The organism is Pseudoduganella ginsengisoli (assembly GCF_009720865.1).
In the GTDB taxonomy this organism is placed as follows: Bacteria; Pseudomonadota; Gammaproteobacteria; order Burkholderiales; family Burkholderiaceae_D; genus Rugamonas; species Rugamonas ginsengisoli.
Genome location: NZ_WNLA01000003.1, coordinates 115,343 through 173,013 on the forward strand (window position 1 = coordinate 115,343; position 57,671 = coordinate 173,013).

Below are 57,671 nucleotides of genomic sequence, written 5' to 3' on the forward strand. Positions count from 1 at the left end.
CCTTGAAGATGACTTCGCCCGAACCTGGCGCCGACGGGATGTACATCAAGTCGTTGCCGGAAACGCCGTCGCCGTTCAAGTCATTGTTGTAAGTCCAGCTGTATGGCTTGCCGGCACGGCCTTCATAGAACAGGCCGAAGCGGGTGTTGTACGTGCCGAAGAACTTCTTCTGGAAGTTGATGACGGCATTGATACGGTCTTTGACCAGGTAGCCGGAGTTGGCCGACACTTCTTCGTTCGGGTTGAACGCGGAACGGGCGATCCAGTTCGAGTTCGACGTCGACGACGTCAGTGGCGACACTTCCTTCGCGTCCATGTAGGTGTACGCAACGGACCAGCCGAAGCCTGCCGTCATTGGGCGGGTCAGCGACAGCGTCAGCAGGTTGGAGCCACCCTGGCTGGTTTTCTGTGCCAGGATCACGTTGCCGAACGACGAGTTGGCGCCGGATTTCGAACGGAAGCCCGTGCAAGCCGCACCCGTGGTGATCGAGCCGCCGGTGGCGTTCCAGCACGCGGTGTTGTAAGCCTGGTCCGTGTAGAACAGGCTACGGCCATCGGTACCGGTGCGGGTTGGCGCGCCCAGGTTCAAGTTCTGATAGAAGATACCGTCCTTGACGTCGACTTTCAGGTATTCCGCTGCGAACACCACGCCGTACCATGGCAATTCATGGTCAAACGCGATGTTGCCTTTCCATACCGATGGCTGGCGCAGGCCAGGGGCCAGGATATCGACGTTGGCTGCCGGCGGGTTGCCGCTGTAGACAGGCTGGTTGTTGATGTCGGAACTGAAGATGCCGCCGCCGGTGGTGCAAGCCGAGTAGCCGGCGATGCCGCAACCGACAGTCTTGGTCACCACGCCAGGGTTCGAGAACGCATTCGACACCCACACGGTGGCTGCCGCGCCCTGGAACAAGCCTACGCCGCCGCGCAACTGGGTCGGACGCGATGCGTCGAACTGGTAGTTGAAGCCCACGCGTGGCTGCCACAGTTTCTGGCCGTCGAACGTGTTGGTGTTATCCAGGCCGAAACCGCCGGTCTGGCGGCCGGTCGGCGTGGTGCGCGCCACGGTAGGCGCCAGCACGGCCGCGTTGGCCAGAGGACGGTCACCCATGGTGGTCATGTCGACACGCAGGCCGCCATTCACGGTCAGGCGCGGGTTGACGGTCCACGTATCCTGCAGGAACAGGCCGGTGTCCTTCATGCTGAACTGGGCCACGGCGTCATCCATGGTCAGGCCGGCATTGGCGATCTGCGTCTGGTACGACGATGGGCGGCCGCGGCTGAAGTTTTCCAGCACGGCTTGTTCATGCTGGGCAGCGGTCAGCTTCGAGCAGTCGGCAATATTGGCGCCCGGCGTGACACCGGTAACGGTGTTGTAGCCGATGTTCGGCGTGCACGAGAACGTGTAGTTGCCCCACACGTTTTGCAGGAACGCGTTGTAGATCTTGTTGTTCTGGTAGTCGCCACCGAACTTGATTTCGTGGTCGCCACGGCTCCAGTTCGCGCCCAGGTAGATATCGTCGGTCTTGGTGCCGAGGATATTGCGCTGGCGGCTGTTGTCGGTACCGAACGTGATGTTGCGGCCGGCGGTCGACAGCGACGATGGCGCACCGGCAGGCAAGGCGCCCGAGAACAGCAGGTTGACGAACGGCGTCTTCGCATTCAGCGATGGCACGGAATCATAATCGCGCTGCGAGAATTTCAATTCGGTCGAGAAGGTCGGGGTCCAGTCGCCGGTCCATTGCGCAACTTTGGTTTCGATGACTTTCTTCTGGCTGTACCAGGTCGAGTTCAGCGAAATGTGGGTCGAATCCAGCTGCGAGAAGATTGGTTCCGCCTGCTCGGTTTTCGCCCAACGCACCATCACGCGGTGGTCGTCGTTGACGTTCCAGTCCAGCTTGACCAGCTTGTCGGTCACGTCCAGCTTGGTGCCGGTCGGTACGTCGAACGCGCCGATGTCCATGCCATAACGGTCTTTGGCGATTTGCTGGGCAGCGGCAATCGCGCCGGTGGTCACGCCAACGTTGGTTTTTTCGCTGCCGACCGGGCCGAACGAAGGAGCGGTACGGGTCGAGTTCAGCTTTTCATAGTTGGTGAAGATGAACAGCTTGTCCTTGATCAGCGGCGCGCCCAGGGTGAAGCCCTTGGTGGTTTCCTTGAACGGAGCTGGATCGAAGTAGGCGCCAGTGGAAGCGTTGAAGCGCTCGCCGGCCAGCTTGTCGTTACGGAAGACGTAGTAGACGCTGCCCTTGACTTTGTTGGTGCCGGACTTGGTCACGGCGTTGATGTTGCCGCCCGTGTAGCCCTTTTGCGTCACGTCGTAGTTGGCGACGTTCACCTGCACCGACTGGATCGCTTCGATCGAGATCGGCTGCTTGGCCGTTGGCGAACCATTCGATTCCAGGCCGAAGGTATCGTTGACGGACACGCCGTCAATGGTCAGCGAGTTGTAGCGGCTGTTCTGGCCGGCCACGGACATTTCGCCGCGCTCTTTGTCGGTCTGCGAAACGCGTGGGTCGGAACGCGCATAGTCTTGCAGGTTACGGTTGATGGAACCCTGGATCGCCAGTTCCGACGCGGTCAGGCTGGTGCCTGCGCCCATCGTGGTTTTCGAGAACTTTTCCGAACGGCCGCCGGCCACGCCTGCGATCGTCACGGTCTGCACGGCTGGTGCGCCCAGCGTGGCATCGACGCTCGACGTTTCCGCCAGGTTCGTATAGACCTCGTCACGCTTTTCCGTCACGCCGTTTTTCGTGATGGTGATCGTGTATGGACCGCCGACGCGCAAGCCGCGGGCCACATAGCGGCCGTCCGCGTCGGTCGTCACCGTGCTGACCGAGCCGGATTCATTGTGGCGGATCGTCACGGTTGCGCCTGCTGCTGGCTTGCCATCCGCGCCGGAAATGCGGCCGCCGATAGCCGACGTGGTGTTCTGTGCGAACGACGGTGCCGCCGCCAGCGCAATGGACAAGCTCAACGCAATCTGCGTCAGCCGGAGCCGTGGATGATTCATCATTGTATAACCCCAAAAAAGACAAATATTCATGAAAGCACTAGCAGCCGTCCAAGTGGCCGGCCGTCCGTACTTCCTCTTTTACTTTTGCTGCAAACTTGTTATGCGGCGTTAAAACGCCGTACATTATTCTGCTGAGCTACGAATGAGTCTAACTTTGCAATGTTTCAGGACCGTGACACACAAGAAACTTCAGATTACCCACGCAAAGCCTGCACTTTTGCGCGTGCTATAAATCACTATGCACGAAGCAAAAATGCATGACAAATTCGAATTTCTTCTCGAATTGAGACGCCAAATATATAAATCCACTGCTTTTAGTCGTCCGGCAGTGGCCGGAGTGAGGGATTAAGGCGGGATTATAAGATTACTTGAATAGGATTCATGTGGAAAATTCATACTAATCAAACAAATGTTTGTGCTTGTAGTATGTCTGCCACACAATTGCACGAACAACATCACGCCGGAAGCCATGCTCCCGGCGCATAGATGAGCTGTTATTTTTTGCCTGGATGCGGCATGGCCGCAACAATGTCCGCTTCAAATTTCGCGAAGCGGGCATCCAGCGCTTTCAGCAAGCGCTGCTTGTCCTGCTCAGCCAGGAAACTGTAACGGATGCTGTCATAAGATAGTTTTTTCACTTCCGCGTAATCCGTCTTGTAACGGCTGACATACAGCACATATTCATTCGACAAGTTATTACGCGACACGCCCGCGTCATCCGTCGCCAATATAAATGGCACGCCATACTTGCGGTACAAGGTCACCGGATGCTGGTCGCCCTTGATGCCGAGGATGAATTCGTTGCTGGTGAGGTTGACTTCGACGGGGATGGCCTTGTCGCGCATGGTTTTCATCAGCGCCAGTGCATTGCGCTCGTGGGCGATGTCCATGCCGTGGCCGATACGGGCCGCGCCTGCCGTATTGATGGCTTCCGCAATGTGCGACTGCAAACCTTCCGGCGGCACCATGCCCAGCGACAGCTCGCCTGCGTGCAGCGACAGTTTCACGTCCGGGAATTTCTTTTTCAGGAACGCGAACATTTGCATGTGCAGCGTGTAGTCGCGCATGGACACATACGTGCTTTCCTGGCCCACGATATTGACGCCCACGACTTTAGGATTCTGGCGCGCCAGCTTGAAGCCGGACACCATGCCGGAAAACACTTGCGATGGAGACAGGAAGCGCAGCACGAACGGCTGGTAGCGCATCGTGAATTGCGCGTCATCGATACCGGCGCTGGACGTGTTGACGTTGGCGTCGTACGCGGCGATCCAGCCATTCCACGCGGCGTCCTTGTCCAGCGCAGCCATCAGCGATTCGAATTGCGCATTCAAGTCCGCGCGCTGGGACAGTACGGCCTGGTCGAAGTCCGCATACTGCGCCAGCGGCGCAATTTCAAACACGGTTTCGATATAGCTGACGTTTTCATTTATGGCGCGCTGCTTCAGCGTGCGCAAGCCATCGGCTGTATTGGTGGACGAGACGGGACCAAAGTAAGGGAACGTATCGAAGAACGTGCGGTCCGGCGGCGTTTGCTGGCCGCTGTGGTTATAGAAATCCTTGGTGGCCCAGCGCTGCAGGACTTCGGCCAGCACCGTGTTATCCAGCAAGACGTCAGCGCCCGTCAGGCACGAGCGGTCTTTGGCAGGCAGCGCGCGCTGTGCATCGTTGACGGCTTTATCCGTTTCAATGCGGTACGTGGCTTTGTTGACGCAATACGCCTGGCGGTCGACCCAGTCCAGGAATTGTTCGGCATAAATGGCGCCCGAATAGTGGTGGTGCAAATCGCCGCCCTTCGGCATCATCGTGAAGAACAGCGTCAGTTCCGCCAGTTTTGGCTGGCCGCCGGCCACCAGCGACGCGAAGTGGCGTTTGACGATGTCTTCGTTGGAAGCGGCATGCGCCGGGACCGCCAGGGTGGAAGCAATGGCGGCGGCGATCAGTAATTTCTTGTGCATGGAGTGCCCTTATATAGCTAGCTATAGCGCTTAATGGTGGGCAGCCTCCGTCACGCGTTCATGCACCAAACGTCCCTGCGCATACGTGGCGGCCACGACGCGGTCGTCGCCCAGCAGCGCCAGCGCAAACAGCAATTCTTCCAGGCTGCTGCAATGGCTGGTGCGGCGCGCCAGCAGCGGCGTCGCCTTGGGGTCGAGCACGATGAAGTCCGCTTCCACGCCCGTGGCGAAATTGCCGATCGTGCCTTCCAGGTGCAGGCTGCGGGCGGCGCCCAGCGTGGCGAGATAAAACATGCGCAGGGCCGGCAGGTAGCTGCCCTGTAAGCGCGCTACTTTATAGGCTTCATTCATCGTTTGCAACATCGAGAACGACGTACCTGCCCCCACGTCGGTTGCCAGCGACAGCAGCATGCCGGCACGGTCAGCCTTGGCAAAATCAAACAAGCCGCTGCCCAGGAACAGGTTCGACGTCGGGCACACGGCGGCCGCCGTGCCGGTAGCAGCCATGCGCGCGCGGTCTGCGTCATCGAGCCAGATGCAGTGGCCATACACGGCGCGGGGGCGCAGCAAGCCATAGCGGTCGTACACGTCGAGGTAGCTGCGCACACCGGGGAACAGCTCCATCGCCCAGCGGCATTCATCCTGGTTTTCCGACACGTGGCTTTGCACATAGACGTCGGGATAGGCGCGCGCCAGTTCACCCGTGACGCCCAGTTGCGCATCCGTCGACGTCGGTGCAAAGCGCGGCGTCAACGCGTACATATTGCGGCCCTGGCCATGCCAGCGGCGGATCAAGTCTTCGCTGTCACGCCCGCCCGTCTCCGCGCAATCCTGTAAAAAGTCCGGGCAGTGGCGGTCCATCAGCACCTTGCCGGCCGCCATGCGCAGGTTGCGTTTGCTGGCTGCTTCAAAGAATGCGTCCACCGATTGCGGGTGCACGGTGCAATACACCAGTGCTGTCGTGGTGCCGTTGCGCAGCAATTCATCGAGAAAAAAGGCCGCCGTATTCTTCGCGTGGACCGGCTCGTCGAAACTGCGCTCCGTGGGAAACGTAAAGTTATTCAGCCATGGCAGCAAGCCCGGTGCGGGCGATGCAATCATGTCGGTTTGCGGGTAGTGGATGTGGGTGTCGATGAAGCCGGGGGCGATCAGCTTGCCCCGGTAATCCGTGACCGGTGTGCCGGGCGGCAGCAGCGGGAACAAGTCGAAATAATCGCCCGCTGCCTTGACCTTGCCATCTTCCAGCACCAGCAGGCCATCTTCGTGCCAGTGGTGCGCATGGTCCGCCAATGCCGGATCGGCGCTGAAGTGCAGCAGGCTGCTGCGGAAGGCTTGCATTGTGACGGCTGACATAGGGCGGCTCTCCTTGCTAATGCTGCGGTAACGCACGCATTGGCGGATTACGCGCTGCGCGCTAATCCGCCCTACAGCCTGATGTAGGCTGGATTAGCGCGCAGCGCGTAATCCGGCATCTCCTGCCGCACGCAACATCGTCATGGTCTGCGACAGTTTGCGCGGCATGCGCTCCATTTCCTGCTGCTCCCACACGCCCAGCAATTGCGCCACGACAGAGGCGGCAATCACGGCCGGCGCTTTATTGGTAATGCCGGCAATGCCGATCGGGCACACCATGGCGTCGATCTTGCCCTGGTCAAAGCCTTTCGCCTGCAAGCGGTGTTCAAACTGCATGCGCTTGGTTTTTGAACCGATCAGGCCAAACCAGTACACGTCATCGCGGCGCATGATGGTTTCCGTCAGGCGCTGGTCCAGCGCGTGGTTGTGCGTCATCACCAGGTAGCTGGAATTGGCGGGCGCCTCGCCTACGCACATTTCCGGCACTTCCGATGCTTCGACGACGACGTTGGCCGGGATATCGTCCGGGAACATGTCTTCACGTTCATCGACCCACGTAACGGTGCAAGGCAAGTCCGCCAGCGCCCGCACGATGGCGGCGCCCACGTGGCCCGCGCCAAACAAGGTCAAGTGCGCGCGCGGCGCCAGCACGGGATCGACCAGCCAGCGGCGGCCCGCTTCGTCCGTCATCAAATGGGCAGGCTGCCTGCTGTCGAATTTCGGCGCGCCGAATTCCGATACGGTCAGCGGCTGGCCGTGCGCATCGAACAGGCTTGATGCGGCCGGGCCATCGAGCGCCGTCAAGCGCCAGCTGTCTTCGCGCAGCCGCTTGCGCAACTGGTCCATGACGGGCGCCAGCCGTGCATCGACTTTTTCAAACAGCAGGTACACGACGCCGCCGCAGCATTGCCCCAGGCTGGGGCCCAGCGCGAAGCGTTCATAGCGCACGGCCGGGCCGCTGTGCTGTTTCACCATGTCGCGCGCAATATCGATGGCGCGCATTTCCAGGTGGCCGCCGCCAATGGTGTCGAATTCACGATCGGCAGTGATCAGCATTTTCGCGCCCGTTTCGCGCGGGCCGGAGCCCTCCACTTTCGCAACGGTGATCAACACGGCAGGCGCCGCAGGGTCAGTGAGCCAGTCAGTCATGTTATTTCATTGCGCCGGTAACAGCGGCAATGGCCTTCAAAATGGATTCGGAAGTCGCCGGTGCATTCAGCGGCGGGTTGATTCGATGGTTGGCCACCGCGGAGACCGCGTCGCGGATGGCAAAGAACACGGAAAACGGCAGCAGCAGCGGCGGTTCTCCCACGGCTTTCGAGCGATGGATGCTGTCAGCTACGTTGCGGTTGTCAAACAAGTTGCAGCGCAAGTCTTGCGGGCAGTCCGACACGCCCGGGATCTTGTACGTCGATGGCGCGTGCGTCATCAATTTGCCGCCCGCGTTCCACCACAATTCTTCCGTCGTCAGCCAGCCCATGCCCTGGATAAACGCGCCTTCCACCTGGCCGATATCGATGGCGGGGTTCAGTGAATTGCCGGCGTCATACAGCATGTCGGCGCGCAGCAGCTTCCACTCGCCCGTCAGCGTATCGACCACCACTTCGGCCACGGCGGCGCCATAGGCGTAATAAAAGAACGGGTGGCCCGTCATGGTTTTCGGATCCCACGACAAGCCGGGCGTCGAATAAAAACCGTCCGACCACAATTGCACCCGCGCCAGGTAAGCCGCCTGCACCAGTTCCGTGAATGGAATCGCGTGGCCGTTGACGTGCACCTTGTCGTCGTAAAACTGGACCTGGCCGGCCGAGCCGCCATGCAGGCTGGCGGCAAATTGCGCCAGGCGCGCGCGGATCTGTCCTGCCGCATCCTGCGCCGCCTTGCCATTCAAGTCCGCGCCCGTCGAGGCGGCCGTGGCGGACGTGTTCGACACCTTGCTGGTATCGGTGGCCGTCACGCGCACATGCGACAAATCGCGGCCCAGTTCATGCGCCACCACTTGCGCCACTTTGGTGTTGATGCCCTGCCCCATTTCCGTGCCGCCATGATTGACGAGGATGGAGCCATCGACGTACACGTGCACCAGTGCGCCCGCCTGGTTCAAGTGCGTGACATTGAACGCGATGCCGAATTTCACGGGCGTGAACGCCAAGCCTTTTTTCAATACTTCGCTCGATGCGTTGTACGCGTTGACAGCGGCGCGGCGCGCGCGGTAATCGCTGGACGCTTCCAGCTGCGCCGCCAGTTCGTGGATGACATTGTCTTCCACCACCTGGCCATATGGCGTCACGTTGCGGTCATGCTTGCCATAGAAATTCAGCTTGCGCACGTCGAGTGCATCCTTGCCGACGTCGCGTGCGATTTCATCGATGATATTTTCAATGGCAATCGCCCCTTGTGGCCCGCCAAAGCCGCGGAACGCGGTATTCGATTGCGTGTTGGTCTTGCCGCAGCAGGCGCGGATATCGGCAGCGGACAGGTAATACGCATTATCGAAGTGGCACACGGCGCGCGTGGCGACGGGACCGGACAAGTCGGCGGAAAAGCCCGCGCGCGACACCATGTCGACTTTCGCGCCAAGGATGCGGCCTTCATCGTCGTAGCCCACTTCATATTCATAGTAGAAGCAGTGGCGCTTGCCCGTGACCAGCATGTCGTCATCGCGGTCGGCCCGCAATTTCACTGGGCGGTTGAGTTTTTTTGCCGCGATGGCCGCGCACGCCGCCCACAGCGCCGATTGCGATTCCTTGCCGCCGAAACCGCCCCCCATGCGGCGGCATTCGACCAGCACGTGGTGCGAATGCAAGTGCAGCGCATGGGCAATCACGTGCTGCATTTCACTCGGGTGCTGCGTCGAGCAATACACGTGCATGCCGTTGGCTTCCTTGGGAATGGCGTAGGCAATCTGGCCTTCCAGGTAAAACTGTTCCTGGCCGCCCACGTACAACGTGCTTTTCAGCTTGCGCGGCGCCGCATCATACGCAGACTGGAAATCGCCCCGCTTCAAATGCATGGGCGGCAGCACATAGGATGCGGCGGCTTTCGCTGCCTGCGGCGTCAGGATGGCCGGCAATTCGTCATAGGTGATGGCGGCGCGCTTCGCTGCGCGGCGCGCATTGTCGTGCGTATCGGCCACCACGATAAAAATCGGCTGGCCCACGTATTCGACTTTGCCATCGGCGAGGATCGGATCATCGTGGATGATGGGGCCGCAATCGTTGACGCCCGGTATATCCTTTGCCAGGTACGCAGCCACGACGCCCTGCGACGCCAGCACGGGCGCCAGATCGATGGCGGCCAGCTTTGCGTGCGGCTTGCTGGACAAACCCAGCGCCGCGTGCAGCGTGCCCTGCATTTCCGGGATGTCGTCCGTGTACGTGGCCTGGCCCAGCACGTGCAATTGCGCCGATTCGTGCGGCGCAGCCTTGCCGACGCCGGCCCATGCCATGGCCTGGATTTCTGATGCAGCAGGATGGTTCATACGGCCTCCCACACATTCACGTCACTGGACGCCAGCGGCGCAGCGGCCCGCGTTTCCAGCCAAAAGCGGCGCAACAGGTTTTGCGCCGCCATCATGCGGTAATCGCTGGATGCGCGCATGTCGGACAGCGGCGTGTAATCGCGCGCCAGCGCCGCCATGGCGTCCAGCACGTGCGCTTCATCCCACGGCTGGCCATTTAATATTGCTTCCGCTTGCGGCGCACGCTTTGCCGTCGCGGCCATGCCGCCAAATGCAATGCGCGCCTGCCTGACCATGCCGCCATCGAGTTCCAATGCAAACGCGGCGCACACGGCGGAAATATCCTGGTCGAAGCGCTTGGCCAGCTTATAGGTACGGAATTGCACGTTCGCCTGCGGCAGCGGCAGGGGGAGAGGAATGCGCACGGCTTCCACGAATTCGCCCGGCTGCAAATCCTTTTTCATGTAATCCAGGTAAAACGCTTCGAGCGGCAGCACGCGTTGGCCCGCCTGCGAACGCAGCACCACTTCGCTGCCCAGTGCAATCAGCCATGGCATGGAATCGCCGATTGGCGAGCCATTGGCGACATTGCCACCCAGGGTGCCCGCGTTGCGGATCGGCAGCGACGCAAAGCGCTGCCACATTTCACGCAGTTGCGGGTAGTGGGCGCAAACCGCACCATACGCATCGTTCAGCGACACGCCGGCGCCTACTACCAGCATAGGATGATGGGTGGCATCGGTGGCAATGGCTTTCAGTTCCGCCACATTGCCCAGATAAATAATGTCGTTCAGCTCGCGCATGTGCTTGGTGACCCACAAGCCCACGTCCGTGGAGCCGGCCAGCATCAACGCTTGCGGGCGGCTGGCGCGCAGCTCAATCAGCTCGGCCAGGGTGCGCGGCGCGTGGAAATGGCGGCCTTCGAAGCTATACGTGGCGCCCTGGCTGCGCTGCAAGCCTTGCAGCGCGGTGGCCAGTGCGGCGCGGTCAAACGGTACTTTGGGCAATTCCGTCATGCGCTGCGCCGCATCGATGATGGGCCGGTAGCCGGTGCAGCGGCACAGGTTGCCGGACAGCGCGTCATCAATCTGCTTGCGCGAGCACGGCTGCGCATCATGGTTCAAATACAAGCCCCACAGCGACATGACAAAGCCCGGCGTACAAAAGCCGCACTGCGAGCCATGGCATTCGACCAGCGCTTGCTGCACGGGGTGCAATGCGCCATCGGCCTGCTGCACGTCTTCCACCGTGAACAGGGCTTTGCCATCCAGCGTCGGAGTGAATTGAATACAGGAATTAACGGTTTTTAATTCCAGCTGGCCATCAACCAGCGAACCCAGCACGACCGTGCAGGCGCCGCAGTCGCCTTCCGCACAGCCTTCCTTGGTGCCGGTGCAATGGAGATCTTCACGCAAATGCTGCAACACGGTTTGCGTCGGGGATACGTCGTCCACGGTATGCACTGCGCCGCGGTAGTAAAAACGAATCGGTTCTGACATTGTCGCCTCGCCCCCTTGAGTACGTACAAGACTATCAGTTCCCGATCGCGGCCCATATATGAAATGGCTGATGTCGCACATCAGCCATTTTCAATAGGAACGGACGGGTCGTTCGCTGCTTTACATCATTTTACGAAAGGATGCACTTTGTGCCAGTGTTCTGCGATGTCGATACGGCGCGTGATCCACACTTTATCGTGGCTCTGCACGTAATCGAGGAAACGCGCCAGCGCGGCGGCCCGGGCCGGACGGCCGACCAGACGGCAGTGCAGGCCGATCGACAGCATCTTCGGCGCATTCAAGCCTTCCGGATCACCTTCCGCGTACAGCGTGTCGAAGGCATCTTTCAGGTAATCAAAGAATTGCGTGCCTGAATTGAAACCTTGCATGGCAGCAAAGCGCATGTCATTGGTATCCAGCGTGTATGGCACGATCAACTGGGGCTTCACTACCGTCAGGCCGCTTTCCGGATCCTTGTGCTCGATTTCCATCCAGAATGGCAAGTCGTCGCCATAGTGGTCGGCGTCATAGCGGAAACCGCCGTGTTCCATGACGAGCCGGTGCGTGTTGGGGGAATCGCGGCCCGTGTACCATCCTTGTGGCGCGGAGCCCGTCAATTCCTTGATGATTTCCACGGCTTCCTTCATGTGGGCGCGTTCCGTGGCTTCATCGGCATTTTGGTACGAAATCCAGCGCAAGCCGTGGCACGCGATTTCGTGGCCCAGTTCCATGAAGGCCGCCACGGCTTCCGGGTTGCGCTTCAGCGCCATCGATACGCCAAAGATGGTCAGCGGCAGCTTGCGGTCTTCAAACATGCGGAGCAAACGCCACAGGCCGGCGCGGGAACCATATTCGTAAATGGTTTCCATCGACAGGTGGCGGTTCGGGAAAGCCTGGGCGCCGATAATTTCGGACAGGAAGGTTTCCGACGCCGGATCGCCGTGCAACACATTGTTTTCAGCGCCCTCTTCATAATTAAGCACGAATTGCAACGCCACGCGGGCGCCGTTCGGCCATTGCGCGTGAGGAGGGGTGCGGCCGTAGCCGATCATGTCGCGTGGGTAGTTATCGTAGGTGCTCATAGGTCTCTGGTTAACAACAGTGGCGATGATGATGCATTTCACCAATAATATATGTCGATAACGACATCAGTATAAGATTTGCACGATATCGTCTCTTTCCTAACCTATATAGGAGTAATCCAATGGGCAAACTCAGTACCCACGTATTGGATACCACCGCCGGCAAACCTGGCGCCGGTGTCAAGGTGGCCTTATATGAAGTCTTGCCGACAGGCCGCATGCTGGTGAAAACCGATGTCACCAATGCGGATGGCCGCTGCAATACTCCCCTGCTCGAAGGCGCATCCATGAAGACCGGCAAATTCGAACTGGTGTTTGATGCCGGCGATTACTTTGCCGCCCAAGGCGCCAGCGTGCCGGAGCCCCGCTTTATCGACCAGGTCACGATTGCATTCGGCATTGCCGACGCGGCGCAAAACTACCACGTGCCGCTGGTGGTGTCGCCGTGGGCGTATTCGACCTACCGCGGCAGTTGAGTTGGGCAGTTGATCTGGACAGTTGAGCTGGACAGTTGACCTGTCAACCGGCAACAACAGGCAAACGTTTCAGGCGTGACACAGATCAAACTTGTCGTATAGTAATTCGGATTGCACCTCTTACTGAACAGGATTGTTTCCTATGAAAAAACTGCTTGCTGTTTCCGTGATTGCCGCTCTCGCTGCGGTTGCTTCCCTGTGTTCGTCGTCTGTCTTTGCCGCGCCTGCCGCGTCGGCCTCTGCTTCGGCAGCGGCTTCCGCACCAAAAACTGCCCAGCAAAACAAGATGGTCACTTGCAATAAGGACGCCGAAGGCAAGAAAGGCGATGAGCGCAAAGCCTTCATGAAAGAATGCCTGAGCAATAAGCCTGCAGCGGCCTCTGCCCCCGTGACGCAGCAAGACAAGATGAAGTCCTGCAACAAGGATGCGGAAGGCATGAAAGGCGATGACCGCAAAGCCTTCATGAAAACTTGTCTGAGCGCGAAAAAGTAAGCGTCAGAATTTCCTCTAAGAAAAAAGGTGGCAGGGACTTCCGCTCAGAAAAAAGTCCCTGGCACTTCGATTGGGCAACTTTAAGGCTTTCTGCTGCCGGCCGGCAGCAATGTCACGGTCGTGCTACCCGACTGATATGCGCCGATATCGAGCTTGACGGCCACCGGCCTCGGACTGCTGCTGGCCGTGTGCTTGTATTCCATGACAGGCCGCAACGCCACGCCCGTGGGCGGCACGATCGGTTCCGAACCGGCGCCCGTGATTTGCGGGTTCGTCAGCGGGTGCAAGTCGTATTCCGCCCGGTTCACGAATGCCACCTGGTCCGCCTTGTAATTGGTTTGCAACGTGGCAGATGCCTGGTTGGTCAGCACGCCCCGCCCCGCAAACAGATTATTCTGGATGTGCGCCGGCTTCGTGATGCGGCTGTTTACGTTGATAAAGACTGCATTGGCGCCGTCATTTATGAACGTATTGTTGACGACATACAACGCATCGGCCGCCCCCGCACTGGCTTCCGCCCCATACGACAGCAAGGTCGAGTTTTCATAGGCGGCCGGCTGCTGGATCACGTTGCCGATCACATACGCGGTGCCGCCATTGGGCAAATCCATTTCATAGCTGGGCCGTCCTGCCGCCGTTGTGCCCTGCTCCGTGGGTCCCAAGGTGGAGAAACGGTTATATACCACCGTGTTGACCAGGGCCCGTGATTTCAAGTTGTGCCCCACCACGGCATCGTGCGAATAGTTATAGCGGAACACAAGGCTGGCAATGGCGCCGATGTACACGTTGTGAGTCTGCCCGCTGCCATCGCCGTTGTGGCCGAAGTCATTGTTTTCCAGCACGATATTGGAATTCGCATTGGCGCCGCACAAGATGCCGTTCTCGTTGTCATGAATAAAGCTGTTGCGCAGCGTAAAGTTCGTCCCTTCAATACGGAACGCGGCGCCGTTGTGGTCGGGCACCTTGGCGCCATAAATTTCCACGTTATCCACGATGACATTGCTGCCGCCAATGACCCAGACCGCCTTGCCCTGTGCATTTTGTCCGGCTGCATCGATTTTCGGACGCCCCCGTACGCCCCGTATCGTCAAATTGCTGGCGGCGATATAGCAGACGTTGCCGCTATACGTGTTCGCGCCTTCGATTTCCACCGTATCTCCCGCACGCGCCGCTGCAAACGCAGCACACGGCGTCGCATAAGTCTTGCCAGGACCAGCTGCCAGCACGGCAGCCTGGGTCTCGGTCATGGGCGCCAGGCAGCACAGCAGCGGCAATAACCGGACGATGACCGGTGCGGCAGCCGCACCGTAGATTGTTTCGTGCAAGACACTCATGTCCACCTCCATCAAAGAGGAAATTCAATCTACGCCGAATTTTTCCATTGCCGCGCACGTCTGGATGAGTTGCTGTGCCTGCTTCTATAAACAGCGCATCAAGCAGCCCATCAGCTTGCCCGGCATCAGCAGTTGCCTTAAAATCCACGAAACCGCGCCTTGCGGCGACCGCTACGGGCCGGTTCCCGCCCCTGCTGAATTGAACTCCCATGCATGCTTTTACACGGTGACCCATTGGATACCGTACCCATATGGGCGCAACTGACTGCGCTTGCTTTCCTGATTTTGTGTTCCGCGTTTTTCGCCATGGCGGAAACCGCTTTAATGGCCGCCAACCGGCACCGCTTGCGCCACAAAGCCAAACGCGGCAGCCGGCGCGCTGTCGCAACGCTGTGGCTGCTGGAACGCACGAATAAACTGTTATCGCTGGTATTGATTGCCAACACGCTCATCAATGCCACCGCCATTGCACTGGTGACCGCCATCGTCATCCACACGTTTGGCTATGACGAATGGCTGGTCGTCGGGTCCACGGCGGCCATGACGTTCTTGCTGGTGGTCTTTGCGGAAATTTCGCCGAAAATGATCGGCGCCACATATGCGGAGCAAATTGCGCTGCCGACTGCCATGCTGCTGCGCCCGCTGCTGTCGGCCGCGCGCCCACTGTTGTGGTTTATCAACCTGTTCACCAGCACCGTGTTGCGCATCTTTGGCATCCGCATGGGCACGCCGTTGCACGATGCGCGGCTGTCGCCCGATGAATTGCGCACGTTGCTGTTGGATGGCGGCAACGCCATGCCGCAAAAACACCGCAGCATTTTGCTCAACCTGTTCGACCTGGAAGCGATTTCCGTCGAAGACATCATGACGCCCCGCGTGCACATTGAAGCGCTGAATTTGGCCGCGCCCGTGGAAGAAATCAAGCGCCAGCTGACCACGTGCTACCACAACAAACTGCCCGTGTACGAAGGCGAAATCAACCAGATTGCCGGCATTTTGCACGTGCGCAAGGCCATGGCGCTGTTGACGCAAGACGACGAATTAACGGCCGATCACTTCCGCGCCCTGTTGACGGAACCGTATTTCATTCCCCAGGACACGGGCGTACTGACGCAGCTCCAATACTTCCAGGAAAATAAAGAACGCCTGGGCATCATTGTCGATGAATATGGCGAAGTGCAGGGTCTGGTCACGCTGGATGACATCATTGAAGAAATGATTGGTGAATTCACCACGTCGACGCCGGGGGCCGCCCGGGCGGAATCGTTTGCGTGGGATGCCGACGGGGAATGCCTGCTGGAAGGTTCCGTTGCGCTGCGTGACATTAACAAGCGTCTGGGATTAAACTTTTCCCTGGATGGGCCGAAAACCCTGAACGGGATGTTGTTGGAATACTTGCAAGATATCCCGGAAGCGCCCATCAGTGTGAAAACCGGCGGGTGTGTGGTCGAGGTGGTGCAAGTACAGAACCAGTCGATCAAAGTCGTGAAATTGATACGTCCGCGCAGCTAATTGCTTTCCGGTAACGCGCACGCTTGGACCGCAGCTTTACAAAAATGATGCTCACAGGCATCATCGGCGGATGCCTTCGGGCCTGACTATCAATCTTGCAGTTTTCCTAACGGCGCTATGGCTGCAGTCCAACCCAATCCAGCCTCCAGCCCGCCCTTGCCAGGGCTGGCGCGAGCATTGATGCAGGCAGGCCGCCTGACACCAGTGCAGGCGGATGCGCTGCAAAAAAAATCCCAGAGTGACAAGCAGCCGTTTATTGATACGCTGCTGGCCAGCGGTTCGATTTCGCCCCGCGACCTGGCCGGCTTTTGCTCGGAAACGTTTGCCTACCCCATGATGGACCTGGCGGCGTTTTCCATCGAATTATTGCCGCAGAAAATCATCGATCCCAAGCTGATGATGACGCAGCGTGTCGTCGCGCTGTCGAAACGGGGCAACAAGATGGCGGTGGCGATTTCCGACCCCACCAATACGCAGGCGCTGGACCAGATCAAGTTCCAGACGGAATCGTCCGTCGAACCCGTTATTGTCCCGCACGACAGCTTGCTGCATTTACTTGCAGCGCTGGGCCGCAGCGCCGAACAAAGCCTCAATGAAATATCAGGCGAACAGGAAGATATCCAGTTCGCCGAAGAACAGGAAGCGCCTGCTGAAACCGCAGCCGATCCAGGCGCCTCCGACGTGGAAGACGCGCCCATCGTGCGTTTCCTGAACAAGATGCTGATGGATGCCGTGAATTTGGGCGCATCGGACTTGCATTTCGAACCTTTTGAAAAGTTTTACCGCATCCGCTTCCGCGTCGATGGCGTGCTGACTGAGCATGCGCAACCGCCCGTGTCCATCAAGGACAAGCTGGTGTCGCGCATCAAAGTGCTGGCCAAGCTGGATATTTCAGAAAAGCGCGTGCCGCAGGATGGCCGCATGCGGCTGATCGTGTCGCCAACGAAAACCATCGACTTGCGCGTATCGACGCTGCCCACGCTGTTTGGCGAAAAAACCGTCATGCGTATCCTCGATGCTACGCAGGCGCAGATGGGCATTGATTCGCTGGGCTACGACCCGGACCAGAAGCAGTTGCTGATGGACGCCATCCACCGCCCTTACGGCATGGTGCTGGTGACGGGCCCGACGGGCTCCGGCAAGACCGTGTCGCTGTACACGTGCTTGAATATCCTGAACAAGCCGGGAATCAATATCTCGACGGCGGAAGATCCGGCCGAGATCAACTTGCCGGGCGTAAACCAGGTCAACGTCAACGACAAAGCCGGCCTGACCTTCCCGATTGCATTGAAAGCCTTCTTGCGGCAAGACCCGGATATCATCATGGTGGGTGAAATCCGCGACCTGGAAACCGGCGACATCGCCATCAAGGCAGCGCAAACGGGCCACATGGTGTTTTCCACCTTGCACACCAATGACGCGCCATCGACATTGACGCGTTTGATGAACATGGGCGTGGCGCCATTTAATATCGCGTCGTCCGTGATTTTAATTACCGCGCAGCGCCTGGCGCGGCGCTTATGCACGTGCAAGCAGCCAGTCGATATTTCCCGCGAATTGCTGCTGAAAGCCGGCTTCAAGGACGAAGAACTGGACGGCAGCTGGAAGCCCTATGGCCCTGTCGGCTGTGAACGCTGCAACGGCGGCGGCTACAAGGGACGGGTCGGCATTTACCAGATCATGCCCATTACGCCGGCCATTGAAGCGATTATCCTGGCCCATGGCAATTCCATGCAAATTGCCGAACAGTCGGAAAAAGAAGGCATTAAATCGCTGCGCCAGTCGGGCCTCGTCAAAGTCAAAAACGGCTTGACCAGCCTGGAAGAAGTGCTCGGCTGCACCAACGAGTAAGGATCATTGAATATGGCCACATCAAGCAACGCAGGCGGCGCGATCAAGGAATCCGTGTACGCATGGGAAGGCAAGGACAAGAGCGGCAAGACCGTGCGGGGCGAATTGCGCGCCGGCGGCGAAGCCGTGGTCAACGTGACGCTGCGGCGCCAGGGCATCATGGTCACCAAGGTCAAGAAAAAAACCTACCGTGCCGGCCAAAAGATCACGGACAAGGACATCACGTTATTTACACGCCAGCTGGCCACGATGATGAAGGCCGGCGTGCCGCTGCTGCAATCGTTCGACATTGTCGGCAAGGGCCATGCCAATCCGTCCGTGGCGAAAATGATCATGGATTTGCGGGCCGATATTGAAACCGGTACCAGCCTGAACCAGGCATTCCGCAAATTCCCGCTGTATTTCGACCCGCTGTTCTGCAACCTGGTGGGCGCGGGCGAACAGGCCGGTATCCTGGAAGACTTGCTGACCCGCCTGGCGATCTACAAGGAAAAAACCCTGGCCATGAAGGCCAAGATCAAGTCGGCCCTGACCTATCCGGTGTCGATTCTCGGCGTGGCATTCGTCGTCACGGCCGTCATCATGATCTGGGTGGTACCCGCCTTCAAGGAAGTGTTTAAAAGCTTTGGCGCGGACTTGCCGGCCCCAACCTTGTTCGTCATGGCCGTGTCGGAATACTTCGTTAAATACTGGTGGCTGATTTTCGGCAGCCTCTTTGGCGCGATTTACTTCTTCTTCCAGGCGTGGAGGCGGTCGCCCAAAGTCCAGCGTGCGATGGACGTCATCATGCTGAAGCTGCCGATATTCGGCGACGTGATCCGCAAAGCCACAGTGGCGCGCTGGACCCGGACGTTATCGACGATGTTTGCCGCCGGTGTGCCGCTGGTGGAATCGCTGGACTCGGTCGGCGGCGCGTCTGGCAACATCATTTATCTGGAGGCCACCAAGCGCATCCAGAATGAAGTGTCCACCGGCACCAGCCTGACCGTGGCCATGCAAAATGCCGACGTGTTCCCTACGATGGTCACGCAAATGGTGGCCATTGGCGAGGAATCCGGCGCGCTCGACTCTATGCTGGGCAAGGTGGCGGACTTTTACGAAGAAGAAGTCGATGAAGCGGTGGCTTCGCTGTCGAGCCTGATGGAACCCATCATCATGGTGATTCTCGGTACCATCATTGGCGGCCTGGTCGTTGCCATGTATCTGCCGATCTTCAAGCTGGGTTCGGTGGTGTAAGCCCTGCGCCACGTACTTTCCTTGCCAGCGGCAGCCGATGACTGCCGCCGGGCACCGGCATTTCACTTAATATACGAAAACACAACTTACGGAACCTATCAATGCAGGAACTCTTGCTGTTTGCCCCGCCCGCCACGCTGATTGCAGCCATTGCCGCGGGTATTTTTGGATTATTGATCGGCAGCTTCCTGAATGTGGTAATCCACCGCCTGCCCATCATGGAACAGCGGGAAACCGACAATGCCATTGCGGAAATCCGCGAAGAACCACTGCCCCATACGGACCGCTATGACCTCGTGATGCCGCGTTCGGCATGTCCACACTGCGGGCACCAGATCACGGCGCTGGAAAATATCCCCGTTATCAGCTATGCGGTCCTGCGCGGCAAGTGCAGCCAGTGCAAAGCCGGCATTTCCATCCGCTACCCGCTGGTGGAAGCGTTCACCGGCCTGTTGTCTGCCGGGCTGGTATGGCAATTCGGCAGCGGCTGGATGGGCATGGCGGTGCTGCTGTTTGCTTACCTGCTGATTGCCATGACATTCATCGACCTCGACACGATGATGCTGCCCGATGCGCTGACGTATCCGCTGCTGTGGGCGGGCTTGCTGGTCAACGTGCAGGGCATGTTTGTGCCGCTGGACCAGGCCGTCATTGGCGCCGCGGCCGGCTATATGGCGCTGTGGAGCGTGTATTGGCTGTTTAAGCTCGTGACGGGCAAGGAAGGCATGGGCTATGGCGACTTCAAGCTGCTGGCCGCGCTGGGTGCGTGGATGGGCTGGATGATGCTGCCGATTATTATCATCCTGTCGGCCGTGTCGGGCGCCGTATTCGGCGTGATCCAGATGGTGATGGCGCGCGCCGGCTTTGGCTATAAATTCCCGTTCGGCCCGTATCTGGCGGCAGCCGGCCTGATTTCCCTCGTCTACAGGACGCCGCTGCAAGCCTTCCTTGCTGCGGTGCTGGGCCAGTGAGCGCCTTCACTGTCGGCTTGACGGGAGGCATCGGCAGCGGCAAAAGCGTCGTCGCCAAGCTGTTTGCAGCCCGCGGCGCCACCATCGTCGATACGGACCAGATCGCGCACAGCATGACGGGGCCCAATGGTCCCGCCATGCCAGCCATCGTCACGGAATTCGGCGCCCAGTATGCCGACGCACACGGCGCGCTGGACCGCGCTAAAATGCGCGCGCTGGTATTTTCCGATCCGACTGCCAAGGCACGGCTGGAAGCCATCCTGCATCCCCGCATCCGCGACGCGGCATTGGCCGCCGCGGCAGCCGCAACTGGCGCTTACGTGATGTATGACGTACCGCTGCTGGTGGAATCTGGGACGTGGAAGGAACGGGTGTCGCGGGTGCTGGTGGTGGATTGTCCGGAAGACGTGCAGGTTTCCCGGGTCATGGCGCGCAACGGGCTGGCGGAAAGCCAGGTGTTGGCCATCATGGCGAATCAGGCTACCCGGGCGCAGCGTGCGGCGGCAGCGGACGATATCATCAATAATGGTGGCAAATTGGATGCATTGGAGGAACAAGTTGCCCATTTCCACGATTTATACCTGGCATTTTCTGCAGGAACGATAACAATACCATCGCAACGTTTGTAATTTCGGCTAGCTTGGTTCAGAATCACGGAATTCTTTCAGGCCCATCTTTAGAGGGAAGTCATTTTGATTGTCTACGAATACCCTTTCAACGAGCGCATACGCACGTTGTTGCGGCTGGAAGACCTGTATGAGAAATTCAAGTTCTTTGTGCACCAGGAACACCCGATGCAGCATCACGTCGCCCTCGCGACGATATTTGACATGCTGGAAGTGGCTGGCCGCGCGGATTTAAAGTCTGATTTACTGCAAGAACTGGAACGCCAGCGGCAAAGCTTGCTGAGTTACCGCTCAAATCCCAATGTCCAGCCTGAAATGCTGGATGCCGTGCTGTCGGAAGTGGATGCCGTGTCCAGCGCGCTGGTGGCGGCGCAAGGTAAAACTGGCCAGAACGTCCGGGACAATGAATGGCTGATGAGTATTCGTGGCCGCACGATTATTCCGGGCGGCGCGTGCGAATTTGATTTGCCGTCTTATTATGCGTGGCAGCAGCGTTCCGCTGAAGCCCGTTTCAATGATATTGCCGGCTGGTTCGCTCCATTGGCGCCATTATTCGATGCGCTGGGGCTGGTATTGCGTTTGCTGCGCGATTCCGGTGGCCCCGTGAAAATGATCGCAGGTTCCGGCAGTTATCAGCAAATGCTGCAAGGCAAGATTTATCAAATGCTGCGGCTGACCCTGGATGAATCGCTGGGTGCGATTCCTGAGATTTCCGCGAATAAATACATGCTGTGGGTACGCTTTACCACGCAAGGCGGCGATTTGAAGCCGCGGCCGCTGGAAGATGATGTGCCATTTGAGTTGACGCTCTGTAATTTTTGAAGTGAAGTAATATGACTGCCGTAGTGGAATGCCCGACCTGCTCCGCCAAAGTGGAGTGGACTGAAAAAAACAAATACCGCCCGTTCTGCTCAGAACGCTGCAAGCAAATCGACCTGGGCGCCTGGGCCGAAGAAAAATACACGATTCCCGCCGCGCCGCCCGTCGATCCCAACGACGAAGAATAATTCCCAATACCAAAAAGGTGCCAGGGACTTTTTTTCCTGACGGAATTTAAGTCCCTGGCACCTTTTTTCTTTTCCGCAATTGGGGCCTGGCCCCAAAAGCACTATCGTTCGTATAGGCAACGATAGCCTTTGCCAGCTTACGGTAATGCTTGAGGATCGTGCCGGATTTGCTCCAGCCACTGCAGCAGCGGGATCGTGGCCGGCAGCAGCGGTTCGACGCCAACCGCCCCCTGCCACGCAAACGCTTGCCCTTCCAGGCTCTGCGGTTCACCGCTCCAGTCGCGGCTAATGTAAAAGTGCAGACGGACGTGTGCGTGTGGATAAACATGTTCCACACCGCACCATTCCTGCGCACTGTGGATAACCAATCCCAGCTCTTCGAGGAATTCCCGCTTCAGCGCGTCCAGCACGGTTTCGCCCGGATCGACCTTCCCGCCGGGAAATTCCCAATACCCTTCATAGGGCTTGCCTGCAGGGCGCTGGCCCAGCAGCACGTCGCCATTCGGCTTGACCAGCACGCCAACTGCCACGTCAACAATCGACCCGCTCATGCCATCTTTCCCGCGTGATCCCGCGCAAATTGCCACGCCACGCGCCCCGAGCGGGAACCCCGCTGCAGCGCCCAGCGCAGCGCTTCGCCGCGCGCTTCTTCCACTTGCGCATCCGTGCAGCCAAAGTGCCTGAGCCAATAGCCAACGATGTCGAGGTAATCGTCTTGCTTGAATGGATAAAACGACAGCCACAAGCCAAAGCGCTCCGACAGTGAAATCTTTTCTTCCACGGTTTCGCCCGGATGCAAATCGCCGTCCTCGTCATGCTTGTACGTCGCGTTATCCGACATCCGCTCCGGCATCAAATGGCGCCGGTTCGACGTCGCATAAATCAGCACGTTATCCGACTGGGCCGACACGGAACCATCGAGCGCGACTTTGAGCGCCTTGTAGCCGCTCTCCCCTTCTTCAAACGACAAATCATCGCAAAAGATAATGAAGCGCTCCGGACGCCCCGCCACCAGGTCGACAATGTCGCCCAGCTCATGCAAGTCTTCCTTGTCCACTTCAATCAGCCGCAAGCCATCGCCTGCAAAGCGGTTCAGGCACGCCTTGATCAATGACGATTTGCCGGTGCCACGGGCGCCCGTCAACAGCACATTGTTGGCCGGGCGGCCCGCCACGAACTGGCGCGTGTTTTGCTCGATCGCTTCCTTTTGGCGCGCGATATTGTGCAAGTCGTCCAGCGCAATAGTGGCCACGCTGCGTACCGGCTGCAGCTGGCTGGCGGCGCCGTGACGGCGGCGCCAGCGGTAAGCAAACGACAGGTTCCAGTCCGGCTCGCGCGGCGCCTGCGGCAAGATGGCTTCCACACGCGCCAGCACCGCTTCGGCGCGCACGAGGAACTGTTCGAGCGCGCTTGTACCCATGGCTGCCATATCAGGAACGGTAATCCGCGTTGATGCTGACATAGTCGTGCGACAGGTCGCACGTGTACACGGTGGCCTTCGCCGCGCCGCGCGCCAGTTTCACGCGCACGGTGATTTCACTTTGCTTCATCACGCGCTGGCCATCTTCTTCCTTGTAGTCCGGATTGCGGCCGCCATCTTTCGCGACCCACACATCGTCGAGGTACAGGTTGATCTTCGACACGTCCAGGTCATCCACGCCCGCATAGCCAATCGCGGCCAGGATGCGGCCCAGGTTAGGGTCCGATGCGAAGAACGCGGTTTTCACCAGCGGCGAGTGGGCAATCGAATACGCGATCTTGCGGCACTCTTCCATCGACGCGCCATCTTCCACTGTAATCGTCATGAACTTGGTGGCGCCTTCGCCATCGCGCACAATCGCCTGCGCCAGGAACACGGACAGTTCCGTGACAGCCGCCGCCAGCGCCTTGTATTCCGGCGAATCCACGGAATCGACCACCAGCGTGCCGGCGCCCGTTGCCACCAGCATGAACGAGTCATTGGTCGACGTGTCGCCATCGATGGAAATGCAGTTGAACGACTGGTCTGCCGCATGCTTGACCAGCACGTCCAGCACCGGCTGCGCGACTTTCGCGTCAAACGCCAGGTAGCCCAGCATGGTCGCCATATTCGGCTTGATCATGCCAGCGCCTTTGGAAATGCCCGTCAGCGTGACTTTGTGGCCCGCGATGTCCACCGTGCGCGAACCGGCTTTGGGCTGCGTGTCGGTGGTCATGATGGCTTCCGCCGCGTTGTACCAGTTGTCCGCCGCCAGGCCGGCTACTGCCGTTGGCAAGCCTGCCGCAATCTTCGCGACTGGCAGCGGCTCCAGGATCACGCCGGTGGAAAACGGCAGGATTTGCTGTGCATCGCAGCCCAGCAGGGTCGCCAATTCAGCGCACACTTGCTGCGCATTGGCCAGGCCGGCTTCGCCGGTACCGGCGTTGGCGTTGCCCGTGTTGACCACCAGCGCGCGGATCGGCTTGCCGCCGGCTTGCGCGGCGGCCAGGTTGGCCTTGGAAATCTGTACCGGCGCCGCACAGAAGCGGTTCAGCGTAAAGACGCCGGACACCGTGGCGCCATCGGCCAGGCGCATGACCAGCACATCCTTGCGGTTCGGCTTCTTGATGCCGGCTTCAGCAAAGCCGATCTCGATGCCTGCAACGGGCTTCAGGTCGGCTGCGACCGGGAGGGGGGAATTGACGGCCATGGGCGGGTTCCTCTGAGTGGAAAGATGGAAAAGCCGACATTGTAATGCCTGATGCGCGCTGCTGCCGCGATTGGCGTCGGATCCCGCGCCACCACCATGTCCTTATTTTATTTTTGCCATTTCAATACGGAGTTTCCACAAAAAATATCAAAATATTCATGAAATGAGGTGAAAAATGCCACAAAAATTAGAACTATCGTTCAGTTTTTAGACCGAATGGTTTAACCGGAACGCAAATTCCAATAAGGTTACGTCGCGCACGGCACCCGCGCGTGTCCGTACCACCCATAAATAAAAAACGAGAGCACACACATGAAAAAACAACTGTTAGTAGCAGCTATCCTCGCGGCACTGGGATTCCAGGCGCAAGCTGGATCGCTGGGTGACGGCAACCTCAGCATCAGTGGTTTCGGCACCCTGGCGGCAGCCAAGAGCGATAACGATACGGTGCAATTCACCCGTTACAACCAGGCCGTCGGCGTCAAGAAAACCCCGCGCATCGGCCTCGACTCCAACCTGGGCCTGCAGGCAACGTACCAGGTCAATGACTGGCTGTCCGGCACCGCCCAGGTGCTGACCCGCAAGAACACCAGCCCGGAATTCACCACCGACCTGACCTGGGGTTTCCTCAAGGCGAAGATCAACGATGAAGTCAACGTGCGCGTGGGCCGCGTGGTCATGCCGGCATTCCTGATTTCCGACTACCAGAACGTCGGCTATGCCAACACCATGATGCGTCCGCCGATTGAACTGTACGGCCAGGCCCCGCTGGAAAACATGGATGGCGCCGACGTCAATTACCAGCACGCATTTGGCGACACCAACGTGACCGCGCAAGCCTTTATCGGCACCGCGCGCGGCAAGCTGGTCGTGACCACGGCTGGCGGCGTACTGGCGCATTACCGCGCCCCGGTGGCCGGCGCCAGCGTGACGATCGAACGCGGCCCGCTGACGTTCCGCCTTGGCCATGCCTCGGCCAATATGCACAGCAGCGACCTGACTCCGATCAACAACCTGGCCGCCACCTTGAAAACCGTGGGCTTCGCGCAACTGGGTGAAGACCTCGGCCTGGTGCCAGGCAAGCGCATGACGTTCACGTCCGTGGGCGCCACGCTGGACTGGAACAACGTGCTGGTGCAAACGGAATATGCCCAGCGCCGCGCCAAGGAACCTGTGTACATCCCGCAAACCAATGCATGGTACGTAATGGGCGGCTACCGCTTCGGCAAAGTGCTGCCGTACTACGCGCACGCCGCATCGGAAGGCGCGGGCTCGAAAGTCACCGTGCCGGCCACGCTGGGACGCGTGCCCGCACTGGCCGCATTGAATGCGGGTGTGAACAACTTGCTGACGGCCGCCGAGCAATCGTCCGACCTGGTCGGCGTGCGCTGGGACTTCGCCAAGTCAGTGGCGCTGAAAGTGCAGGTGGACCGCGTCAAGCCGAAAGTCAAATCCGGCGCCCTGACGGTCCCGGCGGGCTACACCCAGAAAGACAGCGTGACCGTCGTGGCCGCTGGCGTCGATTTCGTCTTCTAAGCTAAGGTGAGGTAATTCACATGCAAATCAAACACTTGATGGGTATTCTTGCCGCCGCTGCGCTGGCGTCCGCTACCCTGCCCGCCGCCGCTGAAACCGTGGTGATCGTCAGCCAGAAGAACCCGGCGACCCGCATGTTTGCGGAACAGGCATCCCAGTTCTTCCTGGGCAAATCCAACATGTTCACGCCGATCGACCAGGCCGAAGGTTCGCACATCCGCAACGAGTTTTATCAAAAGCTCACGGACAAGGATGCCGCCCAGGTGAAAGCGCTGTGGTCCAAGCTGGTGTTTACCGGCAAGGCCACGCCGCCGAAGGAGTACAAATCCAACGCCGAAGTGAAAAAAGCGGTGGCCGAAGATCCGAAAGCCATTGGCTACATCGATAAGTCCGCAGTGGATGACACGGTGAAAGTCATCCTGACCTTGCCATAACTGTAAGTCACAGAAATTGCCACAACGTCCGGCCCTGCGCCGGACGTTGTCGTTTAGGACAACAATTCGTTGAGGAAATACCACATAGGCGCATCTCGCCCATAAGTTTCCTATGTGCATGACAAAAACTCCGCTAAGGTGGCAGGCGTGCTATTTGGTGTAATGACTTACTTTTGGGGATGGGATGAAACGACTGACACTGGCAACTTCCGTATTGGCTGCACTGATGGCCTTACCGCACGCGCAGGCGGCGATCGTCGATGACGGCAAACTCAGCATTAGCGGCTTCGGCACCATTGGCGTGGCGAAGAGCAATACCGACAAAGCGCAATTTGTGCGCTACAACCAGGCTGAAGGTGTTGCCGATGGCTGGCGCCTGGGCCTGGACACCAACCTGGGTTTGCAGACCACCTACCAATTCACGGACCAGTTGTCCGCCACCGCGCAAGTCTTGACGCGCCAAAATACCAGCCCGACCTTCACGACAGACTTGACGTGGGCATTCGTCAAATACCGCGCCACCGATGAAGTCAACGTACGCGTGGGCCGCGTGCAATTGCCGACCTTCCTGATTTCCGATTACCAGAACGTCGGCTATGCCAACACGATGATGCGCCCGCCAGTGGAACTGTATGCGCAAGTGCCGCTGGAATCCATCGATGGCGCCGACGTCAACTGGCAGCATGCGTTTGGCGACACCAACGTCACCGTGCAAGCCGTGGTGGGCACGTCGTCCGGCAAGCTGTTCCTGCCGACCACCACGTCCGTCGCGAAATACCGCGCACCGGCCGCAGGCATCAGCATCGCGGCGGAACATGGCCCGGTCACCTTGCGCTATGCGCACATGCAAACCACGCTGCACAGCGATGACATCGTGCCGATCAACAGCCTGACCGCCACCTTGGCCGCGGTCGGCTTCAAGCAGCTGGCGGCCGACTTCGGCGTCACGGGCAGCGGCAAGAAAATGAAATTCGACGCGGTCGGCCTGACGATGGACTGGAACAACATCGTGCTGCAGGGCGAATTCGGCGCCCGCCGCGCCATTGACCCGGTCTACATCCCGCAAACGGATGCGTGGTACCTGATGGGCGCTTACCGCGTGGGCAAATTCCTGCCGTACTATGCGCACGCGTCCGTCAAGGGCGCCAGCACGAAGATCAGCCTGCCGGCCGGCTTCCCTGCCAGCGGCGCACTGTCAACCGCCGTGCGCGGCTTGCTGCAGGCATCGGAGCAGGATTCCGACCAGATCGGCGTGCGCTGGAACTTTGCCAGCTCCGCTGCGCTGAAATTCCAGGTCGACCGCGTCAAGCCGAAGACCAAGACGGGGACGCTGATTTACGGTCCGGCCACCGGGTTGAAAGATTCGGTGACGGTGGTGGGCGCCAGCCTGGATTATGTGTTTTGACCGGCGGAGGTGACATATGAACAAACTGCTAGCCAGCCTCGCCGTTGCCGGCGCTGTCTTGTCCGCCGCGCCGGCACGGGCGGAAACCGTCGTGATCGTCAGCCAGAAGAATCCTGCCACCCGCATGTTTGCGGAACAGGCATCGCAATTCTTCCTCGGCAAATCCAACATGTTCACGCCGGTCGACCAGGCGGAAGGCTCCGGCATCCGCAATGACTTTTACCAGAAGCTGGTGGACAAGGATGCGGCCCAGGTGAAAGCCATCTGGTCCAAGCTGGTATTTACCGGCAAGGCCACGCCACCGAAGGAATACAAATCCAATACGGACGTGAGGAAAGCCGTGGCGGAGGATCCGAAGGCAATCGGCTATATCGACAAGTCGGCGGTTGACGACAGCGTGAAAGTGATATTGACGCTGCAGTAATCCGCTACTGGCAACTCTTTGTACATCAGGTATATTGCTGGCTTCGCGGGGCGGCTGGCGTCCCGTTTGCAAGGAGTTCCAGGTGAGTCTGTCACTGCGCGCGAAATTCGTCGTCTTGAGTGCCGTTGTCCAGGCGGTGGTGGTCGCGCTTTTGATTGGCAACAGCCTGCGCCTGATGGACCAGGCAGTCAACCGCAACGCCGTGCGGGTCGCCCACGAATATGCGGTGACGCTGAACCTGACGCTGAGCCCTTACGCCAACTCGGGCCGCCTGGGGGAATTGTCCAATTACTGGACTGAAATGCTGTCCGACCCGCAGGACAGCTACCTGCGCTACATCGTCATCCTTGACGGGCACGAACGGCCCGTCACCACGGCCGGTCAGCGCCCCGCTGAATTGCCGGCCATTTTGCGCAATGGCGGCGGCGAAGGGTTCAACAGTGTCCGCACATGGCAGCAAGGCGATACCCTGCATGCGCGCGCCCCCATCCTGCTGAAAGATAACAAGGTGGGATCGCTGAACTTTGGCTTGTCCACCAGTGAACTGGCCAAGGCGCGCGATGAAGTGGTGCTGCAGTCGGGCTTGATTTCGCTGGCCGGACTGGGGCTGGGCATCTTGCTGTTCTATATGTTCTCGCAAGGCATAGGGCGGCGCCTGCGCACGTTGACGGCGCAGGCGGAAACCATGTTCAAGAGTACCTTTGGCCGCCCGCTGCCCGACACGGCAGGCGATGAAATCGAAGTGTATGCCCGCTCGCTCAATACCATGGGCACGGCGCTGCGCGAACGGCTGCAGCAGCTGGAAGCGTCGGAATTGCGGCTGTCCGAATCGGAAGCCCGCTTCAAGGCCCTGTTCGACATGACACCCGTGCCACTGACCGTGACGGACCGCAGCGGCCGCATCATCGGCGCCAACCAGGCGCTGTCGCGCGTGTTTGGCTATGGCCCGGAACAAATGATCGGCCGCCGTTCCAATGAATTCAAATTCTGGTCCGATCCCAGCGAGCGCGACCGCCTGTGGCAACTGTATATGCGCGACGGCGCCGTGTATGGCGAAATCGCGGGCATCGTGCTGAAGGATGGCAGTCCCGGCAAAGTAGCGATCTGGTCTTCCACTTTCACGCTGGGCGGCGCGGACGCCATCATTTGGGCGCTGCTGGATTTGACGGCGGAAGTCAAAGCCAAGCAGGATTTGGAAGACTTGAATGCATCGCTGGAAACCCGCGTGCGCGAACGTTCGGCCGACCTGGAAAGTGCGCTGGAAACCCTGCAGCAAACCCAGCACGATTTGATTGCATCGGAAAAAATGGCGTCGCTGGGCTCCCTCGTGGCCGGCATTGCCCATGAATTGAATACGCCGATCGGCAACAGCCTGCTGGCGTCCACCGCGCTGGCGGACAAGGTCAATGCGTTTGAAGCGCAACTGTCGGGCGGCACGTTGCGGCGCACGGCGCTGACATCGTATTCCGATGAAGTGCGGATGGCGTCCAGCCTGATTTCCAGCTCGCTGCAAAAGGCCGCCAACCTGATTGCGTCATTCAAGCAAATTGCCGTCGACCAGACCAACGACCAGCGCCGCACGTTCAATTTGCTGTCGGCGGTGCTCGATACCACCGCCACCTACACGCCGCGCCTGAAGCGGGCCAATTGCGACACGGCGTACCACGTGCCGCCGTCGCTGGAACTGGATTCGTATCCGGGCAGTTTTTACCAGATTTTCACAAATTTGCTGAACAATGCGCTGGCCCACGCGTTCGAAGGGCGCGACCACGGCGCCATTACCATCTCGGCGCAGGAACTCGATGGCGCCATGGTGGAAATCACGTTTGCCGATGACGGCATCGGCATGGCGGAAGACGTGCGCCGCCACGTTTTCGATCCGTTCTTCACAACGAAGATGGGACATGGCGGCACGGGGCTGGGCATGAATATCGTGTACAACATCGTGACCGGCGTGCTGGGCGGCCGGATTGCCGTGGAATCATCCCCGGGTGCGGGCGCCGCCGTGCGCATCACGGTGCCGAAAAGTTCACCGGCGAAGTACAGCCAGTAGGATGCTAGTCCGATGCGCTGTGGCGGACTTCCTCTTCCACCAGCGCAAACAGGCGCGCCACTTCCTTGCAGGCCAGCGGCAGCACGGCCTGCTCGCCTTGCTGCGCAAAGCGTTCCAGCGCCCGCAGCATCTCGCCCAGTTCAGTGGCGCCCACCAGCATCACGCTGGTTTTCAACGTGTGGCACAGCCGCGCAGCCAGCACGCAATCGCCGCCGGCCAGTGCCTGCTGCAATTGCACGTGCAACGGGGGTGTCGTGGCCAGGTAAATGCGGGCCAGGTCGCGATAGCCGGCCGCGTCGCCGCCGACGGTGGCCAGCAGCTGGGACGGGTCGATGTGCTGGTAGGCCATGGAACAGGTTCAGGCGGTGCGGCGCAAACGCTTGCGCACAGTGTGTGCACAGCAGGCGCGCACATAGCCGCGCAATTCGTCGAAATTCACGGGTTTCGGGAAGAACACGACGCCATCGGGCACGCCGCCCCGCTGTTCCAGCGCATCGGGTTCCAGCGATGACACGATGGCGACATTCATGTCCGCCAGCTCCGGATAGCCAAAGATGGTCTTGATGACTTCATAGCCATCGATGCCTTCCATCACGATGTCGGCCAACAAGATATCCGGCTGCGAGCGGGCAATTTCAATCAGCGCCTGGTAGCCGTTTTCACAAAAACGCACGGCGATCGGCAATCCCCACTGCGCCAGCTGGCGCTCGAACAAGGCGCGCTGCATGGCGTTGTCTTCAATCACCAGCACGGAAACGGGTGCATGGACATCAGGGACCGGCACAGTAGCCGGCGCGGCAGCGGCGCGGGCAATGCCCGACTGGGGCGCAGCTTTATAGGCATGCACAGCGGCCAACGGAATGCGCCGGTGGCCGCCTTTGGTCTTCCAGGCTTCAATGACGCCAGCTTCCACCAACTGTTGCACTGAAGAAACCGAGATACCCAGCAATTCCGCTGCTTTTTGTGTCGTGCATACCTCGTCTGCCGCCATTGCCATCCTCTGTATTAAGAACACTACCGCTGTTTCGCGGTTTTGATAGAAAAAACAAATTAATCAGATTTACTTGAATTTTAAAAAAATTCGATAAAATTGATCCATAGCATTTCTGCATAACCCATTATGAACCTGAATTGGCTGGGCGGCAAAGCTGCAGCCAGTGTCCGGAGATCCGCCATGGATGATTTGATTGATTTCGCTGAATTAAAGGCCGCCGGCCTGGTGCCCACGCCAACGCGGGAAACGCTGGAACTGATGCAATTAAGCCAATGCGGCGATGAAGATCCCGCCCCACTGCTGGCCCGCATAGCCGCCACGCCGGCGCTCGATTATGCGCTGCGGATGCTGTCCGGCCCGGATGCCGCGTTGCCTGCCGCGCTGCGGCACGTCGGTACCTTCGCCACGTCGCAACTGGCGTTGGCGCTGGATTTGCTGCAGCAACACCGCCGCGGCCCTTGTGCGGACTTCAATTACCTGCGCCACTGGTCGCACTCGTTTGCCATGGCTTGCGCGGCGCAGGCGCTGACGTCGGAAATGCCGGTCGCGTCCGGACCGGAACTGTTTTGCCAGGGGCTGCTGGCCGATATCGGCAGCCTGGGGCTGGCTTGCGCACGGCCCCGCTCGTATGCACGGCTGTTGCGCGAAAGCCGCGAAGCGCCGGCATCGGCCTTGCTGCGCCGTGAATCGGCGCTGTATGGCTACAGCCACTTGTCGATGGGCGCCGCGCTGTTGCGCAGCTGGCGCATGGGCCACACGTTTTCCGACGCCGTGCTGTGCCAGGAAGCGCCGCACATGGCGGCCGACCGCGACACGCGCCACCTGGCGCGGCTGCTGCAGCTGGCAGCATGCATGGCGGATCTGTATCTGGCGCAGCCAGGCGAACGCAAAGCGCTGGTGGCGGAAATGGCCGCTACCAGCAGCCGCCTGCAGCTCGACACGCGCGTGCTGCTTGATATTGTCGATGAAGCCAACGCCAATTGGCGCCAGTGGTGCAATGCGTTCGAGCTGCAAGAGCACTTGCCGCCGGCGATGCAGGCCCCCCACGCCATGGCGGTCCCGGCCCTGACCGTCTAACCTAGCCGTACAACATTTTGGGGCCAGGCCCCGAAATGTCGATTAAAAAGAAACCGGGGCAAGCCCCGGTTTCTTTTATGCCAGCTTGCCGTGGCAAGCCTTGTACTTCTTGCCGCTGCCGCATGGGCAGGGGTCGTTACGGCCGGTTTTCACGCCCAGGCTCAGTTGCGCTTCGATTTCCGTCGATGCGCCATTCAAGCCGGAAGTTGGCGCCAGCAATTCTTCCGGCGCCGCATCCGGGTTGAAGTCAGCGTGCTGGTAACGCACGTTTTCCACGTGCGCCGCCTGCATGGCTGCTTCCGCCGCATCGATTTCTTCGCGGGTCTGGATACGCACCGTCATCACGAGGCGCACCACTTCGTTCTTGATCAAGTCCAGCATGGTGCCGAACAGTTCGAACGCTTCGCGCTTGTATTCCTGCTTCGGATTCTTTTGCGCATAGCCGCGCAGGTGGATACCCTGGCGCAGGTGGTCCAGCGCCGCCAGGTGTTCACGCCAGTGGCTGTCCACGCTTTGCAGCATGACGTTACGCTCGAAGCCGCCGAACGATTCCTTGCCAACCACGTCGACTTTCGCCTGGTACACGGCATCGGCCGCCGCCAGTACTTTTTCCACGATGTCGTCGTCGGTCAGGTTCGGGTCGCTGGCCAGCAAGCCTTTCAAGTCGACCTGCACCATCCATTCATTGGCCAGCGCATTTTCCAGTCCCGCCAGGTCCCACTGTTCTTCGACGGATTCCGCCGGCACGTATTCACGCACGACGTCCGTGAACAAGCCCTGGCGCAGCGACGCGATCATTTCGGAAATGTCGGTCGCTTCCAGCAATTCGTTACGCTGCTGATAAATCACTTTACGCTGGTCGTTGGCGACGTCGTCATATTCCAGCAACTGCTTACGGATATCGAAGTTGCGCGCTTCAACCTTGCGCTGCGCGGATTCAATTGAACGCGACACGATGCCTGCTTCGATCGGTTCGCCTTCCGGCATCTTCAGGCGGTCCATGACGGCGCGTACGCGGTCGCCTGCGAAGATGCGCAGCAATGGATCATCCAGCGACAGATAGAAGCGCGACGAACCCGGGTCGCCCTGGCGCGCGGCGCGGCCGCGCAGCTGGTTGTCGACACGGCGGGATTCATGGCGCTCGGTACCGACAATGTGCAGGCCGCCGGCTGCCACGACTTTCTCGTGCAATGCTTTCCAGCCGTCGCGCAGCGCCTGCGCCTGCGCTGCCTTGTCCGCATCGGACAATTCCGGATTGGCTTCAATGAACTGGATTTGCTTTTCAACGTTACCGCCCAGCACGATGTCGGTACCACGGCCCGCCATGTTGGTGGCGATCGTGATGGCTTGCGGACGGCCTGCCTGGGCAATGATTTCCGCTTCGCGGGCGTGCTGTTTCGCATTCAGCACGTTGTGCGGCAAACCAGCCTGGGTCAGGATATTGGACAGCAATTCCGAGTTTTCAATCGACGTCGTGCCCACCAGGACGGGCTGGCCGCGCTCATAGCAGTCGCGGATGTCGAGCAGCATCGCATTGTATTTTTCCTGGTTGGTCTTGTAGACCTGGTCCTGGCGGTCTTTACGCTGCGATGGGCGGTTCGGCGGGATCACAACGGTTTCCAGGCCATAAATTTCCTGGAATTCGTACGCTTCGGTATCGGCCGTACCCGTCATGCCGGCCAGCTTGCCGTACATACGGAAGTAATTCTGGAACGTGATCGACGCCAGCGTCTGGTTCTCGTTCTGGATCTTGACGCCTTCCTTGGCTTCCACCGCCTGGTGCAAGCCGTCGGACCAGCGGCGGCCCGTCATCAAACGGCCCGTGAATTCGTCAACGATCACCACTTCATTGTTTTGCACCACATAGTGCTGGTCTTTGAAGTACAGCGCATGGGCGCGCAGCGCCGCATACAGGTGGTGCACCAGCGTGATGTTGGCGGAGTCGTACAGCGACGCGCCTTCCGGCAGCAGGCCCATCTTGACCAGGATGCCCTCGGCCTTTTCGTGGCCGGCTTCCGTCAACAGCACCTGGTGCGACTTTTCATCCTTCGTGTAATCGCCCGGCACTTCGATCTTGCCTTTGCCGTCCGGCGTTTCTTCGCCCACTTGCAAGGTCAGCAGCTTCGGCACTTCATTGATCTTGTAGTACAGGTCGGTATGATTTTCCGCCTGGCCGGAAATGATCAGCGGGGTACGGGCTTCGTCAATCAGGATCGAGTCCACTTCATCGACGATGCCGAAGTTCAGCGCGCGCTGCACGCGGTCGCGGGCTTCGAACACCATGTTGTCGCGCAGGTAGTCGAAACCGAATTCATTGTTGGTGCCGTACGTGATGTCGGCAGCGTACGCCGCCTGCTTGGTGGCGTGGTCCATTTGCGACAGGTTGATGCCGGTGGTCAGTCCCAGCCAGCCATACAGCTTGCCCATCGTGTCCGCATCGCGCTGCGCCAGGTAATCATTGACGGTCACGATGTGCACGCCTTTGCCGGACAGCGCATTCAGGTAGGCCGGCAAGGTCGCGGTCAGCGTTTTACCTTCGCCGGTGCCCATTTCAGCGATTTTGCCGTAGTGCAGAACCATGCCGCCGATCAGCTGCACGTCGAAGTGGCGCATCTTGAAAACGCGCTTGGATGCTTCGCGGCAGACGGCAAACGCTTCCGGCAGCAGTGCGTCCAGCGACTCGCCGTTGGCGATGCGCGCTTTGAAAGCGGGGGTTTTAGCTTGCAGCTCGGCATCCGACAGCTTTTCCATGGCCGGCTCGAGTGCATTGATCTCGCGTACCGTTTTTTGATATTGCTTGAGCAGTCGCTGGTTGCGGCTGCCGAAAATCTGGGTCAGTAAGGACATTGGATTAGTTAACTTGGGCCGTTAAAAGAGCTATCGTGTATATATACGCAGTGTTTTGCAGCTTGCCAGGGGCAAAAGACCGGTGATTTTATCATGCCGTTTGAGACACATCGGGCCATAATGCCGCCACTTGGGGGCGGTAAGCATTTTAACAATAGGACACGTGGATAAAATGCCCGTGGCGTGTGCTGCTTAATCCACAAGTTCGGCATGTGTTAAGGTTGCGCCCATGCGTTTTACGAATTCCTACATCAAGTCACGCGACCCGGTGGAAGCCACCAACTTCCTGAGGCGGGACAACAGGCTGGCCGCCCTGCTGCCCGCAGTGGAGCGCATGGCATCTTTACAACAAGATTGCGCCGCCGTCCTGCCTGCCATGTTCAGCCATTGCGAAGTGCTGGCCTTTGAACAGGGGGTGTTGCTGCTGTCCGCCCCCAATACGGCGCTGGCCGCCAAGCTGAAACAGCAGACCCCGAAATTACAGGAAGCGCTGCTGAAGCGGGGGTGGCAAATTAACAACATCAAGCTGCGCGTGCAGATGATGAAGGCGGCGGACATCAAGCCGGAACCGGTGTCGCTGTCGTTGTCGCCGGCTGCCGTGGAAGCGTTTGACACGCTGAGCCAGACCTTGGAACAGAATAAACAAAATGCGCCGCTGATCGCGGCGCTGAAGAACATGGTACAAAAACGGCGGGAACGGCCGGATTATTAGTCAGTTGGGTTCCCACTCGTGCGTCATTTGGCGCACATACGATTCCGGCGCGCTGTCCAGGCTGTCGTAGGTGACGATTTCATACGCATCCGGGTGTTTCAGCAATTCGCGCAACAGCAAATTGTTCATCGCATGGCCGGATTTGTGCGCTTCATAGCTGGCCACCAGCGGGTGTCCGACCAGATACAAGTCGCCGATCGCGTCGAGGATCTTGTGGCGCACGAATTCATCGTCGTAGCGCAGGCCGTCCGCATTCAAGATGCGGTATTCGTCCATGACAATCGCATTTTCCAGCGAACCACCGCGCGCCAGGCCAATGCCGCGCAACATTTCCACGTCCTGCATAAAGCCAAACGTGCGGGCGCGCGCAATGGCTTGCACATAGGTGACGTCGCCGAAATCCACGGAGGCGTATTGCGCCGTGCCGTCGACTGCCGGGTGGTTAAATTCAATAAAGAAGTCCAGCTTGAAGCCGTCATGCGGCGATAGCCGGGCCCATTTTTCATTGGCGCCTTTGCCGTCGCGCACTTCGACTGGCTTGATGACGCGGATGAATTTCTTCGCAGCGTCCTGCTCCTGTACACCGGCCTGCTGCAGCAGGTAAACAAACGATGACGCGGAACCATCCATGATGGGGATTTCTTCAGCACTGACGTCGATGTACAGATTGTCAATACCGAGGCCGGCGCAGGCCGACATCAAGTGTTCGACCGTCGATACGCGGGCGCCATCCTGGATCAGCACGGACGCCATGCGGGTATCGCCCACGGCCATGGCGCTGGCAGGGAACACGACGACGGGATCCAGGTCCACGCGGCGGAACACGATGCCCGTGCCGGCGGCAGCCGGATGCAAGGTCAGCACGACTTTCGTGCCGGAATGCAACCCGACACCCGTGGTCGTGACTTTTTCTTTGATAGTGCGTTGTTTTAACATCCTAAAATTATAGCGAAGTTGGCGGCAGAGCGTTCCGGACGCCAAATTCGCCCATTATGGATGCTCCGCTTCCGCATGCACGGCTTCGCGCCGCACCAGATAAATGCCGCTGGCAATAATGATGGCCGCGCCAACCAGCGTATAAGCATCCGGCAGCGTCTTCCATAACAGCCAGTCAATTGCCACGCCCCACGCCAGTGCTGAATATTCAAACGGCGCCACTGTCGATGCCTTGCCGCGGCTGAACGCCACGGTAATCGCCAGCTGGCCCAGGAAGCCCGTGACCGCCAGCGCCACGATCACCAGCCAGTCTTGCCGGCGGATCGGCACCCATTGGTCCTGCACGAAAATCAGCGAACCAATCGCCATCATCACCAGCAGCCAGAACATGATGTGTTCATTGGCATCCGTGCGGCTCAAAATGCGGCTGGCGATGGCCGATACGGCATAGCAGGCCGCCGAGCCCAGTACCGCCAATCCCGCCACGGAAATAAAGCTGGTCCCTTCCGGCCGCAGCACCACCAGCACGCCGATCAAGCCCACGATGATGGCGCCCCACTGCCGGCCATCGACTTTTTCCTTGAGAATGAATACGGACAGCGCCGTGATCAGCGCCGGCGCGATAAAGAAGATCGCATACGTGTCGGCCAGCGGCAGGAATTTCAATGCATACGCAAACGACGTCAGCATGCCGATACCCAGCACGCCGCGCAGCAATTGCAGCGGCCAGCGGATGTTGAAAATGCCGCCAAATTTGCCGCGATAGCCGATGTACGCGCACACCAGCGGCAGTGAAGACAGGGAACGCAGTGCCGTCACTTGCATGGCCGGGTAGGTTGCCGACAGCACTTTCATGGCCGTGTCCATCAGCGAGAACATGGCCACTGCGGTGAGCATGGCGTAAATGCTGCGCAGGTTGTCTTTCGGGGAAGTCAGGATAGCTCCTTGCTGAAACAGAGCATTTGATTATAGCAACGCGATGCAAACGTTGCCGATGCCCCCGGCACGCGCTACCCCATGGACAGCCCCCCTCCCTACCCGGCACTACGCGCACTATTTTCACGCCACTGTGACAAAGCGTGGATTTTCATGCCCTCCCGCCCCGCTATCATTCCGTAAACACTTTTTTCGAGGAACGATATGCCGTTTTGCCAGCATTGCGGCTCGCAGGCTTCCGACACGACGGACTTCTGCTACAACTGCGGCGCCGATGTCACGGCAGCCGCGCTTGCCCTGCCCGCCATTTCCGATGCATGGCGCACCCGCTTTGCCTTGCTGCACAAGGCTGGCGGCGCCGCCATGCCGCAGTCGATCGCACTCTCCATGGCAGAGCGTGCCGTCGTGCGTTTTAATGTGCTGGCCTTCGTGCTGGGGCCCATCTATTACGTGGCCATGGGCATGTGGAAAAAAGCCGTCACGCTGGGCCTGTTGGCCCTCGCACTGATCGGCGTCATACAGATGCTGCTGGCAGCGCTGAATCTGTCGCACAGCGGCTTGGCCGCGATGGCGTATCTGATCTTGCCCGTGACCTACGCCGCACGCGCCAATATCGATTACTTCACACGCATCGTGTTGCACGACGATAGCTGGCTGTAACGACTGACAGTCGCACGGCGATGTTGGTAAGATGGGGGATGCATACACCTCTTTACATCGTCAAAGAATCCCCCGTCCACGGCCGCGGCGTATTTGCCCGCGAACCCATCGCAGCGGGCGAACGCATCATTGAATACACGGGCGAAATCATCACCAGCGATGAATCCTCGCGCCGCGCCGAGGCGTCCGGCGGCCCCATCAATCACACGTTCTTTTTCAGCCTGGCTGACGGCAACTTGATCGATGGCGGCAGCAACGGCAACGATGCCCGCTTCATCAACCATTCATGCGATCCGAATTGCGAAGCGTATGAAGAAGATGGCCGCGTATTTATCCACGCGCTGCGCGATATAAAAAAGGGCGAGGAACTCAACTACAACTACGCGCTGATTTACGAAGCGCGCCACACGCCTGCCATCAAGAAAGCGTTTGCATGCTATTGCGGCGCCCCCAATTGCACAGGCGTGATGCTGGCGCCGAAAAAACGCAGCCGCAAAAAAGCTTCGGCAGAATGACAAACGGCGCCTGAATGCAGGCGCCGTTTTGCTTTTAAAGCGGATCAGCGATTACAGCTGGCCCAGCAAGGTTTCAGCGTTCGATTTTTCGAACTTGCCGCCTTCTTCAATGTTCAGCTGCTTGACCACGCCGTCTTCCACCAGCATGGAGTAGCGCTGCGAGCGGGTGCCCATGCCGAACTTCGAGAAGTCCGCATCCAGGCCCAGGGCTTTCGAGTAGGTGGCGTTGCCGTCAGCCATCATGCGGACAATGCCGGTGGCTTTCTGGTCGCGGCCCCATGCGCCCATGACGAACGCGTCATTCACGGAGATGCACCAGATTTCATCCACGCCTTTGGCTTTCAGCGCTTCAGCGTTTTTCACGTAGCCAGGCACGTGCTGTGCCGAGCAAGTTGGAGTGTAAGCGCCTGGCAGCGCGAAGATAGCAATCTTCTTGCCTTTGACCAGGTCTTCCACTTTGAAGGTATTCGGGCCGAGGGAGCAGCCTTCGGTTTCGGTTTCGATGAATTCGGACAGGGTGCCTTCCGGCAGTTTGTCGCCAATCTTGATGGTCATTTCAGTGACTCCTCTTTAGTTTATTGAAAAAAAAGCCGCGCAAGCGCGCGGCATGCCCCGGCACAGACCCGCAAGTATGCCAGAGGTTTAACAAAAACGTTGGGAGCAGTCAAAAACGCGCGGCGGGTTGCGGCATGGAGTTACCGCACCCGTCCGCCAGACTTTCTACATCAGCCGGCGCAGTTAGTCCGCCTGTTTGCGCAGGAACGCCGGAATGTCATACGTTTCCATGCCATTCTTTTCCATCGCGCGTACCTGCTCGGATGCGGACTCGCGGCGCCATACTGCCGGCGCTTTCATGCCGTCCAGTGCAGAACCGCCGCCGCTGATGCCGCCACCCATGGTGACAGTACCGGTGGCTGCCGCGCCGCCCAGCGATGCCGATGGCATCAAAGGACCGGTGCCGGTACGCAGCGCAGGCTGCTGAACCAGTTGCACGTGTTTCTTGGCTTTGCCCAGGCCGGTTGCCACCACGGTCACGCGGATCGTGTCGCCCATGGATTCGTCGTAAGCGATACCTTGTGCAATCGACGCATCCGGTGCGGCAAACGCGCGCACGGCTGCCATGACTTCCTTGATTTCCTTACCCTTCAAGCCACGCGAAGCCGTCACGTTGACCAGCACGCCGCGCGCGCCGGACAGGTCGACGCCATCGAGCAGCGGCGAAGCGACAGCCTGCTCGGCAGCGATGCGGGCGCGGTCCACGCCGGACGCCGTTGCCGTACCCATCATGGCCTTGCCCTGCTCGCCCATGATGGTCTTCACGTCGTTGAAGTCCACGTTGATGTGGCCTGGCACGTTGATGATCTCGGCGATACCCGCCACCGCGTTGTTCAACACGTCATCGGCGTGCTGGAACCACTCGATCAGCGATTCATCTTCGTAAATCTCTTCTAGCTTTTCGTTCAGGATAACGATCAGCGAGTCGACGTTGGCAGCCAGCTGCTCCAGTCCTTCTTCGGCGATATCCATGCACTTCTGGCCTTCGTGCGAGAACGGCTTCGACACCACGGCCACCGTCAGCGCGCCCTGTGCTTTCGCCACTTCGGCCACGATTGGCGCCGCGCCGGTGCCGGTACCGCCGCCCATGCCGGCAGCGATGAACACCATGTGCGCACCGCGCAGCGCGTCCTCGATACGGCCGCGCGAATCTTCGGCCAGCTTGCGGCCCACGTCCGGCTTCATACCGGCGCCCAGGCCGGTGTCGCCGATCTGGATAATGTTGTCAGCCTTCGATGCCGACAGCGCCTGCGCGTCCGTGTTGGCGGCGATGAATTCAACGCCGCTCATGCCCTTGTTGATCATGTGCTGGACTGCGTTGCCGCCAGCGCCGCCGACGCCGACGACCTTGATGACAGTACCCAGTGATGCGTTATCGACCATATCGAACTCCATGATGTGCTCCTGATTGATGCCTTTTGCCGCGCCGCCAGTCTCTACGGCCTGCGCGGGCAAACTGCGATGTTATATAAAAAATCTGTCCGTTTTTGGAATTTCTTTTTGCTGCTGCTTTTTTTAGAACTGCTGCACTATGCTTTGTTACGCGCTTACCACAATCTTTGCTGCCAACACCGCCACACGGCGGCTTAGAAGTTCCCGAGGAACCATTCCTTCATCCGCTGCCACACTGCTTTCACCGATCCATCCTGGCTGGTCACGATATGGCCGCGCATATACTGTTTTTTCGCTTCCAGCAGCAGGCCCAGTACCGTTGCGTAGCGCGGGCTGCGCACCACGTCGGCCAACTGGCCCCGGTAATCCGGCGTGCCGAGGCGCGCCGGTTTCAGGAAAATGTCTTCCGCCATTTCCACCATGCCCGGCATGATGGACGTGCCGCCCGTCAGCACGATGCCCGACGACAGCACGCCTTCGTAGCCGGATTCGCGCACCACCTGGTGCACCATGGCGAACAGTTCTTCCACGCGCGGCTCGATCACGGCAGCCAGCGCCTGGCGCGACAGGTTGCGCGGGCCGCGGTCGCCCAGGCCCGGCACTTCCAGGTGTTCGCCCGGATCAGCCAGCACTTGCTTGGCCACGCCATAGCGGATCTTGATTTCTTCCGCTTCCGACGTCGGCGTGCGCAGCGCCATCGCGATGTCATTGGTAATCTGGTCGCCGGCAATAGGAATGACTGCGGTATGGCGGATCGCGCCATCCGAGAACACTGCCACGTCCGTGGTGCCGCCGCCGATATCGATCAGCACCACGCCCAGTTCTTTTTCGTCCGGGGTCAGCACGGCGTCGGCCGACGCCATCGGCTGCAAGATCAAATCCGACACTTCCAGGCCGCAGCGGCGCACGCACTTGACGATGTTTTGCACCGCGCTGACGGCGCCGGTGACGATGTGCACTTTGACTTCCAGGCGGATGCCGCTCATGCCGATCGGCTCGCGCACATCTTCCTGGCTGTCGACGATGAATTCCTGCGGCACCGTATGCAGCAATTGCTGGTCGGTCGGGATATTAACCGCCTTCGCTGTTTCAATGACGCGCGCCACGTCCTGGCTGGTGACTTCCTTGTCCTTGATGGCCACCATGCCGCTGGAATTGAAGCTGCGGATATGGCTGCCCGCAATGCCCGCATACACATTGCGGATCTTGCAGTCGGCCATCAGCTCCGCCTCTTCCAGCGCGCGCTGGATCGATTCCACGGTGGCTTCGATGTTCACCACCACGCCTTTTTTCAGGCCCCTGGATTCGTGCTGCCCCAGCCCGATCACTTCGTGGCGTCCATCGCCCATCACTTCAGCCACGACCGCCACCACCTTGGAGGTGCCGATATCGAGGCCGACGATCAGGTTTTTCGCGTCTTTTGTCATCTCTGTTTGCCTGTATGCTTGCTATATTTTCTTAACGCTTGGCTTTGCCTTCCGGCGGTATTTTTAATCCTTGTGCACTCAGTGCCAGGCCATTCTGGTAACGCATGTCGATGGTTTCGATATTCGGCACCCGCGCTTCCAGCTGTGGCCAGATCCGCACCAGCCGGTCGACCCGCTCTTTCAGCATGGTCTTCGACTGTTCCCGCCCCAGTTCCACACTGACGCCGTTATCGAGCTTGACGGTCCATGCATAGCGGCCCGACAAATCCAATCCTTCCGGCACCAGCTTGGCGGGGGCGAACCATTTTTTTAATTCAGCGAAGCGTTCCAGCACTTCGCGCTCGCTGCCTTCCGGCCCGGAAAACGCCGGCATTTCATCCAGGTCTTCTTCCGCTTCCGCCAGGTTGGCCGTGAACACATCGCCCTTGACCGACAGCAGCCGCCCGTCTTCTCCCCACGTGCCCATCGCTTCATGCTCTTCCAGCGCCACGATCAACTGGTCCGGCCATTCGCGCCGCACGCTGGCGCGGCGCACCCACGGCACGGATTCAAACGCCTGGCGCACGGTATCGAGGTTGGCCGTAAAGAAGTTGCCCTGGATACGGCCCTGCGTCCCGTTGCGCAGCGTCAGGTGGTTCACGTGGCGCAATTCCGCCTGGTCCGCCGTTTCAATGCGGATCGTGCGCAAGTCAAACATCGGACGCTGCGACACCCACCACACGCCGGAAGCCGCGCACGCGAGCGCCACCGCGGCGTACAGGCCGGATGCCGTTGCGTTCAGGGCTTTCACGTCATGCCACACTCTTCATTACCCCTTGCTTGTCACAGTTGCTTTGCTTCCTATCTTCAGCCGCGCCGTGCGCAGGATTTCCACGCACAAGTCTTCATAGCTGACGCCAGCCGCGCGCGCCGCCATCGGCACCAGTGAGTGGCCCGTCATGCCTGGCGACGTATTGACTTCCAGCAGGAATGGGCGGTTGTCCGAAGCGCGCAGCAGCACGTCCACGCGGCCCCACCCTTCACAACCGACTGCGCGGTATGCCGCCACGGCGATGCGCTGCATTTCAGCAGTGATGGCGGCATCCAGCGGCGCCGGGCAGAAATATTGGGTATCGTCCGTGAAGTACTTGTTCTGGTAGTCGTAATTGCCTTCCGGCGCAACGATTTCCACGATCGGCAGCGCGCGGGCATTCGCGCCCGAGCCCAGCACGGCCACGGTGAATTCACGGCCCGTGACGAATTCTTCAGCCAGCACGGAATCGTCCAGCGCTGCCGCTGCGTCATACGCAGCCTGCAAGCCCGAGCTTTCCGTCACTTTGGTGATGCCGATGGTCGAGCCTTCATGCGGCGGCTTGACGATCAATGGCAAGCCCAGGTCGGCCGCGACCTTGTTCAAATCCGACTGTGCGTTCAGCACCGCGTATGCCGGCGTCGGCAAGCCTTCCGCCAGCCACAGGATTTTCGTCGTGATCTTGTCCATGCCGACCGAACTGGCCATGACGCCGCTGCCCGTGTAGGGAATGCCCAGCAATTCCAGCGCGCCCTGCAGGCTGCCGTCTTCGCCATAGCGGCCATGCAGCGCGATGAACACGCGGTCGAATTGCTCAGCGGCCAGTTCAGCCAGCGAACGCTGGCCCGGATCGAATGCATGCGCATCGATGCCCTTGGCTTTCAAGGCGGCCAGTACGCCGCTGCCGGACATGTTCGACACTTCCGCCTCAGCGGAACGGCCGCCAAACAATACGCCGACCTTGCCGAACGCTTTCGCGTCTTCAGCGGACAAAGGAGTAACAGGAGTCGTTGCAGCAGTCACGTTCAAGCCTTCTGGTAAGTCGTCAGTTTGTTGGGTACGCCGCTGATGGACCCTGCGCCCATCGTCAGCACCACGTCGCCATCGCGCACCACGTTCATGATGGTTTCCGGCATGTCGGCAATGTTTTCAACGAACACCGGTTCCACCTTGCCGCGGGCGCGGATCGCATGCGCCAGCGAACGGCCGTCAGCAGCCACGATCGGCGCTTCGCCTGCCGCATAAACGTCGCCCAAGACCAGCACGTCGACAGAACTCAGCACGCGGGCAAAATCTTCAAAGCAGTCGCGGGTGCGGGTATAGCGGTGCGGCTGGAACGCCAGCACGAGGCGGCGGCCCGGATACGCGGCGCGCGCGGCAGCCACGGTGACTTCCGTTTCCACCGGGTGGTGGCCGAAATCATCGACCAGCGCGAATTTTCCACCATCCTTGCCGCCACCCGGGATGGCGACTTCGCCATAGCGGGTAAAGCGGCGGCCCACGCCGGCAAAACCGGCCAGGCCGGCCTGCGTGGCGGCATCCTCGACGCCGATTTCACGGGCAATGGCGATCGCGGAACATGCGTTTTGCACGTTGTGCATACCCGGCTGGTTCAGCACCACGTCCAGGTCTGGATAGCCTTCCTGCAGCACAGTAAAGCGCATCGTGACGCCATCGGCGCGCGCATTGATGGCGCGCACTTCCGCATCTTCATGGAAGCCGTACGTGGTAATCGGCTTGCTGATGAACGGGATGATGGAACGCACGTGCGGGTCATCGATGCACAGCATTGCGCGGCCATAGAATGGCAGGCAATTGGTGAATTGCACGAACGCCTGCTTCAGCTTTTCGAAATCGTGGCCATAGGTTTCCATATGGTCCGCATCGATGTTCGTGATCACTTCGATCATCGGCGACAAGTTCAGGAACGATGCATCCGATTCATCCGCTTCGGCCACCAGGTATTCACCCGTGCCCAGTTTCGCATTGGCCCCGGCTGCCGTCAGGCGCCCGCCAATCACGAACGTCGGATCCAGTCCGCCCTGCGCCAGCACGGACGCCACCAGGCTGGTGGTGGTGGTCTTGCCGTGCGTGCCTGCAATCGCAATCCCCCGCTTCAGGCGCATCAATTCGCCCAGCATGACGGCGCGCGGCACGATAGGAATCTTGCGGGCGCGGGCAGCAATGACTTCCGGGTTGTCTTCCTTGACGGCGGTGGACGTCACGACGGCATCCGCATTGCCGATATAGTCGGCAGCGTGCCCCTGGTGCACGACAGCGCCCATATCCGACAGGCGCTGCGTAACGGCGTTCGAACCCAGGTCCGAGCCGGACACGTTGTAACCCAGCGTCAGCAGCACTTCCGCGATGCCGCTCATGCCGCTGCCGCCGATACCGACGAAGTGAATGTTTTTAACCTTGTGCTTCACGTTTTACTTTCCAAACTTTTCTAGTACGTTGGCAATCGCATCGTTTGCGTCGCGTTTTCCAGCATTTCTCGCCGCGGTGGCCATGGCCAGGCACGCACTGCGGGTCAGTGTTTCCAGCAAAGCCGCCAGGCTTTGCGCAGTCAATTCAGTTTGCGGCATGTGGATCGCTGCATTTTGTTTTGCCATCCATTGCGCGTTGTCGCGCTGGTGGCTGGTGGTCGACGCCACCAGCGGCACCAGCACGCTGGCTACACCGGCCGCCGTCAATTCCGACACGGTGATGGCGCCCGCGCGGCAAATCACCACGTCCGCGTCCGCATAAGCGCGCGCCATGTCGTCGATGAACGGCACGACGTTCGCACTGACACCGGCGTTCGCATAGCCCGCCTGCAGCGCATCGATATTCGCCTTGCCCGACTGGTGCGTCACGATGGGACGCTGGCCTTCAGGGATCAGCGCCAGTGCCGCCGGCAGCGCTTCATTCAGCGCCCGCGCACCGAGGCTGCCGCCCACCACTAGTACCCGCAGCGGGCCGGTGCGGCCTGCATAGCGCTGTTCTGGCGCCGGCGTATCAATGATTTCCTTGCGCACGGGATTGCCCGTGACGGCTGCCTTGCCTGCCGCGCTGCCGAAATCCGCTGGGAAGCCGAAGCACACTTGCTTGGCCATTGGCGCCAAGGTCTTGTTTGACAACAGCAGCGCCGCATCGGCATTGACCAGAACCAGCGGCACGCCACGCAGGCGGGACATCAAGCCGCCCGGTACCGTCACGTAGCCGCCCATGCCCAGCACCACATCGGGGCGGCGCGCGCCCAGGTAGCCAAAGCAGTCGGCAAACGCCTTGACCATGCGGAACACGCCGGTAACCGTGTGCTTCAAGCCCTTGCCGCGCAAGCCGGAAAAGTGGATCGCGTCCATCGCAATGCCGTGCTTCGGCACCAGGTCTTGTTCCATGCCGTGCGACGTGCCCAGCCAGCTGACATCCCAGCCGCGCGCGCGCATGGTCTGCGCAATCGCCAGACCCGGGAAAATGTGGCCGCCGGTGCCGGCCGCCATGATCATCAAACGTTTCATACTCTGCCACCCCGCATCAAGACCCGGTTCTCGTAATCGATCCGCAACAGAATCGCGAGTCCGACGCAGTTAATCACAATGCCCGTGCCGCCATAGCTCATCAGCGGCAACGTCAAGCCCTTGGTGGGCAGCAAGCCCAGGTTCACGCCCATGTTGATGAAAGTTTGCACGCCCAGCCACAGGCCGATACCTTTTGCCACCAGTCCGGCAAAGGTCTGGTCAATCGCAATGGCCTGGCGGCCGATATCAAAAGCGCGCTTGATCAGCCAATAGAACATGGCCACGACGATCAGCACGCCGGCCAGGCCCAGTTCCTCGCCAATCACGGCCATCAAGAAGTCCGTATGCGCTTCCGGCAGGTAGTGCAGTTTTTCCAGGCTGCCGCCCAGGCCGACGCCAAAGAATTCGCCGCGGCCAAAGGCAATCAGCGAGTGCGTCAGCTGGTAAGCCTTGTCTTGCGCATTGCCCTCTTCCCACGGATTCAGGTATGCAAACAGGCGGGCGCGCCGGAATGGCGACAGCAAAATAATCGTCACGAAAATCGTCACCAGCATGGCGCCAATGCCGCCGAACCAGATTGCATTGATCCCGCCCAGGAACAGGATGCCCATCGCGATACACACGATCACGCCGAACGCGCCCAGGTCGGGTTCCAGCAGCAACAGCATGCCGACAAAGCCCACGGCCAGCGCCATCGGCATAAAGCCCTTGGTCAGCTTATGCATGTATTCCTGCTTGCGCACCGTGTAGTCGGCCGCGTACAGCACCATCACGACTTTCATTAATTCCGATGGCTGGAAGTTGAATACTTTCAGCGTAATCCACCGTTTGCCGCCATTGACGACAACGCCGAGGCCGGGAATAAACACCAGCATCAGCAACACCAGGGTGGCAATGAACAGATAGGGCGCCGTGCGCTGCCACGTGGCGACGGGAATCCGGAACGTAAACAGCGCGGCCAGCATGGCAATCGCGATGAAGATCGCCTGGCGCATCAGGAAGTAATTATTCTTGTACGCCGCATATTTCGGCGAATCCGGCAGCGCAATCGATGCCGAATACACCATCACCATCCCCAGCAGCATCAGGATGAGCACCACCCAGACCAGCAACTGGTCGTACTCCATCATCTTCGACGGACGCGCGCGGCTATCGATCGCCGTCGAACCGGAAGATGAACCGAAGCGGAATGGTAACTGGAACGCCATGGATTACAGCTCCTGTCCGGCGTCCAGCGCCACGTCGCGTACGGCGTCGATAAACACCTGGGCGCGATGCGCATAGTTTTTAAACATGTCCAGGCTGGCGCACGCTGGCGACAGCAAGACGGCGTCGCCCGGCTGCGCCAGCTTGGCGGCCAGCTTGACGGCGGCCGGCAAGTCCGTGCCGCAATCGACCATGGCGTCAGCAGCCAAGGCGCCACCCTGCTCCAGGGCAGCGCGGATAGCGGGGCCATCGCGTCCGATCAGCAGCACGGCACGCACGTAGCGCGACACGGGTTCGGCCAGCGGATCGAATTGCTGGCCCTTGCCATCACCGCCGGCAATCAGCACGAGGCGCTGGTGCGCGCCCCCAAAACTTTTACCAAGGCCATTCAATGCCGCGACAGTCGCGCCCACGTTGGTGCCCTTGGAATCGTCGTAATACTCGACTTCGTTAATCGCGCCAATCAGCTCCACGCGGTGCGGTTCGCCTTTGTATTCGCGCAAACCGTGCAACAGCGGCGCGAATGGCAAGCCGATCGCGCGGCACAGCGCCAGCGACGCCAGCGCGTTCGACGCGTTGTGCAAGCCGCGGATTTGCAGCGCATCGGACGGCATCAAGTTCTTGATCGACGTCGGTACTTCCGGGGCAGGTTCATTCTTGCGGCGCTTTTTCGGTTCCGCATCGTCATCCGGCACGGCCGTGGCCAGCCACGTCACATTGCGTTCGTTGTGCAAACCAAAACTGCCGGCTTCCAGCGGCTCATTCAAGCCAAACGTCACGTTCTTGCCAACCGGGTCGGCCATCGCCATGACGGCGGCATCGTCGCGGTTCAATACGCGCACGGTGTCCAGCCCGAAGATGCGGGATTTATCCATCGCGTACGCATCCATCGAACCGTGCCAGTCCAAATGGTCTTGCGTGACGTTCAAGACCGTGGCCGCGTGCGCATTCAGGCTGTACGTCGTGTGCAGCTGGAAGCTGGACAATTCCAGCACCCACGCCTGCGGCAATTCGTCCGCATCAATGACTTCGCGCAGCACATCGAGCGCCGCCGGCGAGATATTGCCTGCCACGCGGGCTGTCAGCCCGGCGCGCTGGATCAACTGGCCCGTCAGGCTCGTCACCGTGGTCTTGCCATTGGTGCCCGTGATAGCCACGACTTTCGGGTCGTAGCCATTGGCGGCCTTCAACGCGGCCAGCGCCTGCGCGAACAACTCGATTTCCCCCCACAGCGGGATTTTTGCTGCCGTGGTGGCGGAAACGATATCGGCCAAATCGCCATTGGGCGACAGGCCCGGGCTGGTGACCGCGAAGTCCATACCGAACAACAGTTCCATGTTCAGCGGGCCGGATACGAATTCCGCCTGCGGAATCGCTTCCTTCAGCGCGGCCAGGCGGGCGCCCACGGCGCTTTCCGCGCGCGTATCGGCCACGCGCACGTGGGCGCCCTGGCGTGCCAGCCAAAGCGCAATCGCCAGGCCCGATTCCCCCAGGCCCAGCACCAGTGCTTTCTTACCGTCGTAGAGTTTGTCCATAAATTAACGGAGCTTCAGCGTCGACAAACCAAACAGCACCAGCATCATCGTGACGATCCAGAAACGCACGACAACCTGGGTTTCTTTCCAGCCTTTTTGTTCAAAGTGGTGGTGCAATGGCGCCATCAGGAATACGCGGCGGCCGGTGCCATAGCGTTTCTTCGTGTACTTGAACCAGCCCACCTGGATGATGACGGACACGGTTTCCGCGACAAACACGCCGCCCATGATGAACAGCACGATTTCCTGGCGCACGATGACGGCAATGGTGCCCAGCGCGCCGCCCAGTGCCAGCGCACCAACGTCGCCCATGAACACTTGTGCAGGGTGCGTGTTGTACCAAAGGAAGGCCAAGCCTGCACCAGCCAGCGCGCCGCAGAAGATGATCAATTCACCGGCGCCAGGGATGTAGGGAATGAACAGGTATTTTGAATATACGGAGCTGCCGGTCAGGTAGGCAAACAGGCCCAACGCGGAACCCACCATCACGGTCGGCATGATCGCCAGGCCATCGAGGCCGTCCGTAAAATTCACGGCATTCGACGAACCCACGATGACGCAATACGTCAGCGCGATAAAGCCCCACACGCCCAGCGGGTAGCTGATGGTCTTGAAGAACGGGACGATCAAGTCGGCCTTGGGCGGCAAGTCCATCGAAAAGCCCGACTGCACCCACTGGAAGAACAGTTCAAACACCTTGGCCGGCGTTGGCGCCGACACGGAAAACGCCAGGTACAAGGCGGCGCCGATACCCACCAGCGATTGCCAGAAATACTTTTCAGCGGAGCGCATGCCTTCGGGATCCTGGCGCACCACCTTGCGGTAATCATCGACCCAGCCGACAGCGCCAAAGCCCAGCGTCACGACCATGACCGGCCAGATCAAGCGGTTCGACCAGTCGCACCACAGCAAGGTCGACGTGCCGATCGCAATCAAGACCAGCACGCCGCCCATGGTCGGCGTGCCGTGTTTTTTCAAGTGAGTCTGCGGACCATCGGTACGCACGGCCTGGCCGTACTTCATCGCGGTCAGCTTGCGGATCACAGCCGGACCTGCCCAAAGACCGATCACCAGCGAGGTGATGGTCGCGAACACTGCGCGCGCCGTGATGAAGTTGAACACGCGCAGAGGACCGAAAACGTCCTGGTACTGTTGTGCGAGCCAGAGCAGCATGATTAGTGTGTTTCCTTTGTAGCTTGTTGTTGCCCAATCAAATGCTGCACGGCCCGTTCCATTTTCATGAAACGGGAGCCCTTGATTAATACAGTTGCATCCGGCGTTACTGCCACGTTCAGCGCGGACAGCAGTGAGTCGAATTCTTCAAAGTGCTGTACGCCATGTACCGTGCCCATATGGCGTGCCAGCTCTCCAGTGACGAGCACATGCTCGATACCCTTGGCAGCGGCATAGGCGGCAATCTCTTCGTGGAATTCGCGGCCCTGCGCGCCCACTTCGCCCATGTCGCCCAACGCCAGCACACGAGGGGCTGGCGCTTGCGCCAGCACGTCGATGGCCGCCCGGACGGAATCCGGGTTGGCGTTGTACGTGTCGTCAATCACCACCGCGCCATTGGCGGCAGCCTTCTTTTGCAAGCGGCCTGCGACCGGCGCGAAGTGGTCCAGGCCCTGCTTGATGTGTTCCAGTGCGATGCCCGCCGCGTACGTGCACGCGATGGCGGCCAGCGCATTCAAGACGTTGTGTTCACCGGCGGCCTGCAAACCGACGTAGAACTGGTCCAGGTCACCGCCGTCTTTCTTAATAGAGACGAACATTTGGCTGCCGAAGTCGCCGGCGCGGTGCGAGCACGACACGTCCGCTTCCTTGTTCAAGCCAAACGTCAGCGTGCGGCGGCCGGCCGCCAGCTCTTCCCATACGTAGGTATAGTCATCGTGGCGCGGGAACACGGCCACGCCGTCTTTCGGCAACGCGGCCAGTACCGCCCCGTTCTCACGGGCCACGGCTTCCACCGTATGCATGAATTCCTGGTGTTCACGCTGCGCGTTATTGACCAGTGCAATCGTCGGCTGCGCAATGGCGGCCAGGCGGCCGATTTCACCGGGATGGTTCATGCCCATCTCGATCACGGCCGACTGGTGTTGCCCCGCCATGCGGAACAGCGTCAGCGGCACGCCGATTTCATTGTTCAAATTGCCGCGCGTGGCCAGGCGGCCTTCATCGCCATGGGCTGCCGCCAGGATGGCGGAAATCATTTCTTTTACTGTCGTCTTGCCATTGCTTCCCGTGACGCCGATGACGGGCACCGTAAAGTGGTGGCGCCACCAGTTGGCGATGCGGCCCAGCGCGTGCAGGGTATCCGGCACGATCAAAGCCGGCAGCGCAAAGCCTTCCGGCACATGTTCCGCCACCACAGCCACGGCGCCTTTATCGGCACACTGCGCGAGGAAGTCGTGCGCATCGAAGGTCTCGCCTTTCAGCGCGACAAACAGCGAACCGGCAGCAATGGTACGCGTGTCCGTCGAGACACCTTCAAAAGCACAATCGGCGCCATTCAAAACGGCGCCTGGAATAGCTGGCAACAGCTGGCTTAATTTAGCGCGCATCAGTTCGGCCTCATCATGGTCAGCCGCGCACTCAATGCCAGTTGCGCGTGGTCCGCATCGGAAAACGGCATCTTGCGGCCTTTGATTTCCTGGTACGGCTCATGGCCTTTACCGGCCAGCAAAATCACATCTTGCTTGCCCGCGTGCTTGACGGCGGACAGGATGGCGGCCGCGCGGTCTTCCACCGTCTGGAATACTGATTGAGGGTGGTTCGCATCCATGCCGGCCACGATTTGCGCAATGATTGCATGCGGATCTTCGCTGCGCGGGTTGTCGCTGGTGACCAGCACATGGTCGGCTGCCTGCGAAATCCTGCCCATTTGCGGACGCTTGCCCGGGTCGCGGTCGCCGCCGCAGCCAAACACGCACCACAGCTGGCCGCTGCGCTCCTGCGCCACAATGCGCAGCGTCGACAGGGTTTTTTCCAGCGCATCGGGCGTGTGCGCATAGTCGATGACGACCAGCGGTGCTTCGGCGCCGCCCATTTGCTGCATGCGGCCTGGCGCCGGTTCGATGGCTTCGATGGCGGCCACGGCTTCGCGCAATGGCGTGCCTTTTGCCAGCAGCGCGCCCAGTACGGCCAGCGCATTGCTGATATTGAACTGGCCCACCAGATGCGTGCGCACGTGCGCCTGGCCTTGCGGGCAATCCAGGTTGAATTCCGTACCGGCGCTGCGGGTGCGCACTTGCGTGGCGCGCAGCATGGCGACGTTGGCAATGGCGGGGCGCGCCGCTTCTTCCTGCAACGTGTAGCCCATGACGGCAATCTCGCCTGCCGCCGCGCGGGCCGACAGGCGTTCGATGATGCGCAAGCCCGCCACATCGTCCAGGTTGACGACGGCGGTTTTCAGGCCCGGCCAGTCGAACAGCTTCATTTTGGCCGCTTCATACGCTTCCATGCTGCCGTGATGGTCGAGGTGGTCGCGCGTCAAATTCGTAAACAGCGCCGTATCGAAATGCATGCCATCGGTGCGGCCCAGGTCCAGCGCAATCGACGTGACTTCAATAGCCAATGCCTGCGCGCCCGCGTCGCGGCTTTCCGCCAGCTTTTGCGCCAGCAATACGGCGTCCGGCGTCGTGTAGCCGGTCGGATCGAAATCCGGTTCGCCGCGCGTGCGGAACATGCCGACACCCAAGGTACCGATGACGGCAGTCTGCTGGCCCAGGCGGCTCAAGGTCTGGCCCAGCCACACGGCGCACGATGTTTTACCGTTGGTGCCCGTCACGGCCACGGAATACATGGCGCGGTCCGGCGTATCATAAAATGCGTGCGCGATCGGCCCGGACTGGCGCTTCAAGTCCGCCACTTCCAGGTGCGGCACGTTCCATGCTGTGTCCCACTGGGCGCCCTCTGCTTCCAGCACGACAGCGGCAGCGCCCTGCGCCACGGCCGATGCGATATAGCTGCGGCCATCCTTGCCATCGCCCGGATAGGCGAAAAACACATCGCCCGCTTTGACGCGGCGCGAGTCCGACACAAGCTGGCCTTTGCCACCATGCTGTTTGATCCAGTTGCTGATTTCTGTTGCGTTCATGTTCTGCATTACATGGCCTCCGGTCCGCTATCGGCTGGCACCACAATTTCCGTCACGTTCGAATCGGGCGGCACGTTTTTCGAACGCAGCGCGTTGGCGGCAACGGCGGCAAACGTCGGCGCGGCTACCTGGCCGCCAAAGTGGCCGCCCTGGGTCGGTTCATCGATCATGACGGCAATAACGAAACGGGGATTCGACATCGGCACCATGCCGGCAAACGAACCAATGTATTTACGGGGCATCGCATAGCGGCCATTGACCACCTTGTACGCGGTCCCGGTCTTGCCGCCCGCGCGGTAGCCTGCAATCTGTGCCTGCTTGGCCGTGCCATCCTTGCCGGACACCACGGTCTCCAGCATTTCACGCATCTGGCGCGCCGTTTGCGGCTTGATCACTTGCGTGCCGACAGGCGGCGTCGTGACCTTCTGGAACGACAGCGGGATGATGTCGCCATCGCGGGCAAAGATCAGGTACGCGCGCGCCAGCTGGATCAGCGACACGGAAATACCATTACCGTAGCTCATCGTGGCCTGCTCGATCGGACGCCACGATTTATACGGACGCACGCGGCCTGCCTGCGCGCCGGGGAAGCCCCACTTCGGCTGCTGGCCGAAGCCGACTTTCGTGAACATTTCCCACATCTCTTGCGCCGGCATCGACAGCGCGATTTTCGACGTGCCGATATTGGACGACATCTCGATAATCTGCTGCACGTTGATGACGCCGTGCCCTTTGGTATCGCTGATGGTGCGGTCCAGGATCGTGTACTTGCCCGCGCCCGTGTCAATATACGTGGAAGGCTTGTAGCGGCCCGTGTCCAGCCCCAGCGCCACCGTAAACGGCTTCAGCGTCGAACCCGGTTCGAACGTATCGGTAATCACGTGGTTGCGCAGCACTTCGCGGTCCGCGCCGCGCAGCGTACGCGCTTCCTTCGGCTCGAACGTCGGATAGTTGGCCAGCGCCAGCACTTCCCCCGTATGCACATCCAGCACGATGGCGGCGCCGGCTTTCGCCTTGAATTTTTCCACGGCGTTTTTCACTTGCGAAAACGCGATGTACTGGATCTTGCTGTCCAGCGACAGGATCAAGTCCTTGCCTTCGTGCGGTTCATTGATGGTGCCCGCATCTTCGACAATGTGGCCCAGGCGGTCGACAATGACGCGGCGGCTGCCCGGTTTCCCTTTCAGCCACGCTTCCTGCGCCTTTTCCATGCCTTCCTGACCCACGTCTTCCAGGTCATTGAAGCCGATCACGTGCGACACCACCCCGCCCTGCGGGTAATAGCGCTTGTATTCCTTGCGCATTTCAATGCCGTCCATCTTCAGCGCCGTGATCTGGTGCGCGACATCCATTTCCACCTGCCGCTTGAGGTACATCAGCACCTGCTTGTCTTTCTCTTTGTCGTCCGGCTTACGCTTGGCATCGACTTGCGCCTGCTTGGTTTCCAGCTTGTCGCGCAATTCGCCTTCCGTCATGTCCAGCAACGCGGCCAGGGCGCGCAGTTTTTCCGCAGGCTCTTTCAGCAGTTCGCTCGGCACACCCCATACGCCGCGCACTTCGGCTGACGAAGCCAGCACCTGGTTATCGCGGTCGCGGATATTGCCGCGCGTGGCCGGCAATTCCAAGGTACGGCCATAGCGCAATTCCCCCTGATCCTGCAGGAACTGGGTCGACAAGCCTTGCAGCCAGATGGCGCGGATACCCAATGCGGCAAACGCGGCAAACAACGCAAACAGGACGACGCGCGAACGCCATGGCGGCAGGCTCACTGCCAGCATGGGGCTCTTGGAAAATTGCACGCCCTTGGAACGGGCCACGCGCGCGCTGTTTGCTCCACCGTTACGCATCATTGCTCGCCTTCCGTCAGGTATTGCGTACGGTTGGCCGTCAGCTGCGTCATGTTCAAATCACGGCGGGCGATTTCTTCGATACGGGCGTGCTTGCCCAGCGTGGACTGGTCCAGCTGCAATTGCGACCAGTCGACGTCGAGCTGGCGCGCCTGGCGCTGCGCGCGCTCCAGATCAATGAACAAATGGCGTGCCTGGTATTGCGCATTGACCAGCGACAGTGCGCAACCGACCAGCAGGGCTGCCAAGACAGCGTTGACCTTGAAACTCATGCGGCGCCTCCCAGCCGGCGGGCCACGCGCATGACAGCCGAGCGGGCACGCGGATTGGCTTCCACCTCGGCATCCGATGGCTTGATTTTCGCCAGCAGCTTCAATTCCGGCTGCGGCAAGTCGACCGCGCGGATCGGCAGGCGGCGGTCCGGCTGCGGCACGTTGGCCTTGCTGGCAAAGAAGCGCTTGACCATGCGGTCTTCCAGCGAGTGGAAGCTGATGATGGCTAAAATGCCGCCGGGCGCCACGCAGTCGTACGCGTGGCTTAAACCGGCCTCAAGGTCTTCGAGCTCTTTGTTGATGTAGATCCGTATAGCCTGAAAAGTCCGGGTGGCCGGGTCTTTGCCTTTTTCACGGGTTTTGACCGCCCCTGCCACGATACCGGCAAGCTGCCGTGTGGTTGAAATCGGCTCGATTTCTCGGCGAGCAACAATCGCCTTTGCAATCTGAAAAGCAAACCGCTCTTCGCCATAATCCCTGATCACCTTTTCCAAAGTTTCGACGGATTCCATCGCCAGCCATTCGGCAGCCGACTGGCCGCGCGTGGTATCCATGCGCATGTCCAGCGGACCATCGTTGCGGAAGCTGAAACCACGCGCGGCATCATCCACTTGCGGCGAGGAAATGCCGAGGTCCAGCAAAATGCCATCGACCTTGCCGATGCCCCGCTCCGCCAGCGCGTCCGCCATGGTGGCGAAACTGTCGTGCACGATGGTAAAGCGGGGGTCTTGGATTTGTTCGGCCGTGGCAATGGCTTGCGGATCTTTATCGAACGCAATCAACCGTGCCTGGGGACCCAGGCGGGACAGAATCAGGCGCGTGTGGCCGCCTCGGCCAAACGTGCCATCTATATAAATACCGTTGGCGCGGTCGCCGCTCAGTTCGAGCGCATCGACCGCTTCATCTAACAGCACCGTACGATGCTGGAATGCTGGCACCGCAGTAATCGTCATTGAGCGGGCCTTAGAAAGAAAAATCCGACAGGGCATCGGGCATACCTGCCTCGATGGTTTGCGCTTCGTTATCGGCGCGCTTGGCCGGATCCCAGATTTCAAAGTGAGTCATCATGCCGGACAGGATCACGTCGCGGCCCAGGCCCACTGCGTCGCGCAATTCAGGCGCAACCAAAATGCGGCCGGCGGAATCCATTTCCACGTCCACCGCATTGCCCAACAAAATGCGCTGCCAGCCACGGGCCGACATCGGCCAGGCTGCGATCTGGTCGCGCTTGGCTTCCCAAACATGGCGTGGATACATCAGCAGGCAACCGTCCGGGTGCTTGGTAAGCGTGAGGCGGCCTTCGCACTGGAGTGCCAGTGCGTCACGATGCCGGGCAGGAATAGACATCCTGCCTTTCGCATCGAGAGTGATCGCGGAAGCGCCTTGAAACACGGTTGACCTTTGATGACCTGAGAATTCGTTGAGCCGATGTGCATGGCGCAAATCTCGCCAAAAAATCCCACAAAACTACACTTTTTCACACAGTTGACCACTTTAGAGGATGGCAAGATAGTGGTCAAGCGCTTTCCAATCGGAAAAAAGGAGAAATTATGAATGAAATTAAGGACTTAGCGCCGACACCTGAACCTGCGTCGAATTAAAAATTGCCGTGAAATTAGATACTTAGCATGAATACTGCAAGTGGTACCTCATCAGTTATAAGACCTTTTTGCTTTTCATAATTACAAAAAGCCTGTCAAGAAAAAAATTAAAATAAAGTTATACAGTTGCCGAGCGACAACAACGCCGTAGCAAGGGGACAACATGGGAAAACTGGTACTCCAAGGGTAACTTAGGGGTTGATTCTTGCTGAAATTGGCGCGCCGGCGCACTTTGCAGCTACCGGGCTCAAAAGCGGAGTTTGTATTGGACGAACTGAGAAATGACTTTAACTACGTTGACTTGTATATACAATTTCAAAACAGACTACATGCTGCGGTACCGCTATTATACGCTGCTTGCAAAGGAAAACCCTG

Annotated in this window: 50 protein-coding genes (1 of these 50 cut by a window edge); 18 read left to right on the forward strand and 32 right to left on the reverse strand. The window is 59.7% G+C overall.

The features are described 5' to 3' along the window. The 7 genes from GM668_RS07015 to puuE all read right to left on the reverse strand — a co-directional run. Positions 1 to 3,016, reverse strand: the 5' portion of a protein-coding gene (locus GM668_RS07015) for a TonB-dependent receptor (RefSeq protein ID WP_155438243.1). Its footprint begins 425 nt before the window's first position; the window shows 3,016 of its 3,441 coding nt (coding positions 1–3,016); the start codon lies at positions 3,014 to 3,016; its stop codon lies off the left edge, out of view. A gap of 494 nt (positions 3,017 to 3,510) precedes the next feature. Next, a complete protein-coding gene (locus tag GM668_RS07020; protein WP_155438244.1) occupies positions 3,511 to 4,974 on the reverse strand; it encodes an amidohydrolase family protein in 1,464 nt (487 codons plus the stop codon). A 30-nt stretch (positions 4,975 to 5,004) separates the two neighbouring features. Then, a complete protein-coding gene (guaD, locus tag GM668_RS07025) occupies positions 5,005 to 6,327 on the reverse strand; it encodes a guanine deaminase (RefSeq protein WP_155438245.1) in 1,323 nt (440 codons plus the stop codon). A 93-nt stretch (positions 6,328 to 6,420) separates the two neighbouring features. Next, complete coding sequence (gene xdhC, locus GM668_RS07030) at positions 6,421 to 7,476, reverse strand: xanthine dehydrogenase accessory protein XdhC (RefSeq protein WP_155438246.1); 1,056 nt, start codon at positions 7,474 to 7,476, stop codon at positions 6,421 to 6,423. A gap of 1 nt (position 7,477) precedes the next feature. Further along, positions 7,478 to 9,808, reverse strand: coding sequence for a xanthine dehydrogenase molybdopterin binding subunit (gene xdhB / locus GM668_RS07035; RefSeq protein WP_155438247.1), 2,331 nt, complete (start codon positions 9,806 to 9,808; stop codon positions 7,478 to 7,480). Continuing rightward, positions 9,805 to 11,286: a xanthine dehydrogenase small subunit gene (gene xdhA / locus GM668_RS07040; RefSeq protein WP_155438248.1), complete on the reverse strand. Its 1,482-nt coding sequence runs from the start codon at positions 11,284 to 11,286 to the stop codon at positions 9,805 to 9,807. Before xdhA ends, xdhB begins: the two co-directional genes overlap by 4 nt. A 125-nt stretch (positions 11,287 to 11,411) precedes the next feature. Beyond that, positions 11,412 to 12,368, reverse strand: coding sequence for an allantoinase PuuE (gene puuE, locus GM668_RS07045; RefSeq protein ID WP_155438249.1), 957 nt, complete (start codon positions 12,366 to 12,368; stop codon positions 11,412 to 11,414). Between the two features lie 122 nt (positions 12,369 to 12,490). Here puuE and uraH point away from each other — a divergent pair, with 122 nt between their 5' ends. After that, positions 12,491 to 12,844 (forward strand): hydroxyisourate hydrolase, encoded by a 354-nt coding sequence (uraH, locus tag GM668_RS07050; protein ID WP_155438250.1) that lies wholly within the window; start codon positions 12,491 to 12,493, stop codon positions 12,842 to 12,844. 142 nt (positions 12,845 to 12,986) lie between these two features. Then, positions 12,987 to 13,337: a PsiF family protein gene (locus GM668_RS07055; protein ID WP_155438251.1), complete on the forward strand. Its 351-nt coding sequence runs from the start codon at positions 12,987 to 12,989 to the stop codon at positions 13,335 to 13,337. A gap of 80 nt (positions 13,338 to 13,417) precedes the next feature. On the opposite strand, the gene GM668_RS07060 is transcribed toward GM668_RS07055, so the two are convergent. Beyond that, complete coding sequence (locus GM668_RS07060; RefSeq protein WP_229499021.1) at positions 13,418 to 14,671, reverse strand: right-handed parallel beta-helix repeat-containing protein; 1,254 nt, start codon at positions 14,669 to 14,671, stop codon at positions 13,418 to 13,420. A 234-nt stretch (positions 14,672 to 14,905) separates the two neighbouring features. Between GM668_RS07060 and GM668_RS07065 the strand changes: the two genes are divergently transcribed. The 7 genes from GM668_RS07065 to yacG all read left to right on the forward strand — a co-directional run bounded on the left by GM668_RS07065 (position 14,906) and on the right by yacG (position 21,874). After that, a complete protein-coding gene (locus tag GM668_RS07065; RefSeq protein ID WP_155438252.1) occupies positions 14,906 to 16,183 on the forward strand; it encodes an HlyC/CorC family transporter in 1,278 nt (425 codons plus the stop codon). 117 nt (positions 16,184 to 16,300) lie between these two features. Beyond that, positions 16,301 to 18,034 carry a type IV-A pilus assembly ATPase PilB gene (pilB, locus tag GM668_RS07070; protein ID WP_155438253.1) on the forward strand — a complete coding sequence of 578 codons (1,734 nt, stop codon included), beginning with the start codon at positions 16,301 to 16,303 and terminating at the stop codon, positions 18,032 to 18,034. 12 nt (positions 18,035 to 18,046) lie between these two features. Then, positions 18,047 to 19,270, forward strand: coding sequence for a type II secretion system F family protein (locus GM668_RS07075; protein ID WP_155438254.1), 1,224 nt, complete (start codon positions 18,047 to 18,049; stop codon positions 19,268 to 19,270). A gap of 101 nt (positions 19,271 to 19,371) precedes the next feature. Further along, the gene (locus GM668_RS07080) at positions 19,372 to 20,241 is read left to right on the forward strand and encodes a prepilin peptidase (RefSeq protein WP_155438255.1); all 870 of its coding nucleotides are present in this window, start codon (positions 19,372 to 19,374) and stop codon (positions 20,239 to 20,241) included. After that, positions 20,238 to 20,870 (forward strand): dephospho-CoA kinase, encoded by a 633-nt coding sequence (coaE, locus tag GM668_RS07085; protein ID WP_170305532.1) that lies wholly within the window; start codon positions 20,238 to 20,240, stop codon positions 20,868 to 20,870. The genes GM668_RS07080 and coaE overlap by 4 nt, the downstream gene beginning before the upstream one ends. A gap of 63 nt (positions 20,871 to 20,933) precedes the next feature. Continuing rightward, positions 20,934 to 21,689 carry a cell division protein ZapD gene (gene zapD / locus GM668_RS07090; protein WP_155438256.1) on the forward strand — a complete coding sequence of 252 codons (756 nt, stop codon included), beginning with the start codon at positions 20,934 to 20,936 and terminating at the stop codon, positions 21,687 to 21,689. A gap of 11 nt (positions 21,690 to 21,700) precedes the next feature. After that, the gene (yacG, locus tag GM668_RS07095) at positions 21,701 to 21,874 is read left to right on the forward strand and encodes a DNA gyrase inhibitor YacG (protein WP_154375226.1); all 174 of its coding nucleotides are present in this window, start codon (positions 21,701 to 21,703) and stop codon (positions 21,872 to 21,874) included. 137 nt (positions 21,875 to 22,011) lie between these two features. On the opposite strand, the gene GM668_RS07100 is transcribed toward yacG, so the two are convergent. From GM668_RS07100 to argJ, 3 genes are read right to left on the reverse strand one after another with little or no spacing between them, the layout of a single operon-like run. Then, the gene (locus GM668_RS07100) at positions 22,012 to 22,425 is read right to left on the reverse strand and encodes an NUDIX domain-containing protein (RefSeq protein WP_155438257.1); all 414 of its coding nucleotides are present in this window, start codon (positions 22,423 to 22,425) and stop codon (positions 22,012 to 22,014) included. Further along, on the reverse strand, positions 22,422 to 23,294 hold the full coding sequence (locus tag GM668_RS07105; RefSeq protein WP_155438258.1) for an ATP-binding protein: 873 nt from the start codon (positions 23,292 to 23,294) through the stop codon (positions 22,422 to 22,424). The genes GM668_RS07100 and GM668_RS07105 overlap by 4 nt, the downstream gene beginning before the upstream one ends. A gap of 10 nt (positions 23,295 to 23,304) precedes the next feature. Next, entirely contained in the window at positions 23,305 to 24,543 is a 1,239-nt protein-coding gene (gene argJ / locus GM668_RS07110; RefSeq protein WP_155438259.1) for a bifunctional glutamate N-acetyltransferase/amino-acid acetyltransferase ArgJ, read from the reverse strand. A 312-nt stretch (positions 24,544 to 24,855) separates the two neighbouring features. Between argJ and GM668_RS07115 the strand changes: the two genes are divergently transcribed. The 5 genes from GM668_RS07115 (at position 24,856) to GM668_RS07135 (ending at position 30,395) form a co-directional block, all read left to right on the forward strand. Beyond that, positions 24,856 to 26,079 carry a hypothetical protein gene (locus GM668_RS07115; RefSeq protein ID WP_155438260.1) on the forward strand — a complete coding sequence of 408 codons (1,224 nt, stop codon included), beginning with the start codon at positions 24,856 to 24,858 and terminating at the stop codon, positions 26,077 to 26,079. A gap of 20 nt (positions 26,080 to 26,099) precedes the next feature. Then, entirely contained in the window at positions 26,100 to 26,513 is a 414-nt protein-coding gene (locus tag GM668_RS07120) for a type 2 periplasmic-binding domain-containing protein (RefSeq protein WP_371868652.1), read from the forward strand. A gap of 184 nt (positions 26,514 to 26,697) precedes the next feature. After that, positions 26,698 to 27,918: a porin family protein gene (locus GM668_RS07125; RefSeq protein WP_155438261.1), complete on the forward strand. Its 1,221-nt coding sequence runs from the start codon at positions 26,698 to 26,700 to the stop codon at positions 27,916 to 27,918. Between the two features lie 16 nt (positions 27,919 to 27,934). Then, complete coding sequence (locus GM668_RS07130) at positions 27,935 to 28,342, forward strand: type 2 periplasmic-binding domain-containing protein (protein WP_155438262.1); 408 nt, start codon at positions 27,935 to 27,937, stop codon at positions 28,340 to 28,342. Between the two features lie 82 nt (positions 28,343 to 28,424). Then, entirely contained in the window at positions 28,425 to 30,395 is a 1,971-nt protein-coding gene (locus GM668_RS07135) for an ATP-binding protein (protein ID WP_170305533.1), read from the forward strand. A gap of 4 nt (positions 30,396 to 30,399) precedes the next feature. On the opposite strand, the gene GM668_RS07140 is transcribed toward GM668_RS07135, so the two are convergent. Together GM668_RS07140 and GM668_RS07145 are read right to left on the reverse strand one after the other, a co-directional pair. Then, positions 30,400 to 30,744: an Hpt domain-containing protein gene (locus tag GM668_RS07140; protein WP_155438263.1), complete on the reverse strand. Its 345-nt coding sequence runs from the start codon at positions 30,742 to 30,744 to the stop codon at positions 30,400 to 30,402. A gap of 9 nt (positions 30,745 to 30,753) precedes the next feature. Beyond that, positions 30,754 to 31,386 carry a response regulator gene (locus GM668_RS07145; RefSeq protein WP_155438264.1) on the reverse strand — a complete coding sequence of 211 codons (633 nt, stop codon included), beginning with the start codon at positions 31,384 to 31,386 and terminating at the stop codon, positions 30,754 to 30,756. Between the two features lie 183 nt (positions 31,387 to 31,569). Between GM668_RS07145 and GM668_RS07150 the strand changes: the two genes are divergently transcribed. Next, on the forward strand, positions 31,570 to 32,466 hold the full coding sequence (locus tag GM668_RS07150; RefSeq protein WP_170305534.1) for an HDOD domain-containing protein: 897 nt from the start codon (positions 31,570 to 31,572) through the stop codon (positions 32,464 to 32,466). A gap of 75 nt (positions 32,467 to 32,541) precedes the next feature. On the opposite strand, the gene secA is transcribed toward GM668_RS07150, so the two are convergent. Then, the gene (secA, locus tag GM668_RS07155; RefSeq protein ID WP_155438266.1) at positions 32,542 to 35,313 is read right to left on the reverse strand and encodes a preprotein translocase subunit SecA; all 2,772 of its coding nucleotides are present in this window, start codon (positions 35,311 to 35,313) and stop codon (positions 32,542 to 32,544) included. Positions 35,314 to 35,542: 229 nt separating this feature from the next. Between secA and GM668_RS07160 the strand changes: the two genes are divergently transcribed. Continuing rightward, complete coding sequence (locus tag GM668_RS07160; protein ID WP_155438267.1) at positions 35,543 to 36,025, forward strand: DciA family protein; 483 nt, start codon at positions 35,543 to 35,545, stop codon at positions 36,023 to 36,025. On the opposite strand, the gene lpxC is transcribed toward GM668_RS07160, so the two are convergent. Both lpxC and GM668_RS07170 read right to left on the reverse strand, forming a co-directional pair. Beyond that, positions 36,026 to 36,961: a UDP-3-O-acyl-N-acetylglucosamine deacetylase gene (gene lpxC, locus GM668_RS07165; RefSeq protein ID WP_155438268.1), complete on the reverse strand. Its 936-nt coding sequence runs from the start codon at positions 36,959 to 36,961 to the stop codon at positions 36,026 to 36,028. A 54-nt stretch (positions 36,962 to 37,015) separates the two neighbouring features. After that, positions 37,016 to 37,858, reverse strand: coding sequence for a DMT family transporter (locus GM668_RS07170; protein WP_155438269.1), 843 nt, complete (start codon positions 37,856 to 37,858; stop codon positions 37,016 to 37,018). A 243-nt stretch (positions 37,859 to 38,101) separates the two neighbouring features. Between GM668_RS07170 and GM668_RS07175 the strand changes: the two genes are divergently transcribed. Both GM668_RS07175 and GM668_RS07180 read left to right on the forward strand, forming a co-directional pair. Continuing rightward, positions 38,102 to 38,557 (forward strand): DUF2628 domain-containing protein, encoded by a 456-nt coding sequence (locus GM668_RS07175; protein WP_155438270.1) that lies wholly within the window; start codon positions 38,102 to 38,104, stop codon positions 38,555 to 38,557. A 38-nt stretch (positions 38,558 to 38,595) separates the two neighbouring features. Then, positions 38,596 to 39,072, forward strand: coding sequence for an SET domain-containing protein (locus tag GM668_RS07180; protein WP_155438271.1), 477 nt, complete (start codon positions 38,596 to 38,598; stop codon positions 39,070 to 39,072). Positions 39,073 to 39,123: 51 nt separating this feature from the next. On the opposite strand, the gene GM668_RS07185 is transcribed toward GM668_RS07180, so the two are convergent. The 16 genes from GM668_RS07185 to mraZ all read right to left on the reverse strand — a co-directional run bounded on the left by GM668_RS07185 (position 39,124) and on the right by mraZ (position 57,087). Continuing rightward, positions 39,124 to 39,627 carry a peroxiredoxin gene (locus GM668_RS07185; RefSeq protein WP_154375261.1) on the reverse strand — a complete coding sequence of 168 codons (504 nt, stop codon included), beginning with the start codon at positions 39,625 to 39,627 and terminating at the stop codon, positions 39,124 to 39,126. A 183-nt stretch (positions 39,628 to 39,810) separates the two neighbouring features. Beyond that, on the reverse strand, positions 39,811 to 41,022 hold the full coding sequence (gene ftsZ, locus GM668_RS07190) for a cell division protein FtsZ (RefSeq protein ID WP_155438272.1): 1,212 nt from the start codon (positions 41,020 to 41,022) through the stop codon (positions 39,811 to 39,813). Positions 41,023 to 41,213: 191 nt separating this feature from the next. Continuing rightward, positions 41,214 to 42,446 carry a cell division protein FtsA gene (gene ftsA / locus GM668_RS07195; RefSeq protein WP_155438273.1) on the reverse strand — a complete coding sequence of 411 codons (1,233 nt, stop codon included), beginning with the start codon at positions 42,444 to 42,446 and terminating at the stop codon, positions 41,214 to 41,216. Positions 42,447 to 42,477: 31 nt separating this feature from the next. Continuing rightward, on the reverse strand, positions 42,478 to 43,248 hold the full coding sequence (locus GM668_RS07200) for a cell division protein FtsQ/DivIB (RefSeq protein WP_170305535.1): 771 nt from the start codon (positions 43,246 to 43,248) through the stop codon (positions 42,478 to 42,480). Between the two features lie 6 nt (positions 43,249 to 43,254). After that, the gene (locus tag GM668_RS07205) at positions 43,255 to 44,259 is read right to left on the reverse strand and encodes a D-alanine--D-alanine ligase (RefSeq protein WP_371868653.1); all 1,005 of its coding nucleotides are present in this window, start codon (positions 44,257 to 44,259) and stop codon (positions 43,255 to 43,257) included. 2 nt (positions 44,260 to 44,261) lie between these two features. Continuing rightward, the gene (gene murC, locus GM668_RS07210) at positions 44,262 to 45,665 is read right to left on the reverse strand and encodes a UDP-N-acetylmuramate--L-alanine ligase (RefSeq protein WP_170305536.1); all 1,404 of its coding nucleotides are present in this window, start codon (positions 45,663 to 45,665) and stop codon (positions 44,262 to 44,264) included. Between the two features lie 3 nt (positions 45,666 to 45,668). Beyond that, positions 45,669 to 46,739, reverse strand: coding sequence for an undecaprenyldiphospho-muramoylpentapeptide beta-N-acetylglucosaminyltransferase (gene murG / locus GM668_RS07215; RefSeq protein WP_155438275.1), 1,071 nt, complete (start codon positions 46,737 to 46,739; stop codon positions 45,669 to 45,671). Next, the gene (ftsW, locus tag GM668_RS07220) at positions 46,736 to 47,947 is read right to left on the reverse strand and encodes a putative lipid II flippase FtsW (protein ID WP_155438276.1); all 1,212 of its coding nucleotides are present in this window, start codon (positions 47,945 to 47,947) and stop codon (positions 46,736 to 46,738) included. Before ftsW ends, murG begins: the two co-directional genes overlap by 4 nt. Before the next feature lie 3 nt (positions 47,948 to 47,950). After that, positions 47,951 to 49,480, reverse strand: coding sequence for a UDP-N-acetylmuramoyl-L-alanine--D-glutamate ligase (murD, locus tag GM668_RS07225; RefSeq protein ID WP_155438277.1), 1,530 nt, complete (start codon positions 49,478 to 49,480; stop codon positions 47,951 to 47,953). A 3-nt stretch (positions 49,481 to 49,483) separates the two neighbouring features. Further along, positions 49,484 to 50,653, reverse strand: coding sequence for a phospho-N-acetylmuramoyl-pentapeptide-transferase (gene mraY / locus GM668_RS07230; RefSeq protein WP_155438278.1), 1,170 nt, complete (start codon positions 50,651 to 50,653; stop codon positions 49,484 to 49,486). Between the two features lie 2 nt (positions 50,654 to 50,655). Continuing rightward, positions 50,656 to 52,041, reverse strand: a complete 1,386-nt coding sequence (locus tag GM668_RS07235; protein ID WP_155438279.1) for a UDP-N-acetylmuramoyl-tripeptide--D-alanyl-D-alanine ligase — start codon at positions 52,039 to 52,041, stop codon at positions 50,656 to 50,658. Then, complete coding sequence (locus GM668_RS07240; RefSeq protein ID WP_371868663.1) at positions 52,041 to 53,576, reverse strand: UDP-N-acetylmuramoyl-L-alanyl-D-glutamate--2,6-diaminopimelate ligase; 1,536 nt, start codon at positions 53,574 to 53,576, stop codon at positions 52,041 to 52,043. Before GM668_RS07240 ends, GM668_RS07235 begins: the two co-directional genes overlap by 1 nt. Positions 53,577 to 53,584: 8 nt before the next feature. Then, complete coding sequence (locus GM668_RS07245; RefSeq protein WP_371868654.1) at positions 53,585 to 55,426, reverse strand: peptidoglycan D,D-transpeptidase FtsI family protein; 1,842 nt, start codon at positions 55,424 to 55,426, stop codon at positions 53,585 to 53,587. Then, positions 55,423 to 55,695: a cell division protein FtsL gene (gene ftsL / locus GM668_RS07250; RefSeq protein WP_155438281.1), complete on the reverse strand. Its 273-nt coding sequence runs from the start codon at positions 55,693 to 55,695 to the stop codon at positions 55,423 to 55,425. Before ftsL ends, GM668_RS07245 begins: the two co-directional genes overlap by 4 nt. Then, the gene (gene rsmH, locus GM668_RS07255; protein ID WP_155438282.1) at positions 55,692 to 56,648 is read right to left on the reverse strand and encodes a 16S rRNA (cytosine(1402)-N(4))-methyltransferase RsmH; all 957 of its coding nucleotides are present in this window, start codon (positions 56,646 to 56,648) and stop codon (positions 55,692 to 55,694) included. The genes ftsL and rsmH overlap by 4 nt, the downstream gene beginning before the upstream one ends. Before the next feature lie 10 nt (positions 56,649 to 56,658). Then, positions 56,659 to 57,087: a division/cell wall cluster transcriptional repressor MraZ gene (gene mraZ / locus GM668_RS07260; RefSeq protein ID WP_170305550.1), complete on the reverse strand. Its 429-nt coding sequence runs from the start codon at positions 57,085 to 57,087 to the stop codon at positions 56,659 to 56,661. Positions 57,088 to 57,671 lie beyond the last annotated feature (584 nt).

What these genes read in the sequence shown, in the direction of transcription:
- lpxC (WP_155438268.1), bottom strand. Translation starts at nt 36,961, where the DNA reads ATGTTAAAACAACGCACTATCAAAGAAAAAGTCACGACCACGGGTGTC.
- secA (WP_155438266.1), bottom strand. Translation starts at nt 35,313, where the DNA reads ATGTCCTTACTGACCCAGATTTTCGGCAGCCGCAACCAGCGACTGCTC.
- rsmH (WP_155438282.1), bottom strand. Translation starts at nt 56,648, where the DNA reads ATGACGATTACTGCGGTGCCAGCATTCCAGCATCGTACGGTGCTGTTA.
- GM668_RS07115 (WP_155438260.1), top strand. Translation starts at nt 24,856, where the DNA reads ATGAAAAAACAACTGTTAGTAGCAGCTATCCTCGCGGCACTGGGATTC.
- GM668_RS07170 (WP_155438269.1), bottom strand. Translation starts at nt 37,858, where the DNA reads ATGCTCACCGCAGTGGCCATGTTCTCGCTGATGGACACGGCCATGAAA.
- argJ (WP_155438259.1), bottom strand. Translation starts at nt 24,543, where the DNA reads ATGGCCGTCAATTCCCCCCTCCCGGTCGCAGCCGACCTGAAGCCCGTT.
- ftsZ (WP_155438272.1), bottom strand. Translation starts at nt 41,022, where the DNA reads ATGGAGTTCGATATGGTCGATAACGCATCACTGGGTACTGTCATCAAG.
- GM668_RS07145 (WP_155438264.1), bottom strand. Translation starts at nt 31,386, where the DNA reads ATGGCGGCAGACGAGGTATGCACGACACAAAAAGCAGCGGAATTGCTG.
- guaD (WP_155438245.1), bottom strand. Translation starts at nt 6,327, where the DNA reads ATGTCAGCCGTCACAATGCAAGCCTTCCGCAGCAGCCTGCTGCACTTC.
- GM668_RS07185 (WP_154375261.1), bottom strand. Translation starts at nt 39,627, where the DNA reads ATGACCATCAAGATTGGCGACAAACTGCCGGAAGGCACCCTGTCCGAA.
- GM668_RS07235 (WP_155438279.1), bottom strand. Translation starts at nt 52,041, where the DNA reads ATGCGCGCTAAATTAAGCCAGCTGTTGCCAGCTATTCCAGGCGCCGTT.
- ftsA (WP_155438273.1), bottom strand. Translation starts at nt 42,446, where the DNA reads ATGACAAAAGACGCGAAAAACCTGATCGTCGGCCTCGATATCGGCACC.
- GM668_RS07245 (WP_371868654.1), bottom strand. Translation starts at nt 55,426, where the DNA reads ATGATGCGTAACGGTGGAGCAAACAGCGCGCGCGTGGCCCGTTCCAAG.
- mraY (WP_155438278.1), bottom strand. Translation starts at nt 50,653, where the DNA reads ATGCTGCTCTGGCTCGCACAACAGTACCAGGACGTTTTCGGTCCTCTG.
- GM668_RS07055 (WP_155438251.1), top strand. Translation starts at nt 12,987, where the DNA reads ATGAAAAAACTGCTTGCTGTTTCCGTGATTGCCGCTCTCGCTGCGGTT.
- uraH (WP_155438250.1), top strand. Translation starts at nt 12,491, where the DNA reads ATGGGCAAACTCAGTACCCACGTATTGGATACCACCGCCGGCAAACCT.
- ftsL (WP_155438281.1), bottom strand. Translation starts at nt 55,695, where the DNA reads ATGAGTTTCAAGGTCAACGCTGTCTTGGCAGCCCTGCTGGTCGGTTGC.
- pilB (WP_155438253.1), top strand. Translation starts at nt 16,301, where the DNA reads ATGGCTGCAGTCCAACCCAATCCAGCCTCCAGCCCGCCCTTGCCAGGG.
- xdhB (WP_155438247.1), bottom strand. Translation starts at nt 9,808, where the DNA reads ATGAACCATCCTGCTGCATCAGAAATCCAGGCCATGGCATGGGCCGGC.
- GM668_RS07160 (WP_155438267.1), top strand. Translation starts at nt 35,543, where the DNA reads ATGCGTTTTACGAATTCCTACATCAAGTCACGCGACCCGGTGGAAGCC.
- xdhC (WP_155438246.1), bottom strand. Translation starts at nt 7,476, where the DNA reads ATGACTGACTGGCTCACTGACCCTGCGGCGCCTGCCGTGTTGATCACC.
- GM668_RS07080 (WP_155438255.1), top strand. Translation starts at nt 19,372, where the DNA reads ATGCAGGAACTCTTGCTGTTTGCCCCGCCCGCCACGCTGATTGCAGCC.
- GM668_RS07020 (WP_155438244.1), bottom strand. Translation starts at nt 4,974, where the DNA reads ATGCACAAGAAATTACTGATCGCCGCCGCCATTGCTTCCACCCTGGCG.
- yacG (WP_154375226.1), top strand. Translation starts at nt 21,701, where the DNA reads ATGACTGCCGTAGTGGAATGCCCGACCTGCTCCGCCAAAGTGGAGTGG.
- puuE (WP_155438249.1), bottom strand. Translation starts at nt 12,368, where the DNA reads ATGAGCACCTACGATAACTACCCACGCGACATGATCGGCTACGGCCGC.
- GM668_RS07240 (WP_371868663.1), bottom strand. Translation starts at nt 53,576, where the DNA reads ATGAACGCAACAGAAATCAGCAACTGGATCAAACAGCATGGTGGCAAA.
- ftsW (WP_155438276.1), bottom strand. Translation starts at nt 47,947, where the DNA reads ATGGCGTTCCAGTTACCATTCCGCTTCGGTTCATCTTCCGGTTCGACG.
- GM668_RS07175 (WP_155438270.1), top strand. Translation starts at nt 38,102, where the DNA reads ATGCCGTTTTGCCAGCATTGCGGCTCGCAGGCTTCCGACACGACGGAC.
- murD (WP_155438277.1), bottom strand. Translation starts at nt 49,480, where the DNA reads ATGGACAAACTCTACGACGGTAAGAAAGCACTGGTGCTGGGCCTGGGG.
- GM668_RS07140 (WP_155438263.1), bottom strand. Translation starts at nt 30,744, where the DNA reads ATGGCCTACCAGCACATCGACCCGTCCCAGCTGCTGGCCACCGTCGGC.
- GM668_RS07120 (WP_371868652.1), top strand. Translation starts at nt 26,100, where the DNA reads ATGCAAATCAAACACTTGATGGGTATTCTTGCCGCCGCTGCGCTGGCG.
- GM668_RS07130 (WP_155438262.1), top strand. Translation starts at nt 27,935, where the DNA reads ATGAACAAACTGCTAGCCAGCCTCGCCGTTGCCGGCGCTGTCTTGTCC.
- GM668_RS07075 (WP_155438254.1), top strand. Translation starts at nt 18,047, where the DNA reads ATGGCCACATCAAGCAACGCAGGCGGCGCGATCAAGGAATCCGTGTAC.
- xdhA (WP_155438248.1), bottom strand. Translation starts at nt 11,286, where the DNA reads ATGTCAGAACCGATTCGTTTTTACTACCGCGGCGCAGTGCATACCGTG.
- murG (WP_155438275.1), bottom strand. Translation starts at nt 46,739, where the DNA reads ATGAAACGTTTGATGATCATGGCGGCCGGCACCGGCGGCCACATTTTC.
- GM668_RS07180 (WP_155438271.1), top strand. Translation starts at nt 38,596, where the DNA reads ATGCATACACCTCTTTACATCGTCAAAGAATCCCCCGTCCACGGCCGC.
- GM668_RS07125 (WP_155438261.1), top strand. Translation starts at nt 26,698, where the DNA reads ATGAAACGACTGACACTGGCAACTTCCGTATTGGCTGCACTGATGGCC.
- GM668_RS07060 (WP_229499021.1), bottom strand. Translation starts at nt 14,671, where the DNA reads ATGAGTGTCTTGCACGAAACAATCTACGGTGCGGCTGCCGCACCGGTC.
- GM668_RS07100 (WP_155438257.1), bottom strand. Translation starts at nt 22,425, where the DNA reads ATGAGCGGGTCGATTGTTGACGTGGCAGTTGGCGTGCTGGTCAAGCCG.
- GM668_RS07105 (WP_155438258.1), bottom strand. Translation starts at nt 23,294, where the DNA reads ATGGGTACAAGCGCGCTCGAACAGTTCCTCGTGCGCGCCGAAGCGGTG.
- GM668_RS07150 (WP_170305534.1), top strand. Translation starts at nt 31,570, where the DNA reads ATGGATGATTTGATTGATTTCGCTGAATTAAAGGCCGCCGGCCTGGTG.